Genomic DNA, 55540 nt, shown 5'->3' with positions numbered 1-55540 from the left:
TCTGATAAATTGTTAAAGAGCAGTGCAACGCGGCTTTCGCTCACCGTTGCGAGGTCCCGTATAATACGTTTTCCTCATTCAGAGTCAAGCGTTTATTTTCGCTTTTCTCTGCCGGCGTTCATCGCTGAACCCCGCTCACCCGGCGGCCTGTAAGCCGTTGTTCCGTGTCAGTGGAGGCGCATTATAGGGAGTTATTCTGAAGTGACAAGAGGAAATTTAAAAAAAGTTTTCGACCGTGTTTTTTTTCACCAATAGCGGTGAATCCAAGCTACAAATTGTTCTATTTGATGTATCTGCAACCACATTCACACTTCAGATGGCATAATTACCGGCATGAATAATTAAGGAATAAGAACGATGCCCTTAAGCGCACAGCAGCTGGCAGCACAAAAAAACTTATCGTATGTGCTGGCTGAAAAGCTGGCTCAGCTGATCTTAGCGGGCAAATATGCCCCTGGCTGCATCCTGCCGGGTGAAATGGAGCTGGGCGAACAGTTTGGCGTAAGCCGAACCGCCGTTCGCGAAGCGGTGAAAACGTTAACCGCAAAAGGAATGGTTCTCCCCCGTCCGCGAATCGGCACGCGCGTTATGCCTCAGAGTAACTGGAACTTCCTCGATCAAGAGCTTCTGTCATGGTGGATGACGGAAGACAATTTCCACCAGGTCGTGGATCATTTTCTGGTGATGCGCAGCAGCCTTGAGCCTCAGGCCTGTTTTCTTGCCGCCACGCTCGGCACTGCGGAGCAAAAAGCGCAGCTCAATACCTTAATGGAAGAGATGGTCTTCCTTAAAAAGCACTTCAATCGCGAGCGCTGGGTAGAAGTCGATATGGCCTGGCATGAACATATTTACGCGATGAGCGCTAATCCTTTCCTGACCTCCTTTGCCTCATTATTCCACTCGGTGTACCACACCTACTTCACCTCGATTACTCAAAACGAAGTGGTGAAGCTCGATATGCATCAGGCCATTGTCGATGCCATTCAGGATAGCGAGGGGCCACGCGCCCTGAGCGCATGTCAAACGTTACTCGCCGCACCAGACCACCAGCAGGTAAATAAATGACAGAGAAAAAAGCGCGCAGTATGGCCGGGCTGCCGTGGATTGCAGCCATGGCGTTCTTTATGCAAGCGCTGGATGCCACCATCCTTAATACCGCGCTCCCCGCCATTGCGCAAAGCCTTAACCGCTCTCCGCTGGCGATGCAGTCTGCCATCATTAGCTATACCTTAACCGTCGCCATGCTGATCCCGGTCAGCGGATGGCTGGCCGATCGCTTCGGTACCCGTAAAGTGTTCATGCTGGCGGTAACGCTGTTCACGCTCGGCTCTCTGGCCTGCGCGCTCTCCACCTCATTGACGGAGCTGGTTATCTTTCGCGTCCTTCAGGGGATAGGCGGGGCGATGATGATGCCCGTGGCGCGTCTGGCATTGCTACGCGCTTATCCGCGCAGCGAACTGCTGCCGGTCCTTAACTTCGTGACCATGCCGGGGCTGGTCGGCCCCATCCTGGGTCCGGTACTCGGCGGTGTGCTTGTCACCTGGGCGAGCTGGCACTGGATCTTCCTGATTAACATTCCGATTGGCGTGGCCGGCCTGCTGTATGCCCGAAAATACATGCCGAACTTCACCACGCCACGGCGCAGCTTCGACATGGGCGGTTTTTTCCTGTTTGGCCTGAGCCTGGTACTGTTCTCAAGCGGGATGGAACTGTTTGGCGAGAAAATCGTCGCGACATGGCTGGCACTGTCCGTCATCCTCAGCGGTATTCTGCTGTTCCTTCTTTATATACGTCATGCCCGTCGTCACCCGACGCCGCTGATCTCTCTGTCCCTCTTTAATACCCGCACCTTCTCGGTCGGCGTCGCAGGGAATATTGCCTCACGTCTGGGCACTGGATGCGTTCCGTTTTTAATGCCGCTGATGCTGCAGGTCGGTTTTGGCTACCCGGCGCTGATCGCCGGATGCATGATGGCTCCCACCGCGATGGGCTCGATTCTGGCGAAATCGACCGTCACGCAGGTGCTGCGCTGGTTTGGCTATCGTAAGACACTGGTTGGGGTGACGGTGTTTATCGGGCTGATGATTGCGCAGTTCTCGCTGCAATCCGCCGCGCTGCCGGTCTGGATGCTGATCCTGCCGCTCTTTGTACTGGGAATGGCGATGTCGACGCAGTTCACCTCAATGAACACCATTACCCTTGCGGATCTGACTGACGAGAACGCGAGCAGCGGCAACAGCGTGCTGGCGGTGACCCAACAGCTGTCGATAAGCCTGGGGGTGGCCGTAAGTGCAGCCGTGCTGCGGTTTTATGAAGGCTTCGACGGCAGCAACACGGTGGAACAGTTCCACTATACCTTTATCACCATGGGCGCACTTACCGTCGTTTCGGCGCTGGTCTTTATGCTGCTAAAACCCAAAGATGGCCGCAACCTGATTAAAGAGCGCCACAAAACGAAGGCTAAACCGAACCGCGTTCCATCAGAACAGGAGTAAGCTGCAGGCGTTGCTGCTGCAGCGTGGGCTGCGCCATACGGTGGATTAAGACATCGATGGCCAGCTCGCCCAGCTCATCCTTTGGCTGATGAATCGTGGTCAGCGGCGGCGTCATGTAGCGCGCCAGTTCGATGTCATCGTAGCCAACGATCGCCATATCGTCCGGCACGCGCAATCCTGCCTGATAAAGCGCCTGATAGGCACCAAACGCCATCGCATCGTTACCGATAAATACCGCCTGCGGGCGCTCCGCTTGTGCCAGCAGCGTTTGCATTGCCTCGAAGCCGCCATTAAATTCGAAATCACCGGTGATCCGGTAGCCATCGGGTATGGCAAGCCCCGCCCGCTCCATTGCCGCGAGATACCCTTCCAGACGCAAACGCGCCGGGGTTTTATCCAGCGGACCGGTAATGCAGGCGATGCGGGTATAGCCTTTGTTGATCAGATGCTGAGTGGCCATATCGCCCCCCAGCAGGGAGTTATCCTGGATCAGATCGCTGGTGCCGTCGAACGGTGCCCAGTCCATCATCACCGTGGGAATGGACGGATAACGCTGGATAATCTCTTTCGACGGCTGGTGCGTCTCGGTGCACAGCAGCAGTAGCCCGTCGACGCGTTTTTGCATCAACGTCTCCAGGTTACGGTTCATGCGCTGCTCGTCGCCTTCGGTATTGCACAGCACCAGGCTGTAGCCGCGTTCGAAGCAGCTGCGTTCAACGCCGCGCACGAGCTCAGAATAGAAAGGGTTGGTACTGGCCGTGATCAGCATACCAATAGTGCGCGTCTGGTTGAGCTTGAGGCTGCGCGCCAGCGCCGAGGGCGCATAGTTGAGATCTTTTACCGCCGCTTCGACTTTTTCCCGAATCGCCTCGCTGACGAAGCGATCGTTATTAATAACGTGGGAGACCGTCGACGTAGAAACGCCCGCCATGCGGGCGACATCTTTCATTGTGGCCAAGCGTTACCCCTGCTGACTTAAGAATTCATCGATCTCTTTGCGCCATGGAACGGAAGGCTGAGCGCCTTTACGCGTTACCGCGATGGCCGCAGCAGCATGCGCAAAACGAATCGCGTCATCCATTTGCGTGCCTTCCAGCAGCGCGGTTACCAGCGCACCGTTGAAGGTGTCTCCCGCCGCGATGGTATCAATCGCTTTAACCTTAAAGCCCGGCACGCGGCGGCCTTCGCCGTTTACGCTTGCCCACACGCCGCGGCTGCCAAGGGTGATAATGACGGTACCAATGCCTTTATCATGCAGCGCTTTTGCTGCGCGCGCCGCATCATTATCATTTTCAACGCGAATGCCGGTCAACTTTTCCGCTTCCGTTTCGTTGGGGGTGATGATATCCACCAGCGCCAGCAGTTCGTCTGATAATACACGGGCAGGCGCAGGGTTGAGTACGACAGAGGTATGATTTTCATGCGCAATTTTGGCCGCAGCCATTACGCTTTCTACCGGCGATTCAAGCTGCATCAGCAGCGCGTCGGCACTGGCGATCCGCTCCCGCTGCGCGTCCACCCGCTCAGGGGTCAGCGCGGCGTTAGCCCCTGCATGAATACCGATAACATTCTCCCCTTCCGCGTTAACGAAAATCAGCGCCACGCCGGTGGATTCCCCTTCAACGACGCTCACCGGTGCAATGTCGATGTTATCGCTTGCCAGCTGATGGCGTACGCGCTCGCCGGTGTCGTCATCGCCCGTGCAGGCAATAAAGGCGATATGCGCCCCGCTGCGTCCGGCGGCGACCGCCTGGTTTGCGCCTTTACCGCCGAACGCCACCTGGTACTGATTGCCGGTGACGGTTTCGCCCGGTGTCGGGAAAGATTCAAGGTTAAGAATGTGATCGGCATTGATACTGCCAAGGACGACGAGGTTGCCTGCGGTTTTCATGGTTGAGCTGTCCATCTGAGAGCGCCACCGGTGTGACCCGGTGGCGTATGCCACACTTTTCTTTTATTTGGTGTCCCTCAGGCAGCCAGCGACTGCCTGAATCGCCTTTTACTGCTTGATGACCAGCTTCAGGTCAACAGGATATTTGGCCTGAACTTTTTCGCCCTTCAGCACTTTATCAGCAGTCTGAACGCCAGTGGCGCCAATCTGCTCTGGCAGCTGAGCGATGGTCGCAGCCAGTTTGCCATCATTTACTGCTTTTTCACCATCCGGCGTGCCGTCAAATCCGACGACCATCACATCTGATTTACCTGCGGTCTGCAGCGCACGCAGCGCGCCCAGCGCCATTTCGTCGTTCTGAGCGAATACGGCCTGCACGTCAGGATGCGCGGTCAGCAGGTTCTGCATCACGTTCAGACCTTTCGTGCGGTCGAAGTCAGCAGGCTGGCTCGCCAGGACGTTAAATTTGTGCGCAGCGACGGCCTGCTGGAAGCCTTCGCCACGTTCACGCGCCGCAGACGTCCCCGCGATGCCCTGCAGTTCAATGACTTTCGCGCCATCACCGGCTTTCTTCGCGATGTAGTCACCGGCGATTTTACCGCCCAGCACGTTATCGGAAGCAATGTGGCTGACCACGTCACCTTTGGAAGCCTGACGGTCCAGAGTGATCACCGGAATGTTCGCCTGGTTAGCCATCTTCACGGCGTTGCCTACGGCGTCAGAATCGGTTGGGTTGATCAGCAGGATTTTGGTGCCACGCACGGTCAGGTCCTGAACGTTTGCCAGCTCTTTCGCCGGGTTGTTCTGTGAATCCAGCACCACCAGGTTGTAGCCCAGCTTGTCGGCTTCTTTCTGCGCGCCGTCCTTAAGAGAGACGAAGAACGGGTTATTCAGCGTGGAGATAACCAGCGCAATGGTGTCTTTCGCCATCGCGTTAGCACTTACGGTTGCGCTCAGCGCGACTGCAGAAACCAGGGTAGCCAGTTTTTTCATGTTCATATCTAAGATGTCCTGTAGTGTCGTCAGTTACTGTTTTTTGTTGTCTACCAGTACCGCCAGCAAAATCACCACTGCTTTGACGATCATCTGGTAATAGGAGGAAACACCTAATAAATTCAAACCATTATTCAGGAAACCGAGGATAAGCGCGCCGATCAATGTCCCAACAATGCGACCTTTCCCGCCCGCAAGGCTCGTTCCGCCCAGCACCACTGCCGCGATAGCATCCAGCTCATAACCCGTCCCCGCCGTCGGTTGAGCGGAAGAGAGGCGCGCCACTTCGATGATCCCCGCCAGAGAGGCCAGCAGGCCGCACAGGGAGTAGACGATAATTTTCACTTTATTGACGCTGATGCCGGACAGGCGCGTTGCCGCTTCGTTACCGCCCAGCGCATAGATATAACGGCCCAGGCGGGTGTGATGCAGCATGTACCACGCCGCCAGGAAAACGATGCCCATGATCCAGACCGGCGTCGGAATGCCCAGCGGGCGACCAATACCGAACCAGCCAAACAGATCGGCATTATCCGTAAAGCCGGTATTCACCGGGCTGCCGTTGGTGTAAACCATCGTGACGCCGCGCAGCAGCAGCATCATAACCAGCGTGGCGATAAATGCCTGAACGCGGCCTTTCGCCACGATCACACCGGTTACCGCGCCAATCGCCGCACCCGCAGCCAGTGCGGCAGCCACGGCCACCAGCGCGTTGACTTCAATCCCGACAATCGACGCGGCAATCGCCCCGGTGAGTGCCAGCAGGGAACCGACGGACAGGTCGATACCCGAGGTCAAAATCACCAGCGTCATCCCTACCGCCATGATGGCGTTTACGGAAGTCTGCTGAAGAATGTTGAACAGGTTATTAACGGTAAAAAAGTTCGGGCTCATGGTGGAGACAATGGCGATCAGCACCAGCAGGGCAATCAGCGATTTTTGTTCCAGCAGCCATGCCTTAGTGAAATAGCGGCGACCAGAAACGGCCTGGGTAGTCATCTTCTTACTCCTGATTCACGCGATTAAGCTTGCCCACAGCGGCAGCCATCAGAACTTCCTGGGTGGCCTGCTCGCGAGTGAATTCACCGCCGAGATGCCCTTCATGCATAACGATAATGCGATCGCTCATGCCTAAGACTTCTGGCATCTCGGAAGAGACCAGAATGATGCTCAGGCCGTCGGCTTTGAACTGGTTAATCAGCTGGTAGATCTCTTTCTTCGCGCCCACGTCTACGCCGCGGGTAGGCTCATCGAGGATCAGCACTTTCGGGCGCGTCATCAGCCCGCGGGCAATCGCCACCTTCTGCTGATTCCCGCCGGACAACAGGCCAATAGCCTGCTCCATCGACGGAGTTTTGACGTTAAACAGGCGGATAAAATCGCTCACCGCCTGCTGCTCGTCTTTGTGTTTGAGGCTGCCACCGCTGTGGCTGAAATAGCGCAGCGCGGTCAGCGACATATTTTCTTTCACCGACATACCCAGCACTAAGCCGTCGCGCTTGCGGTCTTCGGAGATATAAACGATGCCGTTCGCCAGGCCATCCTGCGGAGAACGTGTCACCACTTCCCGTCCGTCGAGGGTTACGTAACCGCTGGTACGCGGCAGCGCGCCGTAGAGCACTTTCATCAGCTCGGTACGGCCCGCCCCCATCAGGCCCGCCACGCCCAGGATCTCGCCCTGACGCAGGGTAAAGGAGACGTCGTTCACGCCTGGTCCGCAGAGGTTGTCCACCTTCAGGCGGATCTCACCCGGCAGTTTGTCGAGATGCGGGTACTGATCTTCAAGCTTGCGGCCCACCATCATTTCGATCAGAGAATCTTCGGTCAGCGTGGCCACTTCCCGCTCGGCAATAAACTGCCCGTCACGGAAGACGGTCACGTCATCGCAAACCTCGAAGATCTCTTTCATGCGGTGGGAGATATAAACAATGCCGCGCCCCTGCGATTTTAGCTCTCGGATGACGCGGAACAAGGAGTCGGTTTCGGTATCGGTCAGGGCATCGGTGGGTTCATCCATAATGATGACCTTCGACTCAAAGCTGAGTACTTTGGCGATTTCCACCATCTGCTGATCGCCAATGGAGAGGTCGCCCACCTGGCGGTCGCTCTTAAAGCGCAGGTTCAGCTTCGCCAGCAGCTTGTCCGCCTCGGCATACATGGTTTTCCAGTCGATTTTGCCGAACCGGTTAACAAACTCGCGGCCAAGGAAGATGTTCTCCGCAATGGTCAGCTGCGGGATCAGGTTCAGCTCCTGATGGATAATGCCGATGCCCGCCTCCTGAGAGGATTTCGGGCCGGTGAACGTGGTCTCTTTACCCAGCCAGACCAGCGAGCCGGCATCACGTTGGTAGATACCAGTCAGCACTTTCATCATGGTGGATTTGCCAGCACCGTTCTCGCCCACCAGCGCCATCACGCGCCCGGGGTAAACGTTCAGTGCCGCACCGGAGAGGGCTTTTACGCCCGGGAACGATTTATCGATCCCTTTGAGTTGCAGTAATGCGTCCATGATGGCCTCAGAACGTGACGCCAGCACAGAGAATGATATTCGCATACGGGGAACACTCCCCGCTGCGAATCACCGCCTGACTGTCTGCGGTTTGTTGTTTGAACTGCTCGTGTGTTGTGTAACGAATTTCTATGGTGTTTCCCTGGTGCTGTTGCAGTTGCTCAAGATGGCTGAGCAACGTTTCGTGGAGTTGCGGATTATGGTGTTTAATTTCCGTCGCGAGAATGGCCGTCTCAACCTGCATCTCCGACGTCACCACATCCAGTACCTGCATAAACGAGGGCACGCCCTGCGTTAACGCCATATCAATACGGGTAGTGCTGCGCGGAACCGGTAAGCCTGCATCGCAAACCACCAGCGTATCGGTATGCCCAAGACGGGAAATAACCGACGAGATTTCTGAGTTGAGTACAGCGCCTTTCTTCATTTTCTTGCTCCACTAGCGAAACGTTTCGCTCTCATGAGTTTAATCCGAAGTGTGCTCAGAAAACCATCATGAGGTAACAGAATTGTGATCGACGTCGAAACGTTTCGCTAAGTGAAATGCTGAAAGAAAAAAAGCCCGGCGGCGCTTCGCTAGCACGGGCCTACAGGTTTAGTAGGTCGGGTAAGCGAAGCGCCGCCGGGCATTGCTGCGAGGATTAAATCTCGACCTGGGTTCCCAGCTCAATCACGCGGTTAGGCGGGATCTCAAACTGGTCAGGCGCGCGCAGGGCGTTACGCTGCAGGATGAGGTACAGCTTGCCGCGCAGGCGCAGATACCACGGACGTTTGCCGATAATCAGCGACTCGTGCGACATAAAGAACGATGTCTCCATCATGCGGCAGCTCAGCCCTTCCAGACCGCAGCGGTGGAATACCTCTTCCACGTTCGGTGTTTCGCGCCAGCCGTAGCTGGCCACCACGCGCCAGAAGGTAGGCGACAGCTGCTCGATCTGCACACGACGCACGTTATGAACGTACGGTGCATCTTCGGTACGCAGCGTCAGCAGGATCACCCGCTCGTGCAGCACTTTGTTGTGCTTAAGGTTATGCATCAGCGCAAACGGGATGACGTTCAGCGCGCGCGACATATACACCGCCGTACCCGGCACGCGCACCGGCGGGGATTTCTCCAGCGAGGCTATCATCGCTTCCAGAGAGTTACCGTGTTCATGCATACGGCGCAGCAGGCGGAAGCGCTCGCTTTTCCACGTCGTCATCACGATAAACATCACCAGACCGAGCGTCAGCGGCAGCCAGCCGCCGGAAACGATCTTATCGAGGTTCGCCGAAAACAGCGGCACGTCGATACAGAGGAAGCCAATCAGGATCAGCGCCACAAGGAACTTGTTCCAGTGCCAGTTGCGGTACGCCACCGTGGTGGAGAGAATCGACGTCAGCACCATCGTCCCCGTTACGGCGATACCGTACGCCGCCGCCAGGTTGCTGGAGTGCTCGAAGCTGACGATAACAATCACCACCGCGAAGTAGAGCAGCCAGTTGATAAACGGAATGTAGATCTGCCCCGACTCCATTTCTGAGGTGTGGATAATGCGCATAGGGGAGAGATAGCCCAGGCGTACCGCCTGGCGGGTCAGGGAGAACACGCCAGAGATAACCGCCTGCGAGGCGATAACCGTCGCCAGGGTCGCGAGGATCAGCATCGGCACCAGCGCCCAGTCAGGGGCCAGCAGGAAGAACGGGTTTTTAATCGCTTCAGGATGTTCAAGCAGCAGCGCGCCCTGGCCGAAGTAGTTCAGCACCAGCGACGGCAGCACCACGGTGAACCACGCCACGCGGATAGGCAGTTTGCCAAAGTGGCCCATATCCGCATACAGCGCTTCCACGCCGGTAATAGAGAGCACCACAGCGCCCAACGCAACGAAAGAGACGACCTTATATTCCATGAAGAAATGCACGGCCCACATCGGGTTCAGCGCGTGCAGAACGTCCGGGTTAGAGATTATGCTGCGTAAGCCCAGCGCGGCCAGAATCAGGAACCATGCCAGCATAATCGGCGCGAAGAGCTTGCCCACCAGCCCGGTACCGTGTTTTTGAATGGCGAAAAGCAGCGTCAGCACGATGATGGCAAGCGGAACGACCCATGAATCAAGCTGAGGAGCGACGATCTCCAGCCCTTCTATCGCCGACATCACCGAAATGGCGGGGGTAATCACGACCTCGCCATAAAAGAAGCTGCCGCCAATCAGGCCAATAATCACCAGCACCGACGTCATTCTGGGGGACGTGTTGCGCCCGGCAAGGGACATCAGGGTCAGAATACCGCCTTCACCCGCGTTATCTGCGCGCATAACGAAAGAGAGATACTTAACGGATACCACCAGGATCAGCAGCCAGAAGATGAGTGACAGGAAACCAAAGACGGCTTCGCGCTCCACACCAAAACCAAACTGACCGGACAAACATTCACGAAGCGTATAGAGCGGGCTGGTGCCAATATCACCATAGACAACCCCGATCGCCGCAAGCGTTATTGCGGGTAATGATTGCTTTTTATCAGTGCTCATAGACTAGTCTTTTCGTTTATATAACAAATGTGTGCTTAGTCCCTTGGCCCACAAAAAGCGCACAGTATGCACGATTCATTGAAAAATCGTACCCCTAAATACAACCGCGTTAATGTAGCGCAAAGAAAATTGCGCCGCACTTCAGTCTATTACCAGCCATGACTGAAACGTCTATACTCGCTTCAATTAGCCACCACGACGGCGAAAGGATGCAAAACTATTATGGCTCACTCACATTTAATAGCAGAAAGAATTTCCCGCCTCAGCAGCGCGCTGGAAAAAGGCCTTTACGAGCGTAGCCACGCCATTCGTCTCTGTTTGCTGGCCGCCCTGAGCGGGGAAAGCGTGTTTCTGCTTGGCCCACCGGGCATCGCCAAAAGCCTGATTGCCCGCCGGTTGAAATTTGCCTTTCAGAATGCCCGCGCGTTCGAATACCTGATGACCCGTTTTTCGACCCCGGAAGAGGTTTTTGGCCCCCTATCCATTCAGGCGCTGAAAGATGAGGGGCGCTATCAACGTCTGACGGAAGGTTATCTGCCGGAAGCCGAAATCGTGTTTCTCGATGAGATCTGGAAAGCCGGCCCGGCCATTCTGAACACCCTGCTGACCGCCATTAACGAACGCCGGTTCCGTAACGGGGCCAGCGAAGAGAAGATCCCGATGCGCCTGCTGGTGGCCGCGTCGAACGAACTTCCGGAAGCAGACAGCAGTCTGGAAGCGCTGTATGACCGCATGCTTATCCGCCTGTGGCTCGACAAGGTGCAGGATAAATCGAACTTCCGCTCCATGCTGGTGAGCCAGCAGGATGAAAATGAAAACCCGGTCGCGCCGGGGCTGCAGGTGTCCGACGAGGAGTATTACCAGTGGCAGGAAGAGATCGGCAAAATCAAACTGCCTGACGCGGTGTTTGAGCTGATCTTCATGCTGCGCCAGCAGCTGGATTTGCTGCCCTCTGCGCCTTATGTCTCCGATCGCCGCTGGAAAAAGGCGATCCGCCTGCTGCAGGCCAGCGCGCTGTTCAGCGGACGCGATGCCGTGGCGCCAATCGATCTGATCCTGCTGAAAGACTGCCTGTGGCACGATGCGGAAGGGATGAACCTGATGCAGCAGCAGCTTGAAATATTGATGACCGGACACGCCTGGGGACAGCAGGCCATGCTCACCCAGTTGGGCGCAATTACCCAGCGCCGCATCCAGCTACAGCAGCAGCAAAGCGATAAAACGGCGCTGAAGGTGAACCGCGCAGGCGGTATGTTCGCGCGTAAACCGCACTACGAACTGCCGACAACGCTCACCGACACGACGCTGACCCTGCTGCTTCAGCAGCCGCTTAAGCTCCACGATATGCAGGTGGTTCACGTTGCGATTGAGCGCGAGGCACTGTCGCAGTGGCTCGACAAAGGCGGCGAGATACGCGGCAAGCTCAACGGCATCGGGTTTGCGCAACCGCTTACGATGGAAGTGGATAGCAGCCAGCATCTGGTGATCCGCGATGTGAGCCTGCAAGGCTCGCGCCTTGCGCTACCGGGAACCGCTTCAGACAGCGTACCAGAGGAGATTAAGCAGCAGCTGGAGGCGCTGGATACCGAATGGCATCAGCAGCATACGCGCTTCAGCGAGCAGCAAAAGTGTCTCTTTATACATAGCGACTGGCTGGGCCGCATCGAAGCCAGCCTGCAGGACGTAAGCGCGCAGATCAAACAGGCGCGTCAATGCTAACGCTGGACACGCTCAACGTCATGCTGGCGGTCAGTGAGGAAGGGTTGATCGAGGAGGTGGTCATCACCCTGCTGGCAACGCCGCAGCTCGCAGCCTTCTTTGAAAAATTTCCCCGCCTTAAAAAGGCCATGACCGACGATCTGCCACGCTGGCGCGACAACCTCCGGCAGCGTTTCAGGGAGACCGAAGTTCCGCCTGAGTTAACGGAGGAGGTCGCTGGCTATCAGCAGTGCCAGCGGCTCTCGACGCCGCAGTTTGTCGTCCAGCTTCCGCAAACCCTGGCCCTGCTCGACAAAGTGCATTCGCCGTTCGCCAGCCAGGCCCGGGCGCTGGTAATGGACAACGCCACCTTTACCCCGGCGTTGCATACCCTCTTTTTACAGCGCTGGCGGCTTAGCCTGGTGGTGCAAGCCACCACCCTCAACCAGCAGATGCTGGATGAAGAACGCGAACAGCTGCTCAGTGAAGTGCAGGAACGCATGACCCTGAGCGGTCAGCTTGAAGAGGTGCTGGTGGAAAATGAAAATTCCGCCGGGCGTCTGTGGGATATGAGCGCCGGGCAGCTCAGGCGCGGTGACTATCAGCTGATCGTGAAATACGGCGACTTTCTGGCGCAACAGCCGGAACTGATGAAACTCGCAGAACAGCTGGGCCGCTCGCGGGAGGCCAAATCCGTCCCAAAGAAAGATGCGCCGATGGAGACGTTTCGCACGCTGGTGCGTGAACCGGCGACCGTGCCGGAGCAGGTGGACGGGCTACAGCAAAGCGATGACATTTTACGCCTGTTGCCCACTGAGCTAAGCACGCTCGGGATGACCGAGCTGGAGTATGAGTTTTACCGGCGGCTGGTGGAGAAACAGCTCCTGACCTATCGGCTACATGGCGAAGCCTGGCGCGAAAAGATCAGCCAGCGTCCGGTGGTGCATCAGGATTTTGATGAACAGCCGCGCGGGCCGTTTATTGTGTGCGTCGATACTTCGGGCTCTATGGGCGGATTCAACGAACAGTGCGCAAAAGCGTTCTGCCTGGCCCTGATGCGCGTGGCGCTCGCCGACCGACGACGCTGTTTTATCATGCTTTTTTCCAGCGAAGTTGTCGGTTATGAACTGACAAACCAGCAGGGCCTTGAGCAGGCGATCCGCTTTTTAAGCCAGCGATTCCGCGGCGGCACCGATCTGGCGAGCTGTTTTCGCAGCATCGTCGAGCGCATGCAGGGCGGCGACTGGTACGACGCGGACGCCGTAGTCATTTCCGATTTTATTGCCCAGCGGCTGCCGGATGACGTGGTAAATAAGGTGAAGGAGTTACAGCGGGTGCATCAGCACCGGTTCCATGCCGTGGCGATGTCTGCACATGGAAAACCCGGCATCATGCGCATCTTCGATCATATCTGGCGCTTTGATACCGGGCTGCGTAGCCGCCTGCTGAGACGCTGGCGGCGCTAATTAAAGAAGAGAGCCGACGCTTTCACGTACCTGCTGCGGCCAGACGCCACACTGCACCTGACCGATATGGCCCAGCTGCAGCAACAGCATGGTCAGACGGGACTGGCCAATTCCGCCGCCGATAGTCTGCGGCATTTCACCGCGCAGCAGCGCCTGGTGCCACTCCAGCTGCAGACGATCTTCATCTCCTGTGATAGCCAGCTGGCGCTTCAGCGCGTCGGCATCCACGCGGATCCCCATTGACGATAGCTCAAACGCATCTTCCAGAACGGGGTTCCAGACCAGAATATCGCCGTTCAGACCGGTAAATCCACTCTCACCGGCGGTGCTCCAGTCATCATAATCCGGTGCACGAACGTCGTGACGCTTGCCGTCGGACAGCTTGCCGCCAATCCCGATCAGGAACACGGCACCCAGCTCTTTCGCGATGGCGCGCTCACGGCCTTTGGCATCCAGATCCGGGAAGCGGGCCAGCAGATCCTGGCTGTGAACAAAGTGGATCGTTTCCGGCAGGAACGGTGCCAGACCAAACTCTTTGCTTACTGCCGCTTCGGTGGCTTTGATCCCGGCGTAGATCGCTTCAACGGTCGATTTCAGCGTACCAACGTGGCGTTCGCCATCCCCCATTACGCGCTCCCAGTCCCACTGGTCAACGTAGACCGAGTGGATCGGCGTCAGGCGGTCTTCATCGGGGCGAAGGGCTTTCATGTGCGTGTACAGTCCTTCGCCCGCGCTGAAGTCGTGCTGCCCCAAGGTTTGACGCTTCCACTTCGCCAGGGAGTGGACCACTTCGAAGCGGGCATCTGGCAGTGTTTTCACTTTTACCTGGACCGCTTTTTCGCATCCAGACAGGTTATCCTGCGTCCCGTCACCCACACGGCTGAGGATCGGTGCCTGAACTTCAATCAGCCCAAGCTTATCTTCCAGCTGGCGTGAGAAATGGGATTTAACGAAACTGATCTGGCGTTGTTTTGCGATGTAAGCGGTTTTCATTATGTTTACTCCTGCGTCCTGTTGGTATTGATTAAGCAACAGAAAGGGCATCCAATACAATAACCCATCAACAAAAAGGCAGCTTCACTTTTGATTCATCAAAATAAGACGCTAGAATAGAGTGATTCACTAATCATCATAAGAAAAAGCGATGGAAAATTATCAGATCGACAATCTGGACCGCGGCATCCTCGAGGCCTTAATGGCCAATGCCCGCACCGCGTACGCCGAGCTGGCGAAACAGTTTGGCGTCAGCCCGGGGACCATTCACGTTCGCGTAGAGAAAATGAAACAGGCCGGGATCATCACCGGCGCACGCATTGACGTAAATCCTAAACAACTCGGCTACGACGTCTGCTGCTTTATTGGCATTATTCTCAAAAGTGCGAAGGACTATCCCTCCGCGCTGGAAAAGCTCAACGCGCTGGATGAGGTGACCGAAGCCTACTACACCACCGGGCACTACAGCATTTTCATCAAGGTGATGTGCCGCTCTATTGATGCGCTCCAGCAGGTACTTATCAACAAGATCCAAACAATCGATGAAATTCAGTCCACCGAGACGCTGATCTCCCTGCAAAACCCGATCATGCGCACCATCCGCCCCTGATCGGGCAAATTCATTCCCACATTTTCCACAGGTAGATCCCAGCTCGTTCACAGCGTACAATGTCCGCCTCTTAATCTGAGCGAGCGATCAATGGCGGACATTACTCTTATCAGCGGCAGCACCCTTGGCGGTGCCGAATATGTTGCAGAGCATCTGGCTGAAAAGCTGGAAGACGCAGGGTTTTCCACGGAAACGCTCCACGGACCATTGCTTGACGACCTCCCGGCTGATGGGGTCTGGCTGCTGATCACCTCTACGCACGGTGCGGGCGATCTGCCGGATAACCTGCAACCTTTATATGACGACCTGCTGGAACAGCAGCCCGATCTCTCACGCGTCCGTTTCGGTGCAATCGGGATCGGCAGCCGCGAATATGACACCTTCTGTGGCGCAATAGAGAAAGTCGAAGCCGCGGTGACCGCCTGCGGTGCAAAAAAGGTGGGCGAAACGCTCAAGATCAATATCCTCGATCATGACATTCCTGAGGATCCAGCCGAGATCTGGCTGGGTGACTGGAAAAATTTACTCAAAAACGATTAAAGATCGCGCAAACAGATGTGGATAACTCTGGTTAAAAGCTCGTATTAACCGGTAGTTATCCAAATAACAACCGCTTCTTCGTTTTTGAGCTGTGGATAAATACGCGATCTGATCCCAGCTTATACGGTCCAGGATCACCGATCATTCACAGCTAACGATCCTTCTTAAACGCATGATCTTCTTCGAGAGATCGGACTTATCCACAAAGTTCCGCGATCCTAATAAGAGATCACAATAGAACAGATCTCTAAATAAAAAGATCTTCTTTTTAATAGCCCAGGATCCCAATGCTTTCTCGAAAGACTAAAGTTGAGTAGAATCCACGGCCCGGGCTTCAATCCATTTTTCATACCGCTTTACGCGAGGCAGACCACCATGTTTTATCAGGATCCTTTCGACGTCATCATCATTGGCGGGGGTCACGCAGGCACTGAGGCTGCAATGGCCGCAGCGCGCATGGGTCAACAGACCCTGCTTTTGACACACAATATCGACACGCTGGGACAAATGTCCTGTAATCCGGCGATTGGCGGCATTGGGAAAGGACACCTGGTAAAAGAAGTGGATGCACTTGGCGGCCTGATGGCGAAAGCGATCGATCAGGCAGGCATCCAGTTTAGGATACTAAACGCAAGCAAAGGCCCGGCCGTACGTGCCACCCGTGCACAGGCGGATCGCGTGCTTTACCGTCAGGCCGTACGCACCGCGCTCGAGAACCAGCCGAACCTGATGATCTTCCAGCAGGCGGTTGAAGATCTTATCGTGGAGAACGATCGCGTCGTGGGTGCCGTAACCCAGATGGGGCTGAAATTCCGCGCCAAAGCCGTCGTGCTGACCGTCGGGACATTCCTGGACGGCAAAATTCACATCGGTCTGGATAACTACAGCGGTGGCCGTGCTGGCGATCCGCCGTCGATCCCGCTGTCTCGCCGTCTGCGCGAGCTGCCGCTGCGCGTCAGCCGCCTTAAAACTGGCACACCGCCGCGTATTGACGCGCGCACTATCGATTTCAGCGTGCTGGCTCAGCAGCATGGCGATAACCCGATGCCGGTCTTCTCGTTTATGGGCAATGCGGCGCAACACCCGCAGCAGGTACCGTGCTACATCACGCATACCAACGAAAAAACCCATGACGTGATCCGTAATAACCTCGATCGCAGCCCAATGTACGCTGGCGTGATCGAAGGGATCGGCCCACGCTACTGCCCGTCGATCGAAGACAAGGTGATGCGCTTTGCCGATCGCAACCAGCACCAGATCTTCCTGGAGCCGGAAGGGCTGACCTCTAACGAAATTTACCCGAACGGCATCTCCACCAGCCTGCCGTTCGATGTCCAGATGCAAATTGTTCGCTCAATGCAGGGCATGGAGAACGCGAAAATCATCCGTCCTGGCTACGCTATTGAGTACGATTTCTTCGATCCGCGTGACCTGAAGCCCACTCTGGAGAGCAAATTCATCCAGGGCCTGTTCTTCGCAGGTCAGATCAACGGCACCACCGGCTACGAAGAGGCTGCAGCACAGGGGCTGCTTGCGGGTCTGAACGCCGCGCGCTTCTCTGCTGAGAAAGAGGGCTGGGCGCCAGGCCGGTCTCAGGCTTATCTGGGTGTGCTGGTCGATGACCTGTGTACGCTGGGTACCAAAGAGCCGTACCGCATGTTTACCTCCCGTGCGGAATATCGCCTGATGCTGCGTGAAGATAATGCCGATCTGCGACTGACCGAGATGGGCCGCGAGCTGGGTCTGGTGGATGACGAACGCTGGGCGCGCTTCAACAAGAAGCTGGAACGCATCGAGCGTGAACGCCAGCGTCTGAAAACGACCTGGGTGAATCCGCAGGCAGAAACAGCTGCTGAAGTGAATACTCACTTAACTGCACCTCTCTCCCGTGAAGCCAGCGGGGAAGATCTGCTGCGTCGTCCTGAGATGACGTACGAAAGCCTGGTTAACCTGACGGCGTTTGCACCGGGTCTGGATGACGCCGAAGCGGCCGAGCAGGTCGAAATTCAGGTGAAATACGAAGGTTACATCGCGCGTCAGCAGGATGAGATCGAAAAACAGCAGCGTAACGAAAACACCCTGCTGCCGGAAATGCTGGACTATCGTCAGGTGACCGGCCTTTCCAACGAAGTGATCGCCAAACTGAACGATCATAAACCTGTGTCGATCGGCCAGGCATCCCGTATCTCCGGCGTCACGCCTGCGGCAATTTCAATTCTGCTGGTGTGGTTGAAAAAGCAGGGTATGCTGCGCCGCAGCGCGTAATAACCAGAACATTGCCCGGTGGCGCTGCGCTTACCGGGCCTACTGAACCCGTAGGGTGGGTAAGCGAAGCGCCCCCCGCCACCTAAGTTTTCCAACAGGTATTCACCGTGCTCAATAAACTCTCTCGTCTGCTGGATGAAGCAGGTATTTCGCTCACCGATCACCAGAAAAATCAGCTGGTGGCCTATGTCGATATGCTGAACAAATGGAACAAAGCGTACAACCTGACGTCCGTACGCGATCCCAACGAGATGCTGATTCGCCATATCCTCGACAGCATTGTTGTGGCCTCGTATCTGAAGGGCGAGCGCTTTATCGATGTGGGCACCGGGCCGGGCCTGCCGGGGATCCCGCTGTCCATTGTCCGTCCTGAAAGCCATTTCACGCTGCTGGACAGCCTGGGTAAGCGTATTCGCTTCTTACGCCAGGTTCAGCATGAACTGAAGCTTGAGAACATTACGCCCGTGCAGAGCAGGGTAGAGGCGTTTCCGGCAGAACCGCCGTTTGACGGCGTCATTAGCCGCGCCTTTGCTTCGTTGAACGATATGGTGAGCTGGTGCAAGCATCTGCCTGCCGTCGAGGGCCGTTTTTATGCCCTGAAGGGGCTGGTGCCCGAGGACGAAATTGAACAGCTGCCGGAAGGATTTGCTGTGGAATCAATCGAAAAACTCCGCGTTCCTCATCTCGACGGGGAGCGTCACCTGGTGATTATTACACCAAATAAAGTTTAAAAATTTAATTAATATTGTGGAATTTGTGCTGTTCTGGTTGTGTTAAAAACGAGCACGTCGAAGACGATTTAAGCGGTGCTAATTTAACCGTGTTGTTACTAAGGATTTTCTTACGTTTAACTTTACCCCTGTGGTTCAGTCAGAAAATAGTCAACACTGAAAATATCAGCCTGCTAAAAGTAGGCAGAGGCAACCAGAATGCGATGTTAAATTTTTATTAAGAATGTCAATAAAAGGTTTTTGTTGTATACAGGGTTGTTTTGGAAAAAGTTGCGATATTTTATCTTTAATTTCATAAGGATGACATAAAGCGATTTACTGCTTTGATAAAAACACCCTTATCGCAAATGTGTATTTTGTGATCGCGTGCACGCTTTATCACCAACGTTTTCGCGCGGTTTGCAGTTTTGTCCGAAGGTCGATGCTTTCATCAAAAGTTAAAAAATAGCGGTGGGGAAAAATATTTAAACATTTATTCACCATTTCGCTACTTAATGTTTGAAATCACGGGTGCGCACCGTATAATTTGACCGCTTTTTGATGCTTGACTCTGAGCCTTAAAGGACGTTTTATACGACACGCGGCATACCTCGAAGGGAGCAGGAGTAAAAACGTGATGTCAGTGTCGCTCTTGAGTAGAAACGTTGCTCGTAAGCTTCTGTTCATTCAGTTTCTGGCTGTGATAGCAAGTGGACTGCTGTTTAGCCTCAAAGACCCCTTCTGGGGCATCTCCGCTGTATGCGGGGGATTGGCGGTGGTACTGCCAAACATGCTGTTTATGATTTTTGCCTGGCGTCATCAGGCGCATACACCCGCAAAAGGCCGTGTGGCCTGGTCCTTCGCTCTCGGCGAAGTGTGCAAGGTGTTGCTGACCTTCGCTCTGTTGGTGATGGCGCTGGCGGTTTTAAAAGTGGTTTTCATGCCGCTGATAGCAACGTGGGTTTTGGTGCTGGTGGTACAAGTTCTGGCTCCAGCTGTAATCAATAACAAAGGGTAAAAGGCATCATGGCTTCAGAAAATATGACGCCGCAGGATTACATAGGACACCATCTGAATAACCTTCAGCTGGACCTGCGTACATTCTCGCTGGTGGATCCACATAACCCCCCTGCCACCTTCTGGACGATCAACATCGATTCCATGTTCTTCTCGGTGGTGTTGGGTCTTCTGTTCCTGGCCATGTTCCGCGGTGTTGCTAAACGAGCGACCAGCGGTGTTCCAGGGAAATTCCAGACGTTCGTCGAAATGATCATCGGCTTTGTCCATGGTAGCGTCAAAGACATGTACCACGGCAAGAGCAAGCTGATTGCTCCGCTGGCGCTGACGGTCTTTGTCTGGGTCTTCCTGATGAACCTGATGGACCTTCTGCCTATCGATTTCCTGCCGTGGATCGGCGAGCATGTTCTCGGTCTGCCTGCTCTGCGTGTGGTGCCGTCTGCTGACGTGAACATCACCCTGTCGATGGCACTGGGCGTATTCATCCTGATTCTTTTCTACAGCATCAAAATGAAAGGCGTAAGCGGCTTTGTGAAAGAGCTTACCTTGCAGCCGTTCAACCACTGGGCGTTTATTCCGGTCAACCTGATCCTGGAAGGCGTTAGCCTGCTGTCCAAACCTGTTTCACTGGGTCTGCGACTGTTCGGCAACATGTATGCGGGTGAGCTGATTTTCATTCTGATCGCGGGTCTTCTGCCGTGGTGGTCACAGTGGATTCTTAATGTGCCATGGGCCATTTTCCACATCCTGATCATTACGCTGCAAGCCTTTATCTTCATGGTTCTGACGATCGTCTATCTGTCGATGGCGTCTGAAGAGCACTGATTTTTTACCAACACTACTACGTTTTAATTGAAACAAACTGGAGACTGTCATGGAAAACCTGAATATGGATCTGCTGTACATGGCTGCCGCTGTGATGATGGGTCTGGCGGCTATCGGTGCTGCGATCGGTATCGGCATCCTCGGGGGTAAATTCCTGGAAGGCGCAGCGCGTCAACCGGATCTGATTCCTCTGCTGCGTACTCAGTTCTTTATCGTTATGGGTCTGGTGGATGCAATCCCAATGATCGCTGTAGGTCTGGGTCTGTACGTGATGTTTGCTGTCGCGTAGTAGTTGATTTAAAACCCAAAGCCACAGAAATTTAAGAGGTATTGTGCTGTGAACATGAACGCAACAATCCTCGGCCAGGCCATCGCGTTTATTCTCTTTGTCTGGTTCTGCATGAAGTATGTATGGCCGCCTTTAATGGCTGCCATCGAAAAACGTCAGAAAGAAATTGCTGACGGTCTGGCTTCCGCAGAACGCGCTAAGAAAGATTTGGACCTTGCACAGGCCAACGCGACAGACCAGCTGAAAAAAGCGAAAGCTGAAGCTCAGGTAATCATTGAACAGGCCAACAAGCGCCGTTCTCAGATCCTGGACGAAGCCAAAGCTGAAGCAGAACAGGAACGTACTAAGATCGTGACACAGGCTCAGGCTGAAATTGAAGCTGAGCGTAAACGTGCTCGTGAAGAACTGCGTAAGCAGGTTGCGATTCTGGCTGTTGCTGGCGCCGAGAAGATCATCGAACGTTCCGTGGATGAAGCTGCTAACAGCGACATCGTGGACAAACTTGTCGCTGAACTGTAAGGAGGGAGGGGCTGATGTCTGAATTTGTTACGGTAGCTCGCCCCTACGCCAAAGCAGCTTTTGACTTTGCTGTCGAACACCAAAATGTCGATCGCTGGCAGGATATGCTGGCGTTTGCCGCTGAGGTAACGAAAAACGAACAAATGGCTGAGTTGCTGTCCGGTGCATTAGCGCCTGATACCCTCGCCGCGTCGTTTATCGCCGTGTGCGGAGAGCAACTGGATGCCAACGGCCAGAACCTGATTAAGGTTATGGCAGAAAATGGTCGTCTCCGTGTGCTTCCGGATGTTCTCGAGCAGTTTGAGCACTTACGTGCGCTCAGTGAAGCCACTGCCGAAGTTGAAGTCACTTCTGCCACTGAACTGAGTGAAGAACAGCTTGCGAAAATCACCGCCGCGATGGAAAAACGTCTGTCACGCAAAGTTAAGCTGAATTGCAAAATCGATAAGTCTGTAATGGCAGGCGTAATCATCCGCTCGGGTGATATGGTCATTGATGGTAGCGTACGCGGCCGTCTTGAACGCCTTGCAGACGTCTTGCAGTCTTAAGGGGACTGGAGCATGCAACTGAATTCCACCGAAATCAGCGAACTGATCAAGCAGCGCATTGCTCAGTTCAATGTTGTGAGCGAAGCTCATAACGAAGGTACTATTGTTTCTGTAAGTGACGGTGTTATCCGCATCCACGGCCTGGCCGATTGTATGCAGGGTGAGATGATTTCCCTGCCGGGTAACCGTTACGCTATCGCACTGAACCTGGAGCGCGACTCCGTAGGTGCTGTAGTTATGGGTCCATACGCTGACCTCGCCGAAGGCATGAAGGTTAAGTGTACTGGCCGTATCCTGGAAGTGCCGGTTGGCCGTGGCCTGCTGGGCCGCGTGGTGAACACCCTGGGTGCACCAATCGACGGTAAAGGTCCGGTTGAGCACGATGGCTTCTCCCCAATCGAAGTTATCGCACCGGGCGTTATCGACCGTCAGTCCGTTGATCAGCCAGTACAGACTGGCTATAAGTCCGTTGATGCCATGATCCCAATCGGTCGTGGTCAGCGTGAACTGATCATCGGCGACCGTCAGACCGGTAAAACCGCGATGGCTATCGACGCCATCATCAACCAGCGTGACTCCGGCATCAAATGCGTGTACGTGGCTATCGGCCAGAAAGCGTCCACCATTTCTAACGTGGTTCGTAAACTGGAAGAGCACGGCGCACTGTCTAACACCATCGTTGTTGTAGCGACCGCGTCTGAATCAGCTGCACTGCAATACCTGGCACCTTACGCCGGTTGCGCAATGGGCGAATACTTCCGTGACCGCGGTGAAGATGCACTGATCGTATACGATGACCTGTCTAAACAGGCTGTTGCTTATCGTCAGGTTTCCCTGCTGCTCCGTCGTCCACCTGGACGTGAAGCATTCCCGGGCGACGTATTCTACCTCCACTCTCGTCTGCTGGAGCGTGCTTCCCGCGTTAACGCGGAATACGTCGAGAACTTCACCAAAGGTGAAGTGAAGGGTAAAACGGGCTCTCTGACCGCACTGCCGATCATTGAAACCCAGGCGGGTGACGTTTCTGCGTTCGTTCCGACCAACGTAATCTCCATTACCGATGGTCAGATCTTCCTGGAAACCAACCTGTTTAACTCCGGTATTCGTCCGGCAGTTAACCCAGGTATCTCGGTATCCCGTGTTGGTGGTGCTGCTCAGACCAAGATCATCAAGAAACTGTCTGGTGGTATCCGTACCGCGCTGGCACAGTATCGTGAACTGGCTGCGTTCTCTCAGTTCGCATCCGATCTGGACGAAGCAACCCGTAAACAGCTGAGCCACGGTCAGAAAGTGACCGAGCTGCTGAAGCAGAAGCAGTACGCACCGATGTCTGTTGCTCAGCAGGGTCTGGTACTGTTCGCGGCTGAACGCGGTTACCTCGAAGATGTGGAACTGGCGAAAATCGGTAGCTTCGAAGCCGCTCTGCTGGCTTACGTCGACCGTGATCACGCTCCGCTGATGCAAGAGATCAACCAGTCCGGTGGCTATAACGATGAAATCGAAGGCAAGCTGAAAGCTATCCTCGATTCCTTCAAAGCAACCCAGTCCTGGTAATCGTCCGGCGGCTTGTCTCACGACAAGCCGCCAGGCATTGAGGAGAAGCTCATGGCCGGCGCAAAAGAGATACGTAGTAAGATCGCAAGCGTCCAGAACACGCAGAAGATCACTAAAGCGATGGAGATGGTCGCCGCTTCCAAAATGCGTAAATCGCAGGATCGCATGGCGGCCAGCCGTCCTTATGCAGATACCATGCGCAAAGTGATTGGTCACCTTGCAAACGGTAATCTGGAATATAAGCACCCTTACCTGGAAGAACGCGACGTTAAGCGCGTGGGCTACCTGGTGGTGTCGACCGACCGTGGTCTGTGTGGCGGCTTGAACATTAACCTGTTCAAAAAACTGCTGGCGGATATGAAAGTCTGGTCCGATAAAGGCGTTCAGTGCGATATCGCAATGATCGGCTCTAAGGGCGTCTCTTTCTTTAACTCCGTTGGTGGCAACATTGTCGCTCAGGTGACCGGTATGGGTGATAACCCGTCCCTGTCTGAACTGATCGGTCCGGTTAAAGTGATGTTGCAGGCCTATGATGAAGGCCGTCTGGACAGACTGTACGTTGTCAGCAACAAATTTATTAACACCATGTCTCAGGTTCCAACGCTCACTCAGATGCTGCCATTACCGGCATCAGACGATACTGAGCTGAAGCAAAAAGCCTGGGATTACCTGTATGAACCCGATCCGAAACCGCTGCTGGATACCTTGCTGCGTCGTTACGTTGAATCACAGGTTTATCAGGGCGTAGTAGAAAACCTGGCCAGCGAGCAGGCCGCACGTATGGTGGCGATGAAAGCCGCGACCGACAATGGCGGCAGCCTGATTAAAGAGCTGCAGTTGGTATACAACAAAGCTCGTCAGGCCAGCATTACTCAGGAACTCACCGAGATCGTCGGTGGTGCATCCGCGGTATAACCAGGTTAATTCGTAGAGGATTCAAGATGGCTACTGGAAAAATTGTCCAGGTAATCGGCGCCGTGGTTGACGTCGAATTCCCTCAGGATGCCGTACCGCGCGTGTACGATGCTCTTGAGGTACAGAATGGTAACGAGAGCCTGGTGCTGGAAGTTCAGCAGCAGCTCGGCGGCGGTATCGTACGTACTATCGCCATGGGTTCTTCCGACGGTCTGCGTCGTGGTCTGGAAGTAAAAGACCTTGAGCACCCGATCGAAGTCCCGGTAGGTAAAGCAACACTGGGTCGTATCATGAACGTATTGGGTCAACCAATCGACATGAAAGGCGACATCGGTGAAGAAGATCGTTGGGCTATCCACCGCGCAGCACCTTCCTACGAAGAGCTGTCTAGCTCTCAGGAACTGCTGGAAACCGGCATCAAAGTTATCGACCTGATGTGTCCGTTCGCGAAGGGCGGTAAAGTCGGTCTGTTCGGTGGTGCGGGTGTAGGTAAAACCGTAAACATGATGGAGCTGATCCGTAACATCGCGATCGAGCACTCCGGTTATTCCGTGTTTGCGGGCGTGGGTGAACGTACTCGTGAGGGTAACGACTTCTACCACGAAATGACCGACTCCAACGTTCTGGATAAAGTATCCCTGGTGTACGGCCAGATGAACGAGCCACCAGGAAACCGTCTGCGCGTTGCGCTGACCGGCCTGACCATGGCTGAGAAGTTCCGTGACGAAGGTCGTGACGTTCTGCTGTTCGTTGATAACATCTACCGTTACACCCTGGCCGGTACCGAAGTATCTGCACTGCTGGGTCGTATGCCTTCAGCGGTAGGTTATCAGCCTACGCTGGCGGAAGAGATGGGTGTTCTTCAGGAACGTATCACCTCAACCAAAACCGGTTCTATCACCTCCGTTCAGGCGGTATACGTACCTGCGGATGACTTAACTGACCCATCACCAGCCACCACCTTTGCGCACTTAGATGCAACCGTGGTACTGAGCCGTCAGATCGCGTCTCTGGGTATCTACCCAGCCGTTGACCCGCTGGACTCCACCAGCCGTCAGCTGGATCCACTGGTTGTTGGTCAGGAACACTACGACACCGCGCGTGGCGTACAGTCCCTGCTGCAGCGTTACCAGGAACTGAAAGACATCATCGCCATCCTCGGTATGGATGAGCTGTCTGAAGAAGATAAACTGGTGGTAGCACGTGCGCGTAAGATCCAGCGCTTCCTGTCCCAGCCGTTCTTCGTTGCGGAAGTATTCACCGGTTCTCCAGGTAAATACGTATCCCTGAAAGACACCATCCGTGGCTTTAAAGGCATCATGGAAGGCGAATACGATCACCTGCCGGAGCAGGCGTTCTACATGGTTGGTTCCATCGACGAAGCCGTGGAAAAAGCCAAAAAACTTTAACGCCTTAATCGGAGGGTGATATGGCAATGACTTACCACCTGGACGTCGTCAGCGCAGAGCAACAAATGTTCTCTGGTCTGGTCGAGAAAATCCAGGTAACGGGTAGTGAAGGTGAACTGGGTATTTTCCCGGGTCACGCACCGCTGCTCACCGCCATTAAGCCTGGTATGATCCGCATCGTTAAACAGTTCGGTCACGAAGAGTTTATCTATCTGTCCGGCGGCATTCTCGAAGTGCAGCCTGGCAGTGTGACCGTTCTGGCCGATACCGCTATTCGTGGCCAGGATCTCGACGAAGCACGAGCCCTGGAATCGAAGCGTAAGGCTGAAGAGCACATTAGCAGCTCTCATGGTGACGTGGATTACGCTCAGGCGTCTGCGGAGCTGGCCAAAGCGATCGCCAAACTGCGCGTTATCGAGTTGACCAAAAAAGCGATGTAACACCGGCTTGAAAAGCACAAAAGCCAGTCTGGCAACCAGACTGGCTTTTTTTATGCCTTCGTTTCAGGAAAAGCGAAACTGAAAAGGTGTTTTATTATTTTGTGATTTACATCACAAAAATGTTGAACGGTTAAAAATTGAGGCGTAGACTTCTTTTTTGTGAAGTGTGTCACAAAATAAACCTTAATAAATCAGGATGCCATCATGAAACTGATCAACAAAATCATCGACCTTTTCAGCAACATGAACGTTTCTTTCGGTACGTTCAACCACTAATCCGCTGAATGCCGAGTGGCGCCGTGCTTACCGTTGTGTGATAAGCGAAGCGCCATCTGGCAGCCTCTCTCCGCTATTGTTCACGCTCTGTCCTTTCACGATAAAATAGTTCGTCGCATCAATATTCCCCACCACCGCATCGTCGTACTTGCCCGGTGCTGTACGCCGAGAATACCGCGCACCATAGGCTCCGTGTCTTTCTGTACCGCAGGCCGTCACACTATTGAGTATTTAAAACAGTGTTTTGTTTTAAACAGATCTTTATTCATGATCCAAAAAAATAGCTAAGCTATTGTGTGGGTTAGCGACTTACCGAGAGAATGCTATTTTCCAGAGTAAAAGTGATTTACTCTCCCCTTAAAATCGGCCTCAAATAGCCGTTATTGGCAGATGTTGAACGTTTTCGCACCACTCCATTTCATGATGCAAAATATGTAGAATTTTCAACGTCAAAGGGTTTTACTTCTCACTTAAATTACAGTCAGGACGCGTATGTTGAACAATACGATGAGCGTGGTCATCCTTGCCGCTGGTAAAGGCACCCGCATGTATTCCGATCTTCCTAAGGTGTTGCACACGCTGGCAGGAAAGCCAATGGTGCAGCATGTCATTGATGCCGCGAATGAAGTTGGCGCTCGCCAGGTCCATCTGGTGTACGGTCACGGCGGCGATCTGCTGAAAGAGACGCTGCGTGACGACAAGCTCAACTGGGTCCTTCAGGCAGAACAGCTGGGTACGGGCCACGCCATGCAGCAGGCGGCACCGTTCTTCGGCGATGACGAAGATATCCTGATGCTCTACGGCGATGTTCCGCTGATCTCTGTTGAAACCTTAACCCGCCTGTGTGAAGCCAAACCGCAGGGCGGCATTGGTCTGTTAACCGTGGTACTCGACGATCCAACGGGCTATGGCCGTATTACCCGTGAGAACGGCAACGTCACCGGTATCGTGGAGCACAAAGATGCCAGCGATGAGCAGCGTAAAATTCAGGAAATCAATACCGGTATCCTGATTGCCAATGGCGCAGACATGAAGCGCTGGCTCTCTAAGCTCAATAACAACAATGCACAGGGTGAATACTACATCACAGATATCATTGCGATGGCGTATCAGGAAGGCCGCGAGATTGCCGCCGTACATCCGGCGCGCATCAGCGAAACGGATGGCGTGAATAACCGCCTGCAGCTTTCCCGCCTCGAGCGTATTTATCAGGCCGAGCAGGCTGAAAAGCTGCTGCTGGCGGGCGTGATGCTGCGCGATCCGGCGCGTTTCGACCTGCGCGGCACCTTGGCACACGGGCGTGATGTTGAAATTGATACTAACGTTATCCTTGAAGGCCAGGTTCAGCTTGGCAACCGCGTCAAAATTGGCGCTGGCTGCGTGATTAAAAACAGCGTTATCGGTGACGACTGCGAAATCAGCCCGTACAGCGTCGTGGAAGATGCCCACCTTGAGGCGGCCTGTACCATCGGTCCCTTCGCGCGCCTGCGTCCTGGCGCAGAGCTGATGGAAGGCGCTCACGTAGGCAACTTCGTCGAAATGAAAAAAGCGCGTCTGGGTAAAGGCTCCAAAGCCGGTCATTTGACCTATCTGGGCGATGCGGAAATTGGCGATAACGTGAACATTGGTGCAGGCACCATCACCTGTAACTATGACGGTGCCAATAAATTTAAAACCATTATCGGCGATGATGTGTTTGTCGGTTCCGACACGCAGCTGGTCGCACCCGTCACCGTGGGTAACGGCGTGACCATTGCTGCCGGAACAACCGTAACGCGAGACGTAGCGGATAACGAGTTGGTGTTGAGCCGCGTACCGCAGGTTCACAAGCAGGGCTGGAAACGCCCGGTGAAGAAGAAGTAACAACAAGGCGGGTGGCGCTACGCTTACCCGCCCTGTGATTGAGTAGGCCTGATAAGGCGTAGCCGTCATCAGGCAAACCCGGGTGAGGAGATAAATATATATCTCCCCCCACAAGCAGCACCCATAACTATAACCCCACTCTCTACAAGGCTCGGGGTGCCCGGAAAGGGCGTTACCCAAAGGATTTCGCGGTGTGGCAAGGCGGCAAGCGTATGAGTCCATGGGAGCTTACTTAAGTAAGTGACCGTGGCGAGTACGAGAAGCCAACGCAGCCGCAGCGTGAAAGACGTAGGGTAAATACAGGTCAGCGACAACGCAGGCATCATGCCTAAATTCGGAATCTAAAACTATGTGTGGAATTGTTGGCGCAGTTGCGCAGCGTGATATTGCTGAAATCCTTCTCGAAGGTTTACGTCGTCTGGAATACCGTGGCTATGACTCTGCCGGTCTGGCTGTGGTGGATGAAGCAGGTCATATGACCCGTCTGCGTCGTCTCGGTAAAGTGCAGATGCTGGCCCAGGCCGCGGAAGAACATCCGCTGCACGGTGGTACCGGTATCGCACATACCCGCTGGGCGACCCACGGCGAGCCGTCTGAAGGTAACGCGCACCCGCATGTGTCTGAACACATTGTGGTGGTGCATAACGGCATTATCGAAAACCACGAACCGCTGCGCGAAACCCTGAAAGCGCGCGGCTATACCTTCGTCTCTGAAACCGATACCGAAGTGATTGCTCACCTCGTCCACTGGGAGCTGGAGCAGGGCGGCTCGTTGCGTGAAGCGGTGCTGCGCGCGATCCCTCAGCTTCGCGGGGCATACGGTACGGTGATCATGGATTCCCGCGATCCGTCCACGCTGCTGGCTGCGCGTTCCGGTAGCCCGATGGTTATCGGTATGGGGATGGGTGAAAACTTTATCGCCTCCGATCAGCTGGCGCTCCTGCCGGTGACCCGCCGCTTCATCTTCCTCGAAGAGGGCGATATCGCGGAAGTGACGCGCCGTAGCGTAACCGTGTTCGACACCACTGGCGCGCAGGTCAAACGCACCGAGATCGAATCTAACCTGCAGTACGACGCGGGCGACAAAGGCGCTTACCGCCACTACATGCAGAAAGAGATCTACGAGCAGCCTAACGCCATCAAAAACACCCTGACCGGGCGCATCAGCCACGGCGAGGTGGATCTGAGCGAGCTGGGCGCACACGCCAACGACCTGCTTAGCAACGTTGAGCACATCCAGATCGTTGCCTGCGGCACCTCCTACAACTCCGGTATGGTGTCGCGTTACTGGTTTGAATCCCTGGCGGGCGTGCCGTGCGACGTGGAAATCGCCTCTGAATTCCGCTATCGCAAATCCGCGGTGCGCAAAAACAGCCTGATGATCACCCTTTCCCAGTCCGGGGAAACGGCGGACACCCTGGCGGCGCTGCGTCTCTCTAAAGAGTTGGGCTACCTGGGTTCTCTGGCCATCTGTAACGTGCCCGGCTCGTCGCTGGTGCGTGAATCCGATCTGGCCCTGATGACCAAAGCAGGCACCGAAATCGGCGTGGCCTCCACCAAAGCCTTTACCACGCAGCTGACCGTTCTGCTGATGCTGGTGGCGAAACTGGCGCGTCTGAAAGGTCTGGATGCGTCCGTTGAGCATGATATTGTTCACGGCCTGCAGGCGTTGCCGAGCCGTATCGAACAGATGTTGTCTCAGGACAAACGCATTGAAGCCCTGGCGGAAGATTTCTCTGACAAACATCACGCGCTGTTCCTTGGCCGTGGCGATCAGTATCCGATCGCGCTCGAAGGCGCGCTGAAGCTGAAAGAGATCTCTTATATCCATGCGGAAGCCTACGCGGCGGGCGAGCTGAAACACGGCCCGCTGGCGCTGATTGACGCGGATATGCCGGTTATCGTTGTGGCACCTAACAACGAATTGCTGGAAAAACTGAAATCGAACATCGAAGAAGTACGCGCCCGTGGCGGCGTCCTGTACGTTTTCGCTGATAAAGATGCCGGTTTCACCAGCAGCGACAATATGCACATCATCGACATGCCGCATGTGGAAGAGGTTATTGCCCCAATCTTCTACACCGTTCCGCTGCAGCTTCTGGCCTATCACGTTGCGCTGATCAAAGGCACTGACGTTGACCAGCCGCGCAATTTGGCAAAATCGGTTACCGTTGAATAATTCAATATATTGAAATGTAATAGCCTCGTAAATCTATGATTACGGGGCTATTTATTGATCAATATATAAATATATTCTGAAAGTAGATCTCTGTATAAATAAAAGTTAAAGGATAACTGTATTATGCCCGCCCTGATATACCGCTAAATAATATTATATTTAGCCAAAGCCTCGCCTGAAAATATTCCATTATTTGCCCCTTGGTAATTATCAAAATATTATTTCTGCTTGTTATTTTATTTTTTAAGGCGTTTAATACACGCGCTTCAACATTTTGACATTATTTGTCATGGAAATAATATATCTTTATTTATAATGGATGGTATTGTAATGAATGGACATATTTTTAAGCGAGCGTTACTTGTTTCCTCTTTATTACTGACGTCGCAGGCGTTTGCGTCAAATGGGATTGTACATTTTACCGGCGAGATTATTGAAAGCACGTGCGAAGTCTCAACGGGAACCAAAGATCAGAACGTCGATTTGGGTAAGGTAAATAAATCGACCTTTACCGACGTTGGCTCTACGGCTTCCGTTCAGGCATTCCAGATCGACCTGGTCAATTGTCCGCAAACCTACAAAAAAGCCAATGCGCGCTTTGACGGCACTGAAGACGGTGACGGTTACCTGAAGCTGAACAACGGCGGCGCAGCGGGTGTGGCGATTGCGATTTATAACCGCGCCGACAACAGCCTGCTGAAGCTGTATAACCAGTCTAAAACGGCGGATATTAGCGCTGAAGGCTCGGCTTCTCTGCCGTTTATGGCTCGCTATATCGCAACTTCATCTACCGTTACGGCAGGTTTAGCTAACGCGGATTCTGAATTCACGATCAGCTACAGCAATTAATCTTTTTCTTCTTTGTTTGTAATGTAAACAGGCCTGGCAAGGTTGGGCCACTGCATCTAAAAAACTGCCAGGCCTGATATAGGATGTAACATGCGTGGGCGCCGTATAATATTAATTCTCTCTCTGTTTTTATCTTTTGGTATTTCACCGTGCTGGTCTGGGATAATTATCGGCGGCACTCGGGTTATCTTTAAAGGCGAGAGCGCTGACACCACGCTTTCAGTGCTCAATAAAGATGCTGCGATCCCTTATCTGCTTCAGACGTGGATTGAGCCTTTTACCGGACAAGGTAAGGATAAACCGCCGTTTACCGTGATTCCTCCTGTTTCTCGTCTTGAGCCAAAGCAAGAGCGCGTATTACGCATTATCAAAACCAAAGGTGAATTACCGTCCGATCGGGAGTCGGTGTTTTGGCTAAACGTAAAAAATATACCCCCGTCGCCCGATAAAGAAGGCAGCAAACTTGAGATAGCCATTAAAACCCGGATCAAACTTTTCTGGCGGCCTGCAGGCATTAATGAAAAACCGGAGACGGCAAGCCAAAAAGTGAAATGGCAGCGACAGGGAAAAATGCTGGTGGTGACCAATCCTACGCCGATCCATATCAATGTGATTGACGTTGCGGTGGATGGTAAACCGCTTGAGCTGGCAATGATTAAACCGTTCGACACGCTACAGATAGCCTTACCCGCAGACGCATTGGGAAAGACCCTCACATGGCACTGTATCAGTGATTATGGCGCAATCAGCGACGCTATCAGACAACCTCTTTAATGCAGATGGGACGGTATACGTTGAAGCTTTCTCGTTTGTCTTTTTTACCGCTTATCGCCGTGTGGGCGGGCTATCCGCATCTGGTTTCTGCCAAAGAGGCCTTATTCAATACCCGTTTGCTGGAGTTGGATCAGCCCGTTGATATCGACATTAGCCAGTTTGACCGCCCCCACACGCTTCCTGAGGGGACATATAAAGTCGATATCTATGTCAACGACCGCTTCGTCGAGCGCCGCGAGGTGCTTTTTTCGCGAAAAGATGAACAGAGCGATCTTGCGCCTTGCTTCACGGATTTAAAAAATACGCTGAGCGGGTTCGGGGTGAAGGTTGACGCAATCAAAGCATTAGATCGCGTCAACGCCGAACGCTGTGAAGCCGTCCCCGAGCTGCCGGGGTCGGCATGGATATTCGACGGTGAAAAGCTGGCGCTTAACGTCTCTGTGCCACAAATCTATCTTGATGCGTCGGTTCGGGATGCCATTTCACCGTCGCGCTGGGATCAGGGCATCAATGCACTGATGCTCAACTATGACTTTTCCACCATGCAGACCCTGAAGTCAGACTATAACAGCGACGATCTCTACTACCTTAACCTGCGCAGCGGCATCAATCTGGGAGGCTGGCGGCTTCGCAACTACAGTGCACTCAATGCCGTTAACAGCCACGGAAGTTATCATTCAGTAAGCACTTACTTACAGCATGATATCGCACCGTTGCGCAGCCAGTTTATGGTAGGCGACACCTGGACCGCGAACGACCTCTTTGACAGCGCGCAGATCCGTGGCGTGCGTCTTTATACGGATAACGACATGCTGCCAGACAGCATGAATGGGTTTGCCCCCATCGTTCGCGGCGTGGCGAAATCGAACGCCGTGGTGACGATCCGCCAGAATGGATACATGATTTACCAGTCGGCAGTGCCGCAGGGGCCGTTTGCGCTGACCGATCTCAATACTACCTCCAGCGGCGGCGACCTCGACGTCACCATCAAAGAGGAAGACGGCAGCGAACAACATTTTGTGCAGCCTTACGCTTCCCTGGCGATATTGCGTCGCGAAGGCCAAACGGATGTGGATATCAGCGTCGGCGAGTATCGCAACGATAATCGTTTTTCACCTGACGTCATGCAGGCGCAGATGCTGCGCGGTATGCCCTGGGGGATGACGCTCTACGGCGGAACCCAGCTGGCGGAAGACTATTCCGCCTTTGCGGCGGGCCTCGGTAAAGATTTGGGCGACATCGGCGCGGTGTCGATCGATGTGACCCACGCTGACTCACGCTTTTCCGACGACCAAACGCAGGGGCAATCCTGGCGTTTTCTGTACTCCAAAACCTTTGATGTCAGTAATACCAGCCTGCGTATCGTTGGCTATCGCTATTCGACGGAAGGCTTCTATACGCTGGATGAATGGGCTTCGCGTAACGGCGACAGCGACAGTTTCTGGCAAACGGGCAACCGTCGCAGACGGCTTGAAGGCACCTGGACCCAGCCGTTTACGGAAGGTTACGGCAACATTTATCTGACGCTGAGCCGGGAGCAATACTGGCAAACGGATGACGTTGAGCGCCTGATTCAGGTGGGCTACAGCAACAGCTGGCGGCAAATTATGTGGAACCTGTCATGGAACTACACCGATACGGCGGGCAGCAGCGTGGGAGAGTGGCAGCATGAGGATGAAAGCGAGCATGTGATTATGCTCTCCGTCTCGTTGCCCTTATCAGACTGGTTGCCGCACAGTTACGCCAACTACAGCTACGCTCACAGCGGCCACAGCAGCCCGTCCCACCAGGTGGGGCTAAACGGCAACGTGCTCGAAGATAACAACCTGAGCTGGAACCTGCAGCAGTCATATTACGAAAACAACGCTAACGCAGGCGGAAACGCTGGCCTGAACTGGGATGCTTCGTATGGTTCTATGAAGGCAAACTATGCCTGGAGCGATGAAAGCCAAAGCGTGAACTACGGTGTCAGCGGCGGCGTGCTGGTCCACTCTGAGGGGATCACCTTCTCCCAGGAGATGGGCGAAACCGTGGCGCTGATAAAAGCGCCGGGAGCGGCCGGGCTGTCTGTTGATAACGAAAATGGAGTAGCGACCGACTGGCGCGGTTATACCGTTAAAACGCAGCTATCGCCTTACGACGAAAACCGTATCGCGCTTGGCAATAATGACTTCACGTCCGGCAATATCGAGCTTGAGAAAAGCGTACAGCAGCTTGTGCCCACGCGCGGCGCGGTGGTTAAGGCTGAATTTGTCACGCACATCGGCTACCGGGTTTTGTTTAACGTTGCGCTGGCCAGTGGCAAACCAGCCCCCTTCGGTGCGATGGGCACCGCAACGCTACCTACCGGCAGCGTGACGGGCATCGTGGGCGATGGGGGTGAACTCTACCTTGCAGGGATGCCGGAAACCGGTCAGTTCACCCTCACCCTGAGCGACGGCAAGATCTGCCGGGCCGATTACGTCATCCACCAGCAACCCGATTTTGGGCTTGTCCAGCTTCCCGTCATTTGTCGATAAAGGATAAAAATGAAATCACGCTTCTGGCTTTTAGCCCTTTTTTTTGCCGCTTTTTTTGCGCGGTCCGCGCCGACGGGGTACTGCGTGCCGGATAACGGCGTTTACCACAATAATTTCCAGTTCAATAAACAACTCAGTTGGACGGCAAGTTCTGTCGGAATGTTCGAAGACATCATGATCGATAACGGGACACTGTCATTTAAAGGCACGTGCTACTGTCTGACGGGAAAAGACGAGACCTATAAATATGCCTATATCACCAGTATCGTTAATCCTTCCTTAAAGCCTACTGCCGTTAGACGAAACGTGCATTTTTACGATCTCAACGCCCAGCTTGATATTGGCCTGATTGTTTACGTTCTTGGAAAAGGCTACGTGTCAGTGCCCTTCGATCATATGCCTAATGACACGGGGGGGCACTACGGATGCCATGACGGCATCAGTTCAGCCACCACCTTTTACAGCGGCGGCTCGGGTATTATCTATTTATACGTCAAAAGGCATTTTACGGGCGTCGTCAATATACCGAGAACGGTTATGGCTAATATCTATGCCACCATCGATCCTGTTACCGTTTCGCATGAAGTGATTTCTGACGTGATCGTTGAGGGGTCGTTAACGGTTCCGCAAACCTGTGAAATAGACGAAGGCCAGACGATTATGTTTGATTTCAAAAAAATCCTCGCCTCCGAGTTTCCCTCTGTAAAAGGCGAGGCGTTGAAGCGGCATAAGATCACGCGGCAGGTTAATATTAAATGCTCAAATATGTTTACTCTCGACCTACTCGGGGCCACGATACAGGCCTCTGGCTCAAGCCCGGATGGCACCATGGTTGCGACAAATAATCCGGACGTCGGCATTAAGATTTACGATAAGCGGGACAAGGAAGTGAACGTTAACGGCGGGGCACTTGCGGCTGAAACGACACAATCCCCCGAGACACTGGGTGATATGCAGGGCACGCTCACTTTTTCAGGTGCGCCAGCCAGCGCCACCGGGGCCAAACCTCAGCCGGGGCCTTTCTCCGCAACGGCGACGCTCACGATAGAAATCATCAACTGATGTCTCAACGGCTGTTTATGACAGCCGTTGTCATATTTGCCCTCTCAGCGTTACCGTCTCTCAAAAAAATATGACAAAAAAATGACCGCGCCATGAATTAATACTGTTATTTTTCATCAGGTTAAACACGTGCTTTCCATTGTCATAAAACTGTCATATTTCGTACATTTATCTGTCACCTGTTTGTCCTATTTTGCTCATCGTAGCCACTTAAACAATGATTTACGAAATCCTTGCAGGAGACATTATGAAAGTTATGCGTACCACTGTCGCAACTGTTGTCGCCGCGACCTTATCTCTGAGCGCTTTCTCTGCCTTTGCAGCAGCAAGCCTGACAGGCGCGGGTGCAACCTTCCCAGCGCCGGTGTATGCCAAATGGGCGGATACCTACCAGAAAGAAACCGGCAACAAGGTTAACTATCAGGGTATCGGCTCCTCCGGTGGCGTAAAACAAATTACCGCAAACACCGTCGATTTCGGCGCGTCTGACGCTCCGCTGTCTGATGACAAGCTGGCGCAGGAAGGCCTGTTCCAGTTCCCTACCGTGATTGGCGGCGTGGTGCTGGCGGTGAATATCCCGGGACTGAAGTCTGGCGAGCTGGTGCTGGACGGTAAAACCCTGGGTGATATCTACCTCGGCAAAATCAAAAAATGGGATGACGAAGCCATCACCAAACTGAACCCGGGCGTAAAACTGCCTTCGCAGAACATCGCCGTGGTGCGTCGTGCTGACGGTTCCGGTACCTCCTTCGTCTTCACCAGCTACCTGGCGAAAGTGAACGAAGAGTGGAAATCGAAAGTCGGTTCTGGCTCTACCGTTAACTGGCCAACGGGTCTGGGCGGCAAAGGTAACGACGGTATCGCCGCGTTCGTCCAGCGTCTGCCGGGCTCCATCGGTTACGTAGAGTACGCTTACGCGAAGCAGAACAACCTGGCCTATACCAAACTGATCTCTGCGGACGGCAAACCGGTTAGCCCGACCGAAGAGAACTTCGCTAACGCCGCGAAAGGCGCTGACTGGAGCAAATCCTTTGCTCAGGATCTGACGAACCAGAAAGGCGATGACGCCTGGCCAATCACCTCTACCACCTTCATTCTGGTCCACAAAGAGCAGAAGAAACCTGAGCAGGGTGCTGAAGTGCTGAAGTTCTTCGACTGGGCATACAAAAACGGCGGCAAACAGGCGAACGATCTGGATTACGCCAGCCTGCCGGACAGCGTGGTTGAGCAGATTCGTGCTGCATGGAAAACCAACGTAAAAGACAGCAGCGGTAAAGCGCTGTACTAACAGGATATTTTTGACGAAGATGGCGGGTGGCGCTAACGCTATCCCGTCCTACGGCTCCACCTGTAGGCCCGGTAAGCGTTAGCGCCACCGGGCATATTCGTAAGACGTTTCAAACAGAAGAGTAATTTATGGCTGCAACCAAGCCTGTATTTAACCCTCCGGGTAAAAAAGGTGACATGATTTTCAGCGCGCTGGTCAGACTGGCTGCGCTGATTGTGCTATTGCTGCTGGGCGGCATTATCGTGTCTCTGATTTTCTCCTCATGGCCGAGCATCCAGAAATTCGGTTTCTCCTTCCTGTGGACCAAAGAGTGGGATGCGCCAAACGATATCTACGGTGCGCTGGTGCCGATTTACGGCACGCTGGTGACCTCGTTTATCGCCCTGCTGATTGCGGTTCCGGTGAGCTTTGGTATCGCCCTGTTCCTGACGGAGCTGGCGCCAGGCTGGCTGCGTCGCCCGCTGGGCATCGCCATTGAACTGCTGGCCGCGATCCCCAGTATCGTGTACGGCATGTGGGGCCTGTTTATCTTTGCGCCGCTGTTCGCGACCTACTTCCAGGAGCCGGTCGGCAACGTTCTCTCCACCATCCCGTTTGTTGGTGCCCTGTTCGCTGGCCCGGCATTTGGTATCGGTATTCTGGCGGCAGGCGTGATCCTCGCCATCATGATTATTCCGTACATTGCGGCGGTGATGCGCGATGTCTTCGAGCAAACCCCGGTGATGATGAAAGAGTCGGCCTACGGCATCGGCTGCACCACCTGGGAAGTCATCTGGCGCATCGTTCTTCCGTTCACCAAAAATGGTGTCATCGGCGGCATTATGCTGGGCCTGGGCCGCGCGCTGGGTGAAACCATGGCGGTCACCTTTATTATCGGTAACACCTACCAGCTCGACAGCGTATCGCTGTTCATGCCGGGTAACAGCATTACCTCTGCGCTGGCAAACGAATTCGCCGAAGCAGAATCCGGGCTGCATGTGGCGGCGCTGATGGAGCTGGGGCTGATCCTGTTTGTTATCACCTTCATCGTTCTGGCGATTTCCAAGCTGATGATTATGCGTCTCGCTAAAAATGAGGGGGCACGCTAATGGCAACGCTCGAAATGCAAAGCAGCCCAGCGCTGGCAGAATCCCGCCGCAAAATGCAGGCGAAGCGCCGCTTCAAAAACCGCATTGCGCTGACGCTCTCCATGGCGACGATGGCGTTCGGCCTGTTCTGGCTGATCTGGATCCTGATGTCGACCATTACCCGCGGCATCGACGGCATGTCTCTGGCATTGTTCACCGAAATGACGCCGCCGCCCAATACGGCGGGCGGTGGTCTGGCAAACGCCCTTGCGGGCAGCGGCCTGCTGATCCTCTGGGCGACGGTCTTTGGGACACCGCTGGGCATCATGGCGGGGATTTATCTGGCGGAGTATGGCCGGAAATCCTGGCTGGCTGAAGTCATTCGCTTCATCAATGACATCCTGCTGTCTGCGCCGTCTATCGTCGTTGGTCTGTTCGTTTACACCGTTGTGGTGGCGCAGATGGAGCACTTCTCCGGCTGGGCAGGCGTGATTGCGCTGGCGCTGCTGCAGGTGCCCATCGTCATCCGCACTACCGAGAACATGCTGAAACTGGTGCCGGATAGCCTGCGCGAAGCGGCTTACGCACTGGGGACGCCGAAATGGAAGATGATCTCCGCGATTACGCTCAAAGCGTCTATCTCCGGGATCATGACCGGTATCCTGCTGGCGGTGGCACGTATCGCCGGGGAAACGGCACCGCTGCTGTTTACGTCGCTCTCGAACCAGTTCTGGAGCACGGACATGATGCAGCCGATCGCCAACCTGCCGGTGACGATCTTTAAATTTGCGATGAGCCCATTCGCGGAATGGCAGCAGCTGGCGTGGGCCGGGGTGCTGATCATCACCCTTTGCGTACTGTTGCTGAACATTCTGGCGCGCGTCATTTTCGCGAAGAAGAAACACGGTTAAATTTTTACGGCGCGGCACATGGCGGCGCCGAATGAGGAAATGAGTCAATGAGTATGGTTGATACTGCCCCGGGTAAGATTCAGGTTCGTGATTTGAACTTCTACTACGGCAAATTCCATGCCCTGAAGAACATCAACCTGGATATCGCGAAGAACCAGGTCACGGCATTCATCGGTCCGTCCGGCTGCGGTAAATCTACCCTGCTGCGTACCTTTAACAAGATGTATTCGCTCTATCCGGAGCAGCGCGCCGAAGGTGAAATCATCCTGGACGGGGAAAACATTTTGACCCACGCCCAGGATATCGCCCTGCTGCGCGCGAAAGTGGGCATGGTGTTCCAGAAACCGACGCCGTTCCCAATGTCGATTTATGACAACATTGCGTTTGGCGTGCGCCTGTTCGAAAAGCTCTCCCGTGCCGATATGGACGAGCGCGTGCAGTGGGCCTTGACCAAAGCCGCATTGTGGAACGAAACCAAAGATAAGTTACACCAGAGCGGTTACTCTCTCTCCGGCGGTCAGCAGCAGCGTCTGTGCATTGCGCGCGGCATTGCCATCCGCCCGGAAGTGCTGCTGCTTGATGAGCCGTGTTCCGCGCTGGACCCTATCTCCACGGGCCGCATTGAAGAGCTGATCACCGAGCTGAAGCAGGATTACACCGTGGTTATCGTGACCCACAACATGCAGCAGGCTGCGCGTTGCTCCGATCACACGGCGTTTATGTACCTGGGCGAGCTGATTGAGTTTAGCGATACGGATGCGCTGTTCACCCGCCCCGCGAAGAAACAAACTGAAGATTATATTACTGGCCGCTACGGTTGATTTGGAGTGAACCATGGACAACCTCAATCTTAATAAACACATTTCCGGCCAGTTCAACGCAGAGCTGGAAAGCATCCGCACCCAGGTGATGACCATGGGTGGCATGGTGGAGCAGCAGCTTTCTGATGCGATCACTGCCATGCACAACCAGGACAGCGAGCTGGCGAAGCGCGTTATCGCCGGCGATCAGAACGTCAACATGATGGAAGTGGCCATCGACGAGGCCTGCGTGCGCATTATTGCCAAGCGCCAGCCAACGGCGAGCGACCTGCGTCTGGTGATGGCGATCATCAAAACCATCGCCGAGCTGGAACGTATTGGCGACGTGGCCGATAAAATCTGCCGTACCGCGCTGGAGAAATTCTCCCAGCAGCACCAGCCGCTGCTGGTAAGCCTGGAGTCGCTGGGCCGCCACACCGTGCAGATGCTGCACGACGTGCTGGATGCCTTTGCGCGTATGGATCTGGACGAAGCGGTGCGTATCTACCGTGAAGACAAGAAAGTCGACCAGGAGTACGAAGGCATCGTGCGCCAGCTGATGACCTACATGATGGAAGATTCGCGGACGATCCCAAGCGTACTGACCGCCCTGTTCTGCGCACGCTCCATCGAGCGTATCGGCGACCGCTGCCAGAACATTTGTGAATACATCTTCTACTTCGTGAAAGGTCAGGATTTCCGTCACGTGGGCGGCGACGAGCTGGACAAGCTGCTGGCGGGGAAAGATCCGAAAGAGTGACTTTTACCCTCACCCTAACCCTCTCCCTAAGGGAGAGGGGACAAGTTGGTTTTCTCCCTCTCCCTTAGGGAGAGGGCCGGGGTGAGGGGGAAAACTAACGCGTAATATCCCACCCGCGAGCCTTCCACAACGCTGGCAGCTGCGCCAGGTCGGTAAAGGTCGTCACTTTCGGATGATCGATCGGCTTGTTGTGCGGATCGGCACAGAAGTAAAACACCTCCATTCCTGCATCAATCCCCGACTGCGCCCCTGCAGAGGAATCATCCACCAGAATGCAGTTCTCCACGTTCACATTCATCGCCTTTGCCGCATGGAACATCAGGGCCGGATCGGGCTTCCAGCGCTGGATATCGTAGCCGCTGAACAATTTTTCCGGGAAGTGATGCACCATCTCCAGCTTGCCGAGCGAATGCTGCATTTTGCTGACCGGTCCGTTGGAGACCACGCAGATGGGCACCGTCATCGCATCCAGCAGCGCATTCGCGCCGGGAATAACCTCCAGCTCTGAGTCGAACAGGCGTGCGACCTCGGCGCGGTACACCGGCTCCAGATCCGCTTTCGCCAGATCCGTGCCGTGCTCTGCGTTAATGATGTCGATGATCTCGTAGAGCTTGACGCCCTTAAAGCGTTTGAACACTTCGTCGAGATCGAGCGTAATGCCAAATTCCTGGAACATGGCGACATACGCGCGGGAACAAATGACCTCACTGTCGACCAGCGTACCGTCGCAGTCGAAAAATACCGCTTCAATTCCGGACATGCCTTTCCCTTTTAACAAGTTTAACGTTTACGTGCTGCAGATTTACGAGACGCAATCGTTGCCGTATAAGCAAAATCAATGAAAAAAAGTATCCCGTAACCGCCCTTATTGTCGCATTTTGGTATAGGATAGCGACGAATTTTCCCTCCTTGTTCGGAAATTGATGATGAGTCAACAACACACTACCCAGACATCTGGTCAGGGTCTGCTTGAGCGCGTGTTTAAACTGCGCGAGCACGGCACAACGGCACGCACCGAAGTGATCGCCGGTTTTACTACCTTCCTGACGATGGTCTATATCGTTTTTGTTAACCCGCAAATTCTGGGCGTGGCTGGCATGGATACCAGCGCCGTCTTCGTGACGACCTGCCTGATCGCTGCGCTTGGCAGCATTCTGATGGGCGTGTTCGCTAACCTGCCGGTCGCACTGGCACCGGCAATGGGCCTGAATGCGTTCTTCGCGTTCGTGGTAGTTCAGGCGATGGGGCTGCCGTGGCAGGTTGGTATGGGCGCCATCTTCTGGGGCGCGATTGGCCTGCTGCTGCTGACCATTTTCCGCGTGCGCTACTGGATGATTGCGAATATCCCGGTGAGCCTGCGCGTGGGCATCACCAGCGGTATCGGCCTGTTCATCGGCATGATGGGGCTGAAAAACGCCGGTGTGATCGTGGCGAACCCGGAAACCCTGGTGAGCATTGGCAACCTGACCTCCCACAGCGTGCTGCTGGGCGTGCTCGGCTTCTTTATCATCGCCATTCTGGCGTCGCGCAACATTCACGCTGCGGTGCTGGTATCGATTATCGTCACTACTCTGCTGGGCTGGATGCTGGGTGACGTTCACTACAGCGGCATCGTCTCTGCGCCGCCGAGCGTGTCGACCGTGATTGGTCACGTAGACCTGGCCGGTTCGCTGAACCTCGGTCTGGCAGGCGTGATTTTCTCGTTCATGCTGGTAAACCTGTTCGACTCCTCCGGAACGCTGATCGGCGTGACCGACAAAGCGGGTCTGGCGGATGAGAAAGGCAAGTTCCCGCGTATGAAGCAGGCGCTATTTGTGGACAGCGTCTCCTCCGTCGCCGGCTCTTTCATCGGCACCTCGTCTGTTACCGCTTACATTGAATCCTCTTCCGGCGTCTCCGTGGGCGGCCGTACCGGCCTGACGGCGGTTGTCGTCGGCCTGCTGTTCCTGCTGGTGATCTTCCTCTCTCCGCTGGCGGGCATGGTGCCTCCGTATGCGGCAGCCGGCGCGCTGATTTATGTTGGCGTGCTGATGACGTCCAGCCTGGCGCGCGTGAAGTGGGACGATTTGACCGAAGCGGTGCCAGCGTTTATTACCGCGGTGATGATGCCGTTCAGCTTCTCGATTACCGAAGGTATCGCGCTGGGCTTTATCTCTTACTGCGTAATGAAGATCGGGACCGGCCGCCTGCGCGAACTCAGCCCATGCGTGATCGTCGTGGCGCTGCTGTTTGTGCTGAAGATTGTGTTTATTGACGCGCACTAAGGTGCGGTTTGTGTTGTCAGGTGGCGCTTTGCTTACCTGACCTACTGACGAGTGTAGGCCCGGTAAGCAAAGCGCCACCGGGCTTTTTTATCAGGCTTTCACCCGCTTAATATAATCCCCAAACGCGGTCAGCTGACCAGACAGATGGTCACGCGTGCTCTGATCCACCACTTCACCCGTCTGCGGGTCGACCTTGTTCTGAATCACGCCACCCATAAATTCCGGCTTGTTCATCACCATTGCATCCAGGAACACCAGGATCTGACGCAGATGATACTGGCAGCGCGCGCCGCCAATGGCGCCCATTGAGCTGGTCTGAATCAGCACCGGTTTACCCGCGAGCGGTTGCTCCGGTAAACGAGAGAGCCAGTCGATGGCGTTCTTCAGGCCACCGGGAACCGAGTAGTTGTATTCAGGCGTAACGATGACGACGCCGTCGGCCTGGCGGATCTGCTCTGCCAGCGCCTCAACGCTCTGCGGGAAACCCTCTTCCTGTTGCACGTCGGCGTCGTAGAGCGGGATGTCGCCAATAGAAGGCAGGGCGGTGATATCCATCCCCGCCGGTGCCAGTTGCGGCAGCGTGCGGGCAACCATGCCGTTAAATGAACCTTTGCGCAGGCTTCCCAGTAACGTAACAACTTTCAACGTATCAGACATGATTACTCCTGTTTCATCATGATGACCCTGAATGGATCAGCTAAGGGTAAATGCTTTTTCTGCCGGTAAACTGGTTAATCTCATCAGACGCGCCGCGGGTTCGTTGGCGCGATCGGGCACATCCGGAAGGCAGTGCCACCCGCGTAAACTATCAAATTCCCAGATTTTCAGCCGTTCAATCGCTGGCGTGACGGCGATGGACCAGATCAGCACATCTTCTGCGTCGCTGAGCGCTTCGACCCGCGTGGCTTTCGCCGCACGCAGCCGTCCTGAGCCAGGCAGAAGCTGCAGCAGGCTGGCATCATCAGACGCACAGCCACACAGCTTGCGGATGCTCTGACGCAGAGTGATGAGCTGGGATTTGGCCTCAATGGGATCGTTTTGGTTTCGGATCCACAGCTTTTCATTGCTGGAGAGCGGGTAATCCTCATGCGGGTTAATAACGTGAAAACCGCGCGTGGCACGCTGAAGCTCCAGATCCAGCCCGCAGTCACCTTCGGTGGTGAGCGCAAGGCCGATAATGTTGCCCGCATAGGCGATGGAGAAACGAGGGAGATCGGGGTCAGCAAAGACCGGTCGGCCTTCGGGTTGGGTGATCATATCGGGCAGTTCGATGGTGCCGTACAGCATAAACATCAGCTCTGCGAGAAGCGCTCTGGAGGCCAAATATCGCGTCCTGCGATGTTCCGGCAATTTCAGTGCTTCACGGTGACACGCTGACGACAGGCGGGCCGAAACAAGCCGTCCTTCTGTCAGTGTCCCACGTGCAAAATGCGTAGCCATTTTTCGCTCCTTGATAATGGTCGTAGTCGGTTAAACGGTTACATCATTATCGCTCAACTTAGCCTTTCTTTTAATCAGTAAATGGCTTTAAGAAAAGCCTTAGGACCGAACTTTACATTTACTTAGGCAAAATCGGGACGTTTAGCGCAGAGGAGCGCCATAAAGCGCTTTAATGGTTTCGCGCAGCCAGAGGATTTTGGGGTTGTGGCTGTTGCGTTTATGCCAGATGAGAGTGAAGGGCACGGTGAGCTTTTCTGCCTGTGCGTCATCAACGGGAATGGGGAGCTTCACCAGCTTGCGCTGGTGGTACTGATTATAGTGATGGCAATAATGCGGTGCGGTGGCGATGTAGTTATGGCCGGGCTGTGCCGCCATAAACATCGACTGTTCGAACCCGGGCAAGCACATGGCGATATTGCGCTCGCGGCCTATTTCGCGCAGCACTTCGTCCAGCGCCCAGGTATCGCTGCGCTCCCAAAAAATGCTGATATGTGGGTAGCGCAGGAACGTCTCCAGGTTCCACTCCTCCTCCAGCGCGGGATGATCGTCCCGCAGATAGACGCACGGACGATCGCTGAACAGAATTTCGTAATCGATAAACCACGGCATCAGCTTCAGCAGTTCGCGTGAGCGCGGGTGCGTTTCCCGCCCGGTAAAGCCCAGATCCACTTCCCCGCGCGTAATGGCGTCCAGCGAGTCGTAATCCCAGTGACGCATCTTCACCGTGGCCTGGGGATAGCGCTGATTGACCTGCGCCAGCAGCTCGTTAAGCCGGATCAGCATCAGCGGCGTTTCCGCCGCCAGTTCAAACGTCAGGCCGCCGGGCGTGTCGTGATGAAACTTATCGAGGATCTGGTTGCCTATTTGCATCCAGTCGGCCAGATCCTGCTCGAGGCTCACGGTCAGCGGCGTGGGCAGCAGCCCCAGCGGGGTTTTGACGAACAGCGGATCGTCGAACCAGTCGCGCAGCTTCGCCAGCGATTTACTCACCGCCGACGGCGTCACGTTCATCCGTTTTGCGGCCTTGGTGACGCTGCGCTCCTGCAACAAAAGCTGCAGGCACAACAACAGGTTAAGATCGAGACTGCTGAGGGGCTTCTTCATAATGCGCTGCGGGCCGGGTCGCTAAAAGTAAGATAATGCACAGTATGCTACAGCCAATCAGTACCCCGATCAGCATATTCAGTGCGTTCAGCCCCATGATGGCCGCCAGCCAAATCCACAGCGACGACCCGCAGACCTGCGCAATGCCCAGCACCGAGCTTGCCACCCCGGCCCGCAGCGAGAACGGACCGAGCGCCTGGCTCATCGCCACGCCAAAGCCGGTGGAGAAGCCGGCACAAATCAGCGTAATGCCTACCAGCATCATCGCGGGTAAGCTGGTGGTCGCCAGGATCACACCCGCCACGAGGAATACGACCTGAGAGGTCAGCATCAGCGTGCGCTGGCGGAAGATATTAAGGGCGAAAGGCATCGAGAAAGAGACGGTCATGCTGACCACCGCGTTCAGCGCCATCACAACCGAATATTCACCGCGCTCGAAGCCCATGATCTCCATCAGCAATACCGGGGAAACGTTTACATAGGTGAGGATCACCGCCACGCTTAACGTCGTTATCGCCAGGCGACTGAGGAAAAAGCGGTTCAGCAGTTTCTCTGACGGGTGAATCGTCGCGGTATGTCCTGCCTTCTGCGCGCCGGGATGCGTCTCTTTCAGCACGGCGATCGACAGGATAAAGACCAGCGCCCCCATGGTCGCCATCGTCCAGAAAAGGCTCTGCCACGGAAATTTCAGCATGATCAGGTAACCCACCACCGGTGCCAGCACCGGGATGATGCAGGTGATCCCGTTCATCATGGAAAGTACCCTGGCGCGGCGCTGGGCGCTTAAGGTGTCGCGCAAAATTGCAAAGGCCACCACGTAGCAGCCGCCTGCGCCAATGCCCTGAATAAAGCGACCCGTAAGGAACAGCGTGCTGTCCTGAGCCAGTGAACACAGCACAGAAGCCAGCGCAAAAATCACCGCGCCTGTAATGGCGACGGGCTGACGACCTGCTTTATCAGCGATGCGCCCGGCAAACACCATTGACGACGCCATCCCCGCCAGGTAGGCCGAAAACGCAATATGCAGCTGCGCTTCGCTGGCATTCAGATCGCGAGCGATGTGCGGCAGCCCCACCAGATACATATCGATACCCGACGGATAAAGCAGAATCAGCGCGAAGCTACAAAACAGAAAACGTGCCATAAACCCCCCCTAAACACAGGCAAGCAGAATAGGGGTTGAAAGAGATTTAGGCGAGTTGCCATTTGGACAATGGTGATTTCCTGAGAGGAAATCACCATTAGTTAGCGAGAGTTACTTACCAATACAGAAGCTCGAGAAAATCCTTCCCAGCAGATCGTCCGACGTGAACTCCCCGGTGATCTCGCTCAGGTTCTGCTGCGCCAGACGCAGCTCCTCCGCCAGCAGTTCTCCTGCCCACGCGCCGATCAGCTGCGCTTTACCCTGAACAAGGTGATTGGCCGCCTCTTCCAGCGCCTGCAGGTGACGACGACGTGCCAGGAAGCCGCCTTCCATGCTGGTATCAAAGCCCATGCTCTGCTTGAGATGGTTGCGCAGGTCGTCCACGCCTTCGCCGGTACGCGCCGACAGGCGAATAAGTGAGTGACCATTTACATCGCTGATGCCCAGCGTTTCGCCGGTAACATCCGCTTTGTTACGCACTACGGTGATCGGCAGTTTGGCAGGCAGGCGGGCGATAAAGTCCGGCCAGATATCCGCCGGGTCAACGGCGTCGGTGGTGGTGCCATCCACCATAAACAGCACGCGGTCGGCCTGCTCGATCTCCTGCCAGGCGCGTTCGATACCAATTCGTTCGACCTCATCGCTGGCGTCGCGCAGACCGGCCGTATCGATGATGTGCAGCGGCATTCCGTCGATATGGATATGCTCGCGCAGCACGTCGCGCGTGGTGCCGGCGATGTCGGTGACGATCGCCGCTTCACGGCCCGCCAGGGCGTTCAGCAAGCTCGATTTGCCGGCGTTGGGGCGTCCAGCGATGACCACCTTCATCCCTTCACGCAGCAGGCTGCCCTGACGCGCTTCGGCGCGTACCGCGTCGAGATCCTTCATCACCTCGTTAAGCTGGGCTTCGATTTTGCCGTCAGAGAGGAAGTCGATCTCCTCATCCGGGAAGTCGATGGCCGCTTCGACGTAGATCCTGAGGTGCGTCAGGGCTTCCACAAGGTGGTTCACGCGCGCGGAAAACGCTCCCTGAAGGGAGTTCAGCGCGGAGCGGGCCGCCTGTTCAGAACTGGCGTCAATCAGGTCGGCAATCGCCTCGGCCTGGGCCAGATCGAGCTTGTCGTTCAGAAAGGCGCGCTCGGAGAACTCGCCCGGCTTCGCAATGCGCAGGCCGGGCAGGGTCAGAATACGTTTTAACAGCAGGTCGAGGATCACCGGGCCGCCGTGGCCCTGTAGCTCAAGCACATCTTCCCCGGTAAAGGAGTTCGGGCCGGGGAACCACAGCGCAATGCCCTGATCCAGCGGTGTGCCGTCACTGTCTTTAAACGGCAGATAATCAGCGTAGCGCGGCTTTGGCAGCTTACCCAGCACCGCTTCGGCTACCTCACGCGCCTTCAGGCCGGAGATACGCAGAATGCCTACACCACCGCGTCCCGGTGGGGTTGCCTGGGCGACGATAGTGTCGTTATGGCTCATGGTTGGTCTCTATTTTGTTGCAATAAAAAAGGCGGTCATGTGACCGCCTTTTGTTTTCGTTCCGTTTGCCGGATGGCGGCTTCGCCTTATCCGGCTTACAACCGAATCAGGACTTTTTCTTTTCGCGGCTATGCAGGCCACGTTTTTCCAGACCACGGTAAATCAGCTGCTGCTGGATGATGGTCACCAGGTTGCTGACGATATAGTACAGCACCAGACCTGACGGGAACCACAGGAAGAACACGGTGAAGATGACCGGCATAAAGGTCATGATCTTCTGCTGCATCGGGTCGGTCACGGTGGTCGGCGACATCTTCTGGATGAAGAACATCGTCACGCCCATCAGGATCGGCAGGATGTAGTACGGGTCCTGTGCAGACAGGTCATGGATCCACAGAGCGAACGGCGCGTGGCGCAGTTCAACGGAACCCATCAGCATGTAGTACAGCGCAAGGAAGATTGGCATCTGAATCAGCAGCGGGAAGCAGCCGCCCAGCGGGTTCACTTTCTCTGCTTTGTACAGGGCCATCATCTCCTGGCTCTGACGCTGTTTGTCATCGCCCAGACGCTCACGCATCGCCGCAATCTTCGGCTGCAGCATACGCATCTTCGCCATGGAGGTGTACTGCGCTTTAGTCAGCGGGTACATGATGCCACGAACGATGAAGGTGATAACGATGATCGAGAAGCCCCAGTTGCCCAGGAAGCTGTGGATAAACTTCAGCAGCTTAAACAGCGGCTGAGAGATGAACCACAACCAACCGTAATCGACGGTCAGATCCAGGTGCGGTGCCACGGCAGCCATTTTGTCCTGGATTTCCGGGCCGACCCACAGGGTGCTTGCCAGCTTACCGGTTTGACCCGGCTGAACCAGAACCGGCTGAGATTTGTAGCCGATGGCTGCAATACCGTTGCCGAGGTTCGCGGTGTAGAAGTTGTTGGTCCCGTCGTTATTCGGTACCCACGCCGTCGCGAAATACTGCTGCAGCATCGCTACCCAGCCACCTTTAGAACTGACGTTCAGGTTTTCGTTATCGGCGATGGTGTCGAATTTGTATTTCTCATACTTGGTATCTGGCGTGGAGTACGCCGCGCCACGGAAGGTATGCAGCGCAAAGTTGCTGCTTCCGGTGTCACGGTGAGACGGCAGATTGATGGACTGCTTCAGCTGACCAAAGGTCGACAGTTCCAGCGGTTTTTCACCGGCGTTCTGTACGCTGTAGCCCACGTTCACCGCATATTCACCGCGTTTCAGGGTGAAGGTTTTGGTGAAGGTGTTGCCTGCCGCGTCAGTATAGGTCATCGGGATGGCGATTTCGTTCTGACCATCAGCCAGGACAAAGGTATCACTGTCGACGTTATACAGCGGACGCGCACCGTTAGCCGGGTTATCCGGGCCATCACGACCGGTCAGGCCGCTTTGAGCCTGGTAGATAAACTCAGGCGTGGTTTCCAGTAACTGGAACGGTTCAGTAGACTTCAGCTCTTTCGGGTAGGTCAACAGCAGCGCCTGCTCAACATCACCACCACGGGTGTTGATAGTCAGCTCAAGCACATCGGTCTTAACCGTAATCTGTTTCCCCTGGCCACTGGCCGGTACGCCCTGGTCGGCGGCGCTACCCGCTGCGGTGGTCGTGGTCTGCGTGGTCTGCTGCTGAGGTTGAGGATTTTTATCCTGCTCCCAAGCCTGCCAGATCATGAAAGACACGAACAACAAAGCGATGATAAGAAGATTGCGTTGCGAATCCATCGTTAGTGTTCTCTGGTATCAAATGGTCCTGGGGGGACGGGGTCGTCTCCACCGGGGTGTAAAGGGTGGCATTTTAATACGCGTTTCACCGTCAACCAACTGCCTTTTATCACTCCAAACCTGCGCAAGGCCTCAATTCCGTAGCTTGAGCACGTCGGTGTGAAACGGCAGTGCGGCCCGAGTAGCGGACTAATCAGGCGCTGATAGACCCTTATAAGGGCTATCAGGACCCGCGAGCCAGGCGACAATGGCGGCGCCATAATTTTTCCAACGCTTCCGAGAGAGCACGGTTATCGAGGTCGGCAACCCCTTTTTTAGCCACCACCACGAAATCCATAGAAGGCAGTTCGTGTTGACGTAAACGGAAGCTTTCACGCGTCAGACGTTTAATCCGGTTGCGTTCATGCGCACGCTTAACGTTTTTCTTGGCGACAGTGAGACCGATGCGGGGATGCCCCAGCGAATTTTGGCGGCCGAGGATGGTGATTTGCGGCGTGCCAGCCCGTTGTGGCTGCTGGAAGACGAAAGTGAAATGAGTGGGAGTTAACAAACGTAACTCCCTGGGAAATGCTAGCTTAACCACTCAGGGGTTAGCTTTATTACTTGGAAACGGTCAGACGAGAACGGCCTTTAGCACGACGACGTGCCAGAACCTGACGACCATTTTTAGTAGCCATACGAGCACGGAAGCCGTGAGAACGGTTGCGCTTCAGTACAGACGGTTGAAAAGTGCGTTTCATGGCGATTTCTACCTAAACTTGAATAAATTCACTGACTTTCGCGTATACCCGAACGAATATCGAACGACTAACGCCTCAGCGTGGGTGATTAAAGAGGCCGGATTGTAATAATTGTACACTCCGGAGTCAATTCTCTTTCCTTATTTCCCGCGTATTTCCGCACGTTTTCGTGTGGAAAATGAGCAGCGGACGACGCAGGAAGATGACCATCACGCGCCGGGTCGAGGATTATACGGGCTCATCAACAAAGCGCAAGGATCGTCCCGGATCTTCGTTAGATCATTTAAGCAGAAAATTATCTGTGCTCATTAAATTTTCCAATATGCGGGCTAAATCGTGGGGTCCCACGCCAGGATCGATTACACTTACCCGGTTTCGGATCATCCTGTGGATAAATCGGGAAGAATCTGTGAGAAACAGAAGATCTCTGGCTCAGTTTACGCTATGATCCGCGGTCCTGATCGGGATCCCAGTGGCCCGATCGGGGAAAATTGCAGACAGCAATTCACACATCACCCTTCTACATCGGGTCTTGTCGATGTGTGTCAACAATCATGAATATTCAATAGTTTTCTTTTATTGTTCGAGTGGAGTCCGCCGTGTCACTTTCGCTTTGGCAGCAATGTCTTGCCCGATTGCAGGATGAGTTACCAGCCACAGAATTCAGTATGTGGATCCGCCCGTTGCAGGCGGAACTGAGCGATAACACGCTGGCTTTGTACGCGCCAAACCGTTTCGTGCTCGATTGGGTAAGAGATAAGTACCTGAACAACATCAACGGCTTGCTGAATGATTTCTGCGGCTCAGATGTCCCACAACTGCGCTTTGAAGTGGGGACAAAACCGGTTACCCAAACCGTTCGCGAAACCGTGAATGTTGCGGCACCTGCTCAGGTGACTCCCGCACCGGCACCGCGCGTTCTCCCTTCGACCCGTTCAGGCTGGGACAATGTTCCCGCACCGGCCGAGCAGACCTACCGCTCTAACGTGAACGTGAAGCATACGTTTGATAACTTCGTTGAAGGTAAATCAAACCAGCTGGCGCGCGCTGCGGCACGGCAGGTAGCAGACAACCCTGGCGGCGCCTATAACCCGCTGTTTCTGTACGGCGGCACGGGTCTGGGTAAAACGCACCTTCTGCACGCTGTCGGCAACGGCATCGTGGCGCGCAAGCCCAATGCGAAAGTGGTGTATATGCACTCCGAGCGCTTCGTTCAGGACATGGTAAAAGCCCTGCAAAACAATGCGATCGAAGAGTTTAAACGCTACTACCGTTCCGTTGACGCCCTGCTTATCGATGACATTCAGTTCTTCGCCAATAAAGAACGATCCCAGGAAGAGTTTTTCCACACCTTCAACGCACTGCTGGAAGGTAATCAGCAGATCATTTTGACTTCGGATCGTTATCCCAAAGAGATCAACGGCGTTGAAGATCGTCTGAAATCCCGCTTCGGCTGGGGCCTGACCGTGGCGATCGAACCGCCCGAGCTGGAAACCCGCGTCGCGATCCTGATGAAAAAAGCGGACGAGAACGACATTCGTCTGCCGGGCGAAGTGGCCTTCTTTATTGCCAAGCGCCTGCGCTCCAACGTGCGCGAGCTGGAAGGGGCACTGAACCGCGTCATCGCCAATGCCAACTTTACCGGCCGCGCTATCACCATCGATTTCGTGCGTGAAGCGCTGCGCGATCTGCTGGCCTTGCAGGAAAAACTCGTCACCATCGATAATATTCAGAAGACGGTGGCCGAGTATTACAAAATCAAAGTGGCAGATTTGCTGTCTAAACGTCGTTCCCGATCGGTGGCGCGTCCGCGTCAGATGGCGATGGCGCTGGCAAAAGAGTTAACCAACCACAGTCTGCCGGAGATCGGCGATGCGTTTGGTGGCCGTGACCACACGACCGTGCTGCACGCCTGCCGCAAGATTGAGCAGCTGCGTGAAGAAAGCCACGACATAAAAGAAGATTTTTCCAATTTAATCAGAACTCTATCATCGTGACGCTATGAAATTTACCGTTGAACGTGAACATTTATTAAAACCGCTGCAACAGGTGAGTGGCCCATTAGGTGGTCGCCCAACGCTGCCTATCCTTGGAAACCTGCTGCTTCAGGTCGCGGACGGTACGCTGTCGCTGACCGGCACGGACCTGGAAATGGAAATGATCGCGCGCGTTACGCTGACTCAGCCGCATAACGCGGGCGCGACCACTGTTCCGGCACGTAAATTCTTCGATATCTGCCGCGGCCTGCCGGAAGGCGCTGAAATCGCCGTGCAGCTGGAGGGCGACCGCATGCTGGTGCGCTCTGGCCGCAGTCGTTTCTCGCTCTCCACCCTGCCCGCTGCGGACTTCCCAAACCTGGACGACTGGCAGAGCGAAGTTGAATTCACCCTGCCGCAGGCAACGATGAAGCGTCTGATTGAAGCCACGCAATTCTCCATGGCCCATCAGGACGTTCGCTACTACTTAAACGGCATGCTGTTCGAAACCGAAGGGGAAGAGCTGCGTACCGTCGCCACCGACGGACACCGTCTGGCGGTCTGCTCCATGCCGATTGGCGATTCACTGCCAAACCATTCGGTGATCGTGCCGCGTAAAGGCGTGATTGAACTGATGCGTATGCTCGACGGCGGCGAAACCCCGCTGCGCGTGCAGATCGGCAGCAACAACATCCGCGCACACGTGGGTGATTTTGTCTTCACCTCGAAGCTGGTTGACGGTCGTTTCCCGGATTATCGCCGCGTATTGCCGAAGAACCCGGACAAAACGCTGGAAGCGGGCTGCGATATTCTCAAGCAGGCGTTCGCGCGTGCGGCCATCCTCTCTAATGAGAAGTTCCGCGGTGTGCGTCTGTATGTGAGCGAAAACCAGATCAAAATCACCGCCAACAACCCGGAGCAGGAAGAAGCAGAAGAGATTCTGGACGTCACCTACGCCGGGGCTGAGATGGAAATCGGCTTTAACGTCAGCTACGTGCTGGACGTGCTGAATGCGCTGAAGTGCGAGAACGTTCGCATTCTGCTGACCGACTCCGTGTCGAGCGTACAGATTGAAGATGCGGCCAGCCAAAGCGCGGCTTATGTTGTTATGCCAATGAGACTGTAATGTCGCTCACCCGTCTGTTGATCCGCGACTTTCGCAATATCGAAAGCGCGGATCTCGCTTTATCCCCTGGCTTTAATTTCCTGGTTGGCGCGAACGGCAGCGGCAAAACCAGCGTGCTGGAAGCCATCTATACGCTCGGCCATGGCCGGGCGTTTCGCAGTTTGCAGATTGGTCGCGTCATTCGCCACGAACAGGAATCCTTTGTTCTGCACGGGCGTTTACAGGGCGCGGAGAGGGAAACCGCCATCGGCCTGAGCAAAGATAAGCAGGGCGACAGTAAGGTGCGCATCGACGGTACCGACGGCCACAAGGTCGCCGAGCTGGCGCTGTTAATGCCGATGCAGCTGATCACGCCGGAGGGGTTTACTTTACTCAACGGCGGCCCCAAATACAGAAGAGCCTTCCTCGACTGGGGATGCTTTCACAATGAAGCCGGTTTCTTTAACGCCTGGAGCAACCTGAAGCGTCTGCTTAAGCAGCGCAACGCCGCGTTGCGTCAGGTCACGCGCTATGCCCAGCTGCGTCCGTGGGATTTAGAACTCATTCCTCTTGCGGAACAAATCAGCCGCTGGCGTGCCGAATACAGTGCGGGGATCGCCGAAGACATGGCTGATACCTGCAAACAGTTTTTACCCGAGTTTTCTCTTACCTTCTCCTTCCAGCGCGGCTGGGAGAAAGAGACGGATTATGCCGACGTGCTGGAAAGAAATTTCGAGCGCGATCGCATGCTGACCTACACTGCGCACGGCCCGCACAAAGCGGATTTTCGCATACGTGCAGACGGTGCGCCGGTCGAAGATACCTTGTCGCGCGGGCAGCTTAAGCTGCTGATGTGCGCGCTGCGCCTGGCGCAGGGGGAGTTTCTTACCCGCGAGAGCGGGCGACGCTGCCTGTATCTGATAGATGATTTTGCCTCGGAACTTGACGACGCGCGGCGCGGGCTGCTTGCCAGCCGCTTAAAAGCCACGCAGTCGCAGGTTTTCGTCAGTGCCATTAGCGCTGAACACGTTATAGACATGTCGGACGAAAATTCGAAGATGTTTACCGTGGAAAAGGGTAAAATAACGGATTAACCCAAGTTTAAATGAGCGAGAAACGTTGATGTCGAATTCTTATGACTCCTCCAGTATCAAAGTCCTGAAAGGGCTGGATGCGGTGCGTAAGCGCCCTGGTATGTATATCGGCGATACGGATGACGGCACCGGTCTGCACCACATGGTATTCGAGGTGGTAGATAACGCTATCGACGAAGCGCTCGCGGGTCACTGTAAAGACATCGTGGTGACGATCCATGCGGACAACTCCGTATCCGTCACCGATGATGGTCGTGGCATCCCAACCGGTATTCACCCGGAAGAGGGCGTATCTGCTGCGGAAGTCATCATGACCGTTCTGCACGCAGGCGGTAAATTCGATGATAACTCCTATAAAGTTTCCGGCGGTCTGCACGGCGTTGGCGTCTCCGTTGTAAACGCCCTGTCGCAGAAGCTGGAGCTGGTTATCCAGCGCGAAGGTAAAATTCACCGCCAGGTGTATACCCACGGCGTGCCGCAGGCACCGCTGGCTGTGACCGGTGATACCGACAAAACCGGTACCCTGGTACGCTTCTGGCCAAGCCACGAAACCTTCACCAACGTCACCGAATTTGAATACGACATCCTGGCGAAACGCCTGCGCGAGCTGTCATTCCTGAACTCCGGCGTGTCTATCCGCCTGAAAGACAAACGCGACGGCAAAGAAGACCACTTCCACTACGAAGGCGGCATCAGGGCGTTCGTTGAGTATCTGAACAAGAACAAAACGCCAATTCACCCGAATATCTTCTACTTCTCTACCGAGAAAGACGGCATTGGCGTGGAAGTGGCGCTGCAGTGGAACGACGGTTTCCAGGAAAACATCTACTGCTTCACCAACAACATTCCACAGCGTGACGGCGGTACGCACCTGGCGGGCTTCCGCGCGGCGATGACCCGTAC

Annotated in this window: 51 protein-coding genes (1 of these 51 running past the window's edge); 33 read left to right on the top strand and 18 right to left on the bottom strand. The window is 54.8% G+C overall.

The genetic code is table 11. The features are described 5' to 3' along the window. Positions 1-357 precede the first annotated feature (357 nt). Positions 358-1065: a FadR/GntR family transcriptional regulator gene (locus tag QLG21_RS15550; RefSeq protein WP_282484757.1), complete on the top strand. Its 708-nt coding sequence runs from the start codon at positions 358-360 to the stop codon at positions 1063-1065. Further along, positions 1062-2495, top strand: coding sequence for a multidrug transporter subunit MdtD (gene mdtD, locus QLG21_RS15545; protein ID WP_006177537.1), 1434 nt, complete (start codon positions 1062-1064; stop codon positions 2493-2495). Before QLG21_RS15550 ends, mdtD begins: the two co-directional genes overlap by 4 nt. Here the strand turns inward: mdtD and rbsR are convergent. The 7 genes from rbsR to kup form a co-directional block, all read right to left on the bottom strand. Then, on the bottom strand, positions 2461-3453 hold the full coding sequence (gene rbsR / locus QLG21_RS15540) for a ribose operon transcriptional repressor RbsR (protein ID WP_072208944.1): 993 nt from the start codon (positions 3451-3453) through the stop codon (positions 2461-2463). The two genes, mdtD and rbsR, sit on opposite strands and share 35 nt — an antisense overlap. Before the next feature lie 3 nt (positions 3454-3456). Further along, a complete protein-coding gene (gene rbsK, locus QLG21_RS15535) occupies positions 3457-4386 on the bottom strand; it encodes a ribokinase (protein ID WP_101738627.1) in 930 nt (309 codons plus the stop codon). A 108-nt stretch (positions 4387-4494) separates the two neighbouring features. After that, positions 4495-5385 (bottom strand): ribose ABC transporter substrate-binding protein RbsB, encoded by an 891-nt coding sequence (gene rbsB, locus QLG21_RS15530; RefSeq protein ID WP_006177540.1) that lies wholly within the window; start codon positions 5383-5385, stop codon positions 4495-4497. A gap of 27 nt (positions 5386-5412) precedes the next feature. Next, a complete protein-coding gene (rbsC, locus tag QLG21_RS15525; protein WP_006177541.1) occupies positions 5413-6378 on the bottom strand; it encodes a ribose ABC transporter permease in 966 nt (321 codons plus the stop codon). 4 nt (positions 6379-6382) lie between these two features. Then, positions 6383-7888 carry a ribose ABC transporter ATP-binding protein RbsA gene (gene rbsA, locus QLG21_RS15520; protein ID WP_282484758.1) on the bottom strand — a complete coding sequence of 502 codons (1506 nt, stop codon included), beginning with the start codon at positions 7886-7888 and terminating at the stop codon, positions 6383-6385. A 7-nt stretch (positions 7889-7895) separates the two neighbouring features. Further along, a complete protein-coding gene (rbsD, locus tag QLG21_RS15515) occupies positions 7896-8315 on the bottom strand; it encodes a D-ribose pyranase (RefSeq protein ID WP_006177543.1) in 420 nt (139 codons plus the stop codon). A gap of 214 nt (positions 8316-8529) precedes the next feature. After that, on the bottom strand, positions 8530-10398 hold the full coding sequence (kup, locus tag QLG21_RS15510) for a low affinity potassium transporter Kup (RefSeq protein WP_088208918.1): 1869 nt from the start codon (positions 10396-10398) through the stop codon (positions 8530-8532). A 222-nt stretch (positions 10399-10620) separates the two neighbouring features. Here kup and ravA point away from each other — a divergent pair, with 222 nt between their 5' ends. Then, entirely contained in the window at positions 10621-12117 is a 1497-nt protein-coding gene (gene ravA / locus QLG21_RS15505; protein WP_101738532.1) for an ATPase RavA, read from the top strand. After that, complete coding sequence (gene viaA / locus QLG21_RS15500) at positions 12111-13562, top strand: ATPase RavA stimulator ViaA (RefSeq protein ID WP_006177546.1); 1452 nt, start codon at positions 12111-12113, stop codon at positions 13560-13562. The genes ravA and viaA overlap by 7 nt, the downstream gene beginning before the upstream one ends. Here the strand turns inward: viaA and asnA are convergent, their stop codons facing one another. Further along, on the bottom strand, positions 13563-14555 hold the full coding sequence (gene asnA / locus QLG21_RS15495) for an aspartate--ammonia ligase (protein WP_282484756.1): 993 nt from the start codon (positions 14553-14555) through the stop codon (positions 13563-13565). It abuts the gene before it with no gap. 151 nt (positions 14556-14706) lie between these two features. Here asnA and asnC point away from each other — a divergent pair, with 151 nt between their 5' ends. The 24 genes from asnC (at position 14707) to phoU (ending at position 40544) form a co-directional block, all read left to right on the top strand. Beyond that, entirely contained in the window at positions 14707-15165 is a 459-nt protein-coding gene (gene asnC, locus QLG21_RS15490; RefSeq protein WP_006177548.1) for a transcriptional regulator AsnC, read from the top strand. A 90-nt stretch (positions 15166-15255) separates the two neighbouring features. Next, positions 15256-15705: an FMN-binding protein MioC gene (gene mioC / locus QLG21_RS15485; RefSeq protein WP_088208921.1), complete on the top strand. Its 450-nt coding sequence runs from the start codon at positions 15256-15258 to the stop codon at positions 15703-15705. A gap of 375 nt (positions 15706-16080) precedes the next feature. Next, positions 16081-17970, top strand: a complete 1890-nt coding sequence (gene mnmG, locus QLG21_RS15480) for a tRNA uridine-5-carboxymethylaminomethyl(34) synthesis enzyme MnmG (RefSeq protein ID WP_282484755.1) — start codon at positions 16081-16083, stop codon at positions 17968-17970. A 107-nt stretch (positions 17971-18077) separates the two neighbouring features. After that, on the top strand, positions 18078-18701 hold the full coding sequence (rsmG, locus tag QLG21_RS15475) for a 16S rRNA (guanine(527)-N(7))-methyltransferase RsmG (RefSeq protein ID WP_282484754.1): 624 nt from the start codon (positions 18078-18080) through the stop codon (positions 18699-18701). A 616-nt stretch (positions 18702-19317) separates the two neighbouring features. Continuing rightward, positions 19318-19698, top strand: coding sequence for a F0F1 ATP synthase subunit I (atpI, locus tag QLG21_RS15470; protein WP_006177553.1), 381 nt, complete (start codon positions 19318-19320; stop codon positions 19696-19698). An 8-nt stretch (positions 19699-19706) separates the two neighbouring features. Continuing rightward, complete coding sequence (gene atpB, locus QLG21_RS15465) at positions 19707-20522, top strand: F0F1 ATP synthase subunit A (RefSeq protein ID WP_006177554.1); 816 nt, start codon at positions 19707-19709, stop codon at positions 20520-20522. Positions 20523-20571: 49 nt separating this feature from the next. Beyond that, positions 20572-20811 carry a F0F1 ATP synthase subunit C gene (gene atpE / locus QLG21_RS15460; protein ID WP_000429386.1) on the top strand — a complete coding sequence of 80 codons (240 nt, stop codon included), beginning with the start codon at positions 20572-20574 and terminating at the stop codon, positions 20809-20811. A 48-nt stretch (positions 20812-20859) separates the two neighbouring features. Next, positions 20860-21330 (top strand): F0F1 ATP synthase subunit B, encoded by a 471-nt coding sequence (gene atpF, locus QLG21_RS15455; RefSeq protein WP_003862370.1) that lies wholly within the window; start codon positions 20860-20862, stop codon positions 21328-21330. A gap of 14 nt (positions 21331-21344) precedes the next feature. After that, complete coding sequence (gene atpH / locus QLG21_RS15450) at positions 21345-21878, top strand: F0F1 ATP synthase subunit delta (RefSeq protein WP_006177556.1); 534 nt, start codon at positions 21345-21347, stop codon at positions 21876-21878. A 12-nt stretch (positions 21879-21890) separates the two neighbouring features. Further along, a complete protein-coding gene (gene atpA / locus QLG21_RS15445; RefSeq protein ID WP_006177557.1) occupies positions 21891-23432 on the top strand; it encodes a F0F1 ATP synthase subunit alpha in 1542 nt (513 codons plus the stop codon). Between the two features lie 51 nt (positions 23433-23483). Continuing rightward, positions 23484-24347 (top strand): F0F1 ATP synthase subunit gamma, encoded by an 864-nt coding sequence (gene atpG / locus QLG21_RS15440; RefSeq protein ID WP_042321234.1) that lies wholly within the window; start codon positions 23484-23486, stop codon positions 24345-24347. Between the two features lie 26 nt (positions 24348-24373). Further along, complete coding sequence (gene atpD, locus QLG21_RS15435) at positions 24374-25756, top strand: F0F1 ATP synthase subunit beta (protein WP_137849936.1); 1383 nt, start codon at positions 24374-24376, stop codon at positions 25754-25756. Between the two features lie 20 nt (positions 25757-25776). Next, positions 25777-26196 (top strand): F0F1 ATP synthase subunit epsilon, encoded by a 420-nt coding sequence (locus QLG21_RS15430; RefSeq protein ID WP_006177560.1) that lies wholly within the window; start codon positions 25777-25779, stop codon positions 26194-26196. A gap of 768 nt (positions 26197-26964) precedes the next feature. After that, positions 26965-28335, top strand: coding sequence for a bifunctional UDP-N-acetylglucosamine diphosphorylase/glucosamine-1-phosphate N-acetyltransferase GlmU (gene glmU / locus QLG21_RS15425; RefSeq protein WP_137849938.1), 1371 nt, complete (start codon positions 26965-26967; stop codon positions 28333-28335). A gap of 349 nt (positions 28336-28684) precedes the next feature. Further along, positions 28685-30514 carry a glutamine--fructose-6-phosphate transaminase (isomerizing) gene (gene glmS / locus QLG21_RS15420; protein ID WP_282484753.1) on the top strand — a complete coding sequence of 610 codons (1830 nt, stop codon included), beginning with the start codon at positions 28685-28687 and terminating at the stop codon, positions 30512-30514. A 330-nt stretch (positions 30515-30844) separates the two neighbouring features. After that, on the top strand, positions 30845-31363 hold the full coding sequence (locus tag QLG21_RS15415) for a fimbrial protein (protein ID WP_088209049.1): 519 nt from the start codon (positions 30845-30847) through the stop codon (positions 31361-31363). Positions 31364-31453: 90 nt separating this feature from the next. Further along, entirely contained in the window at positions 31454-32137 is a 684-nt protein-coding gene (locus QLG21_RS15410; RefSeq protein WP_137849940.1) for a fimbrial chaperone, read from the top strand. Continuing rightward, positions 32137-34656, top strand: a complete 2520-nt coding sequence (locus QLG21_RS15405) for a fimbria/pilus outer membrane usher protein (RefSeq protein WP_282484752.1) — start codon at positions 32137-32139, stop codon at positions 34654-34656. The genes QLG21_RS15410 and QLG21_RS15405 overlap by 1 nt, the downstream gene beginning before the upstream one ends. Before the next feature lie 9 nt (positions 34657-34665). Next, entirely contained in the window at positions 34666-35718 is a 1053-nt protein-coding gene (locus QLG21_RS15400; protein WP_137849942.1) for a fimbrial protein, read from the top strand. A gap of 247 nt (positions 35719-35965) precedes the next feature. Next, on the top strand, positions 35966-37006 hold the full coding sequence (pstS, locus tag QLG21_RS15395) for a phosphate ABC transporter substrate-binding protein PstS (protein ID WP_282484751.1): 1041 nt from the start codon (positions 35966-35968) through the stop codon (positions 37004-37006). Between the two features lie 128 nt (positions 37007-37134). Then, the gene (gene pstC / locus QLG21_RS15390; RefSeq protein ID WP_006177572.1) at positions 37135-38094 is read left to right on the top strand and encodes a phosphate ABC transporter permease PstC; all 960 of its coding nucleotides are present in this window, start codon (positions 37135-37137) and stop codon (positions 38092-38094) included. Then, the gene (gene pstA / locus QLG21_RS15385; protein WP_006177573.1) at positions 38094-38984 is read left to right on the top strand and encodes a phosphate ABC transporter permease PstA; all 891 of its coding nucleotides are present in this window, start codon (positions 38094-38096) and stop codon (positions 38982-38984) included. Before pstC ends, pstA begins: the two co-directional genes overlap by 1 nt. A 47-nt stretch (positions 38985-39031) precedes the next feature. Next, positions 39032-39805, top strand: a complete 774-nt coding sequence (pstB, locus tag QLG21_RS15380) for a phosphate ABC transporter ATP-binding protein PstB (protein ID WP_006177574.1) — start codon at positions 39032-39034, stop codon at positions 39803-39805. Positions 39806-39818: 13 nt separating this feature from the next. After that, complete coding sequence (gene phoU / locus QLG21_RS15375) at positions 39819-40544, top strand: phosphate signaling complex protein PhoU (protein ID WP_006177575.1); 726 nt, start codon at positions 39819-39821, stop codon at positions 40542-40544. 94 nt (positions 40545-40638) lie between these two features. Here phoU and yieH read toward each other — a convergent pair whose 3' ends face one another. Further along, complete coding sequence (yieH, locus tag QLG21_RS15370; RefSeq protein WP_006177576.1) at positions 40639-41304, bottom strand: 6-phosphogluconate phosphatase; 666 nt, start codon at positions 41302-41304, stop codon at positions 40639-40641. Positions 41305-41470: 166 nt separating this feature from the next. On the opposite strand from yieH, the gene adeP reads away from it, so the two are divergent. Next, a complete protein-coding gene (adeP, locus tag QLG21_RS15365; protein WP_140418817.1) occupies positions 41471-42808 on the top strand; it encodes an adenine permease AdeP in 1338 nt (445 codons plus the stop codon). A 90-nt stretch (positions 42809-42898) separates the two neighbouring features. Here adeP and QLG21_RS15360 read toward each other — a convergent pair whose 3' ends face one another. From QLG21_RS15360 to rpmH, 9 genes are all read right to left on the bottom strand, one after another. Further along, positions 42899-43465, bottom strand: a complete 567-nt coding sequence (locus QLG21_RS15360) for an NADPH-dependent FMN reductase (RefSeq protein ID WP_006177578.1) — start codon at positions 43463-43465, stop codon at positions 42899-42901. 36 nt (positions 43466-43501) lie between these two features. Then, positions 43502-44248, bottom strand: a complete 747-nt coding sequence (locus QLG21_RS15355; RefSeq protein ID WP_102891917.1) for a phosphopantetheinyl transferase — start codon at positions 44246-44248, stop codon at positions 43502-43504. A 141-nt stretch (positions 44249-44389) separates the two neighbouring features. After that, positions 44390-45352, bottom strand: a complete 963-nt coding sequence (gene yidZ / locus QLG21_RS15350) for an HTH-type transcriptional regulator YidZ (protein WP_006177580.1) — start codon at positions 45350-45352, stop codon at positions 44390-44392. Next, positions 45321-46496, bottom strand: a complete 1176-nt coding sequence (locus QLG21_RS15345; RefSeq protein ID WP_282484750.1) for an MFS transporter — start codon at positions 46494-46496, stop codon at positions 45321-45323. Before QLG21_RS15345 ends, yidZ begins: the two co-directional genes overlap by 32 nt. Positions 46497-46607: 111 nt before the next feature. Then, positions 46608-47972: a tRNA uridine-5-carboxymethylaminomethyl(34) synthesis GTPase MnmE gene (mnmE, locus tag QLG21_RS15340; protein ID WP_006177584.1), complete on the bottom strand. Its 1365-nt coding sequence runs from the start codon at positions 47970-47972 to the stop codon at positions 46608-46610. A 106-nt stretch (positions 47973-48078) separates the two neighbouring features. Then, a complete protein-coding gene (yidC, locus tag QLG21_RS15335) occupies positions 48079-49722 on the bottom strand; it encodes a membrane protein insertase YidC (protein ID WP_006177585.1) in 1644 nt (547 codons plus the stop codon). Between the two features lie 2 nt (positions 49723-49724). Next, complete coding sequence (gene yidD / locus QLG21_RS15330; RefSeq protein WP_001307474.1) at positions 49725-49982, bottom strand: membrane protein insertion efficiency factor YidD; 258 nt, start codon at positions 49980-49982, stop codon at positions 49725-49727. Further along, positions 49946-50305 carry a ribonuclease P protein component gene (gene rnpA / locus QLG21_RS15325; protein WP_003861126.1) on the bottom strand — a complete coding sequence of 120 codons (360 nt, stop codon included), beginning with the start codon at positions 50303-50305 and terminating at the stop codon, positions 49946-49948. Before rnpA ends, yidD begins: the two co-directional genes overlap by 37 nt. Before the next feature lie 16 nt (positions 50306-50321). Next, positions 50322-50462, bottom strand: coding sequence for a 50S ribosomal protein L34 (rpmH, locus tag QLG21_RS15320; protein ID WP_003849659.1), 141 nt, complete (start codon positions 50460-50462; stop codon positions 50322-50324). 599 nt (positions 50463-51061) lie between these two features. Between rpmH and dnaA the strand changes: the two genes are divergently transcribed. The 4 genes in view from dnaA to gyrB are tightly spaced (at most 28 nt apart) and all read left to right on the top strand, a layout consistent with a single transcriptional unit that may run on beyond the window. Then, positions 51062-52459: a chromosomal replication initiator protein DnaA gene (gene dnaA, locus QLG21_RS15315; RefSeq protein WP_042321253.1), complete on the top strand. Its 1398-nt coding sequence runs from the start codon at positions 51062-51064 to the stop codon at positions 52457-52459. Positions 52460-52463: 4 nt separating this feature from the next. After that, positions 52464-53564 (top strand): DNA polymerase III subunit beta, encoded by a 1101-nt coding sequence (gene dnaN, locus QLG21_RS15310; RefSeq protein WP_006177590.1) that lies wholly within the window; start codon positions 52464-52466, stop codon positions 53562-53564. Further along, entirely contained in the window at positions 53564-54637 is a 1074-nt protein-coding gene (gene recF / locus QLG21_RS15305) for a DNA replication/repair protein RecF (protein WP_006177591.1), read from the top strand. The genes dnaN and recF overlap by 1 nt, the downstream gene beginning before the upstream one ends. A gap of 28 nt (positions 54638-54665) precedes the next feature. After that, on the top strand, positions 54666-55540 hold the 5' portion of the coding sequence (gyrB, locus tag QLG21_RS15300) for a DNA topoisomerase (ATP-hydrolyzing) subunit B (RefSeq protein ID WP_282484749.1). The gene runs 1537 nt beyond the window's last position; 875 of the gene's 2412 nt are visible here — the first part of the coding sequence; it begins with the start codon at positions 54666-54668; its stop codon lies off the right edge, out of view.

The organism is Enterobacter sp. V87_3 (assembly GCF_029967835.1).
Taxonomy (GTDB): Bacteria; Pseudomonadota; Gammaproteobacteria; order Enterobacterales; family Enterobacteriaceae; genus Enterobacter; species Enterobacter cancerogenus.
Note: the sequence above shows the minus strand (reverse complement) of the source record. Positions and strands in the feature narration are given on the sequence as shown.

Bases quoted from the DNA above. Each gene is read 5' to 3' on its own strand.
- glmU (WP_137849938.1), top strand. From the start codon at position 26,965: ATGTTGAACAATACGATGAGCGTGGTCATCCTTGCCGCTGGTAAAGGC.
- rbsK (WP_101738627.1), bottom strand. From the start codon at position 4,386: ATGAAAACCGCAGGCAACCTCGTCGTCCTTGGCAGTATCAATGCCGAT.
- atpI (WP_006177553.1), top strand. From the start codon at position 19,318: ATGTCAGTGTCGCTCTTGAGTAGAAACGTTGCTCGTAAGCTTCTGTTC.
- rbsB (WP_006177540.1), bottom strand. From the start codon at position 5,385: ATGAACATGAAAAAACTGGCTACCCTGGTTTCTGCAGTCGCGCTGAGC.
- atpH (WP_006177556.1), top strand. From the start codon at position 21,345: ATGTCTGAATTTGTTACGGTAGCTCGCCCCTACGCCAAAGCAGCTTTT.
- QLG21_RS15550 (WP_282484757.1), top strand. From the start codon at position 358: ATGCCCTTAAGCGCACAGCAGCTGGCAGCACAAAAAAACTTATCGTAT.
- yieH (WP_006177576.1), bottom strand. From the start codon at position 41,304: ATGTCCGGAATTGAAGCGGTATTTTTCGACTGCGACGGTACGCTGGTC.
- yidD (WP_001307474.1), bottom strand. From the start codon at position 49,982: ATGGCGCCGCCATTGTCGCCTGGCTCGCGGGTCCTGATAGCCCTTATA.
- adeP (WP_140418817.1), top strand. From the start codon at position 41,471: ATGAGTCAACAACACACTACCCAGACATCTGGTCAGGGTCTGCTTGAG.
- mdtD (WP_006177537.1), top strand. From the start codon at position 1,062: ATGACAGAGAAAAAAGCGCGCAGTATGGCCGGGCTGCCGTGGATTGCA.
- pstS (WP_282484751.1), top strand. From the start codon at position 35,966: ATGAAAGTTATGCGTACCACTGTCGCAACTGTTGTCGCCGCGACCTTA.
- QLG21_RS15405 (WP_282484752.1), top strand. From the start codon at position 32,137: ATGCAGATGGGACGGTATACGTTGAAGCTTTCTCGTTTGTCTTTTTTA.
- phoU (WP_006177575.1), top strand. From the start codon at position 39,819: ATGGACAACCTCAATCTTAATAAACACATTTCCGGCCAGTTCAACGCA.
- dnaN (WP_006177590.1), top strand. From the start codon at position 52,464: ATGAAATTTACCGTTGAACGTGAACATTTATTAAAACCGCTGCAACAG.
- rpmH (WP_003849659.1), bottom strand. From the start codon at position 50,462: ATGAAACGCACTTTTCAACCGTCTGTACTGAAGCGCAACCGTTCTCAC.
- kup (WP_088208918.1), bottom strand. From the start codon at position 10,398: ATGAGCACTGATAAAAAGCAATCATTACCCGCAATAACGCTTGCGGCG.
- rbsD (WP_006177543.1), bottom strand. From the start codon at position 8,315: ATGAAGAAAGGCGCTGTACTCAACTCAGAAATCTCGTCGGTTATTTCC.
- pstC (WP_006177572.1), top strand. From the start codon at position 37,135: ATGGCTGCAACCAAGCCTGTATTTAACCCTCCGGGTAAAAAAGGTGAC.
- pstB (WP_006177574.1), top strand. From the start codon at position 39,032: ATGAGTATGGTTGATACTGCCCCGGGTAAGATTCAGGTTCGTGATTTG.
- rbsA (WP_282484758.1), bottom strand. From the start codon at position 7,888: ATGGACGCATTACTGCAACTCAAAGGGATCGATAAATCGTTCCCGGGC.
- viaA (WP_006177546.1), top strand. From the start codon at position 12,111: ATGCTAACGCTGGACACGCTCAACGTCATGCTGGCGGTCAGTGAGGAA.
- QLG21_RS15345 (WP_282484750.1), bottom strand. From the start codon at position 46,496: ATGGCACGTTTTCTGTTTTGTAGCTTCGCGCTGATTCTGCTTTATCCG.
- pstA (WP_006177573.1), top strand. From the start codon at position 38,094: ATGGCAACGCTCGAAATGCAAAGCAGCCCAGCGCTGGCAGAATCCCGC.
- QLG21_RS15355 (WP_102891917.1), bottom strand. From the start codon at position 44,248: ATGGCTACGCATTTTGCACGTGGGACACTGACAGAAGGACGGCTTGTT.
- atpG (WP_042321234.1), top strand. From the start codon at position 23,484: ATGGCCGGCGCAAAAGAGATACGTAGTAAGATCGCAAGCGTCCAGAAC.
- rbsC (WP_006177541.1), bottom strand. From the start codon at position 6,378: ATGACTACCCAGGCCGTTTCTGGTCGCCGCTATTTCACTAAGGCATGG.
- QLG21_RS15415 (WP_088209049.1), top strand. From the start codon at position 30,845: ATGAATGGACATATTTTTAAGCGAGCGTTACTTGTTTCCTCTTTATTA.
- atpE (WP_000429386.1), top strand. From the start codon at position 20,572: ATGGAAAACCTGAATATGGATCTGCTGTACATGGCTGCCGCTGTGATG.
- asnA (WP_282484756.1), bottom strand. From the start codon at position 14,555: ATGAAAACCGCTTACATCGCAAAACAACGCCAGATCAGTTTCGTTAAA.
- atpD (WP_137849936.1), top strand. From the start codon at position 24,374: ATGGCTACTGGAAAAATTGTCCAGGTAATCGGCGCCGTGGTTGACGTC.
- QLG21_RS15360 (WP_006177578.1), bottom strand. From the start codon at position 43,465: ATGTCTGATACGTTGAAAGTTGTTACGTTACTGGGAAGCCTGCGCAAA.
- yidC (WP_006177585.1), bottom strand. From the start codon at position 49,722: ATGGATTCGCAACGCAATCTTCTTATCATCGCTTTGTTGTTCGTGTCT.
- QLG21_RS15400 (WP_137849942.1), top strand. From the start codon at position 34,666: ATGAAATCACGCTTCTGGCTTTTAGCCCTTTTTTTTGCCGCTTTTTTT.
- QLG21_RS15410 (WP_137849940.1), top strand. From the start codon at position 31,454: ATGCGTGGGCGCCGTATAATATTAATTCTCTCTCTGTTTTTATCTTTT.
- asnC (WP_006177548.1), top strand. From the start codon at position 14,707: ATGGAAAATTATCAGATCGACAATCTGGACCGCGGCATCCTCGAGGCC.
- recF (WP_006177591.1), top strand. From the start codon at position 53,564: ATGTCGCTCACCCGTCTGTTGATCCGCGACTTTCGCAATATCGAAAGC.
- QLG21_RS15430 (WP_006177560.1), top strand. From the start codon at position 25,777: ATGGCAATGACTTACCACCTGGACGTCGTCAGCGCAGAGCAACAAATG.
- mioC (WP_088208921.1), top strand. From the start codon at position 15,256: ATGGCGGACATTACTCTTATCAGCGGCAGCACCCTTGGCGGTGCCGAA.
- mnmG (WP_282484755.1), top strand. From the start codon at position 16,081: ATGTTTTATCAGGATCCTTTCGACGTCATCATCATTGGCGGGGGTCAC.
- atpA (WP_006177557.1), top strand. From the start codon at position 21,891: ATGCAACTGAATTCCACCGAAATCAGCGAACTGATCAAGCAGCGCATT.
- ravA (WP_101738532.1), top strand. From the start codon at position 10,621: ATGGCTCACTCACATTTAATAGCAGAAAGAATTTCCCGCCTCAGCAGC.
- glmS (WP_282484753.1), top strand. From the start codon at position 28,685: ATGTGTGGAATTGTTGGCGCAGTTGCGCAGCGTGATATTGCTGAAATC.
- yidZ (WP_006177580.1), bottom strand. From the start codon at position 45,352: ATGAAGAAGCCCCTCAGCAGTCTCGATCTTAACCTGTTGTTGTGCCTG.
- mnmE (WP_006177584.1), bottom strand. From the start codon at position 47,972: ATGAGCCATAACGACACTATCGTCGCCCAGGCAACCCCACCGGGACGC.
- atpB (WP_006177554.1), top strand. From the start codon at position 19,707: ATGGCTTCAGAAAATATGACGCCGCAGGATTACATAGGACACCATCTG.